Genomic DNA, 57,671 nt, shown 5'->3' on the forward strand with positions numbered 1-57,671 from the left:
GATCCCTCAGAGACGATGAGGTAGATAGGTCCGAGGTGGAAGCGTGGTGACACGTGGAGCTGACGGATACTAATCGATCGAGGACTTAACTAATATAATTCGTGAACGACGTTAGTCGTTGAATGTTGCTTATCTAGTTTTGAGGGTTTATAAAAAAACTCTTGCATTTTTAGCGGAAAGTTAATATAATTAATCTTGTCGCTAATAAAAAAGGTTTGGTGGCGAAAGCGGAGAGGTCACACCTGTTCCCATGCCGAACACAGCAGTTAAGCTCTCCAGCGCCGATGGTAGTCGGGTTTATCCCCGTGAGAGTAGGACGCTGCCAAGCCTGATTTTAATCCATCAATGATCTACACATTCACATTATTCCACCGTAGCGAAGCTAACCTCTTCGAGTAAACTTCGAAGTAAGCTTTGCAAGGAGTTCAACACTGTTTATGTAGCCAGAAAGTTGAACTAAAGGGTTGAACGACGAGCATATAACTTAGGTTGAAGTTCAATGATACACACTTTCACATTATTCCACCGTAGCTCAGTGGTAGAGCAATCGGCTGTTAACCGATCGGTCGTAGGTTCGAATCCTACCGGTGGAGCCATGGAGAGCTGTCCGAGTTGGCCGAAGGAGCACGATTGGAATTCGTGTAGACCGTTACCGCGGTCTCGAGGGTTCGAATCCCTCGCTCTCCGCCATATCATATTGGCCCGTTGGTCAAGTGGTTAAGACACCGCCCTTTCACGGCGGTAACACGGGTTCGAATCCCGTACGGGTCACCACTTACATAGGAGGATTAGCTCAGCTGGGAGAGCACTTGCCTTACAAGCAAGGGGTCGCAGGTTCGAACCCTGCATCCTCCACCATTTCATTCACATTTCTAAGTCAATATCGTAAGATATAATGTCTTACATTATCGCGGGGTGGAGCAGTCTGGTAGCTCGTCGGGCTCATAACCCGAAGGTCGCAAGTTCAAATCTTGCCCCCGCAACCAAATTATTTTTCATTTGCATCGTCGATCAATCATCATTGCCAGTGAAAGATAGTAGTGCTGTAATGTGCAACCAATTTATGGTCCGGTAGTTCAGTTGGTTAGAATGCCTGCCTGTCACGCAGGAGGTCGCGGGTTCGAGTCCCGTCCGGACCGCCATTATTACTTTTACATAGTTTCATAATTCTTTAAATACTTAGGCTTGGTAGCTCAGTCGGTAGAGCAACGGACTGAAAATCCGTGTGTCGGCGGTTCGATTCCGTCCCAAGCCACCATTTCTGATTAGCCGGTCTAGCTCAATTGGTAGAGCAACTGACTTGTAATCAGTAGGTTGGGGGTTCAAGTCCTCTGGCCGGCACCATTAAATAGTTCCCTGACTACATTGAATCATCTTCTAAGATAGGGAACGATAGTAGTACTGAAAGTGCACTATTATTGAAAGTTTTCTTCATAACAATGGAGGGATAGCGAAGTTGGCCAAACGCGGCGGACTGTAAATCCGCTCCCATCGGGTTCGTAGGTTCGAGTCCTACTCCCTCCACCATATATAGGGGTATAGTTTAATGGTAAAACGAAGGTCTCCAAAACCTTTGATGTGGGTTCGATTCCTACTACCCCTGCCATTATGGCGGCCGTGGCGAAGGGGTTAACGCACCGGATTGTGGCTCCGGCATTCGTGGGTTCGATTCCCATCGGTCGCCCCATCATTACTTTGCCTGTTGGCCCATAGCCAAGCGGTAAGGCAGCGGATTTTGATTCCGTCATGCGCTGGTTCGAATCCAGCTGGGCCAGCCATTTTAATTGCGAGAGTAGTTCAGTGGTAGAACACCACCTTGCCAAGGTGGGGGTCGCGGGTTCGAATCCCGTCTCTCGCTCCATATTTAATTTTCAGGGTATCACAAGGCGGCATAGCCAAGTGGTAAGGCAGAGGTCTGCAAAACCTTTATCACCGGTTCAAATCCGGTTGCCGCCTCCATAAACAATATGCCGGTGTGGCGGAATTGGCAGACGCGCACGACTCAAAATCGTGTTCCTTCGGGAGTGCCGGTTCGACCCCGGCCACCGGTACTACTTAACAATTTATTTGTTAGAGAATTGACTTCTTTCTTATTGAAAGGGTCTTTTTTCTTATTATTACACAGTTTTAAGGCCTCGTACTATTTAATACTTTGCGGATGTGGCGGAACTGGCAGACGCGCTAGATTCAGGGTCTAGTGGTGGCAACACCGTGGGGGTTCGAATCCCTTCATCCGCATCGCCTGGATGGAGAAGTACCCAAGTGGCTGTAAGGGGGCGCACTCGAAATGCGCTAGGGCGGGTAACCGTCGCGTGAGTTCGAATCTCACCTTCTCCGCCATTTTTATATGCCGGTGTGGTGAAATTGGCAGACGCGCACGACTCAAAATCGTGTTTATCACGTAGTGTCGGTTCGAACCCGACCACCGGTACTGAATATACATAGATAAACTCAGAGCTTCTCACCTAGTGAGGAGCTTTTTTGCATTCTCATAACGTACGATTTTTTCTCCTACAATTGTATTCCTCATATCGTATTACCTCCACAGTAGAAAGGGGGTACACACATAGGAAGACGTAACAATTATTTTTCCACCTCAGAACTATTCAAGCTACACTAAAATTCCCAGACGTGTGAACTTGATTTCCAAAATTCAATTGAATTATTCACCAGAGATTGCAAATTGAGAAACCTGAGAGCACACAATCAGCTATTACCTTAATGAGTTGAAGGTTTATGAATGGTATATTATTGAGCAAGGAATGGAGACAGCTCTCTCAAGGGTTATTCATCAGGTGCTTGAAAACACTTTATAATGCACATGAAAGATCTAAGCTTGAAAACTGTTAATAGTGCTATTCGTTCATATTTCAACTTTCTTAATGAAAATAAATACATTCGCAATAACCCAGTTGAAGGGTTGAAGATATTAAAGGATAGAAAACAAGTAGTGCAAACTTTTTCAGCTGAACAACTAGATAATAAATGAAATTGTAGGAATTCAGCTTGAAGACATAAAGCTCAAGGAAGGTATAATTATTATCCGAAATTCCAAAACACATAGGGAGATTATTATGCAAATTCAGAAGACAATGAGGGAGCAACTTCAAAAATATGTATCAATCATAGGGATTGAGGAGTGTACGAGCTATTTGTCACTATTGATGGCACACCTCTTACACAGAGACAGGTTCAAAATAGAGTGGCTCATTATGGGGTAAAAAGCTCAACTGCTTGGAAAGCGCTAGAGCAAAAGGACGAAAAGGCGGAAGATCAAAGAAAGATGATAGACAAACTGAGAAAGCTTTAAGAATAAAGAGCAATATACGGTTAAGGAAATTGAGGAGATGACTAACGTATCAAAAGCTACATTATATAAAACTCTGAGAAAAAAAATACTGGAGTAGATAGTAAATAAGCTTCCTTTAGCAGGTAGCTTGTTTTTTATGGGGATGGTTTACAGGTTAGAGGCTAGTGGGTCCCTGTACTGATATTGCCCGCAAGTAGGAGTTAATTCCAAGTGATTAGCTACTTTCTTTAAAAACACAATAATTATCTAATTTCAGGACAATCTTCTTGTCTTTCGCATAGCCAATCAATATAATGTATAGATGCTAATTTTTTAATACATTGATTTGTAGTGTCGTCTTTATAAGAATAAGCCATAAAGCAAAAAGTACTAGGGCTTTCATAACATCCATATAGAAAAATATTCGTTGCACCACAATTAGCAAGTGGGGGTGTACTAATATACAATATCAAAGTATTAATATAATGTAATGTACCATCATTTCGTATTCTTGAAATTCTTGCACGATATACAGTATCTGCACCACCACGCCCAATATTTCTGGAGTTTACTGTTCCACCAGTATTAGGTGCTAAATCCTGTATCCTTGTGCCACCTTGTATATCACCAGTCCATATAATACGTAGTGATTTATCCAGTCTATTATTAACATTAAAATAACAGTAATTCAGACTCGGGTCTGGATATAGTAGCATTTTCATTTATTTTCCTCCTTCGTGTTATTCTTAGAGGTAATCAATAAAATATATTCGATAGCAAATAAACTTATGAGTGATAAATAAGAAAAAACACCTATATTATCGGGGTGTAAACCTACAAGATCAAACTCTTACTAACATAAGCCCAGTTGTTAGAACTGGAGTGAGTTTTTTTGTATGTATCTACATGGAAGAACAAAATTTCACTATCTCCGTTAACATCAAATAACTCAATAATGTTGTTCGCAATCCAAAATTATAATTCAATGAATTTATAGGTATTCAGTAATCGTATGGACAATTAATAATTAGCATTGATGATACATAGGTTAACCCCTGTTACAACATGCCGGTGTGGCGTAATTGGCAGACGCGACGACTCAAAAACGTGTGAGTTTTTCTCTGCCGGTTAGACCCCGGCCCCCGATATTAGAATCTAGAAGTAAGATTAATCCTCAACAATATTGATGAGATTTTTTAAAATCAAGTTTATATACAAAAGGTGCTTGCTAAATTGCAAGCACCTTTTTCATAATTTCCATTCGTTTGATTTCCATAGATTCTTTAATAAATCCTCTGACTCACCGGTATTACCATTGATCAGGAAAGTTTTTGTGAAGAAATCAGTGTCTACCTCTATTAGCCACAAAGGCAAGTAAACTACCTCTGCTTCTTTTACCTCATATCTTGGTTTTTTTAACACATAATTTCGATTGATTTGCTTTTCCTGGAGATTTATCAAGTATTTTTCTAGTAGTTCTTGCTTTGTTATTGTAGCATTTTTAACTTTTGATGAAGCTACTTCCTGCTGAGTGACAGGAGGCACATTCGGAAATAACCCCCGGTAACCTGAAATGGCATCAACAAAAACCATGTTCGGCTTAATTTTAGGCGGGAACGGTTTTCTATCAGCAATGACTAGCATCTTCACTATCCACATTGGCTGATAAACTTTTTCGCTTGTTACGATCCCCTTTTTAATTACATTCTCATCGAGTTTCTTATTCAGTTTCAACGAAGGCTTCAAGCCTTTATACATATACTTGGGAAGCTCGTGTTCCTGGATAGAATTTTCTCCTAAGATGTTCAGTTTCATTTCTTCACCTGCTTATGCTTCCATGTGATAGCTATCTACTTCTTGTTGTATCTTTTCGGATGGTGGGGCTGTCATTAAACTTACTACAATCGTAAGAATTGCTGAAACAGGGGCAGAGACTAAGTGCTCGGAGACAAGGGCAAACGGTAGTAATGCCATGATGATGAAAACTACCGTTCCTCCAATCATTCCAGCTAAAGCTCCTGCTGTATTTGTACGCTTCCACCAAAGGCCTAACACTAGTGGGAAACCAAAAGCGGAAAGCATTGCGCCACTTACCCAACCTACCATGACAGCGATCAATTGAGGAGGATCGATTGCAAAAATAATCCCGACCACACTAGCTAATATCATAACAATTAGCCCAAGACGAGTGACTCTTTTTTCAGATGCTTTTTTATTAATATGCTCTTTGTAAATATCATGGGCGATTCCTGCAGATACGGCCAGAAGCATCGCGTCTGCTGAAGACATGATTGCGGCTAACAATCCTGCGAGCATAACTCCGGCAAGTAAGGCAGGCATGTAATGCTCAATTACTGAAATAAAAATCATATCCTGGTTGTCGAGTGATTCTGCAATCCCCAGGCTGGCACCTGCCGAAGCAATGACAAATCCGAATAGGAATACGGTAACATACAAAAAACAAGCCCCTAGAGCTGAGCGACGTGCTGTTTTTGCATCACGTGCAGCAAAGTTCCTCATAACAGCGGACGGTGATACTACTCCGAACCAAAGAAAAGCAACAAATAGGCCGAAGTAAGACATCCATGGCTGAGTGATAGAACCGAATTGAGGATCGACTGCTAACGCGTCTTGAACAAGCGAACTAACTCCCCCATGATCCATTAGAATAATAATAGCGAGGATGAACATTCCGATGACCATGACAGCACCCTGAATCAAGTCCGTGTATGTAATCGCCCACATTCCACCTAGTGCGGCATAAAGTGTGAATCCTAACCCTAATATGATGACAGCAGTTACATAATCAATACCTAACACATAAGAACCAATTAGCCCTGATGCTGTCAACTGGGGGATCATATAGAAAGTCATACTCAGTACGACTAAAATAGCAGAAACGATCTGTACAGATTTTCCGTACCTGTGTTTGAAAAATTCAGGCAGCGTTTTTACCCCTGTTCTTCTAATTTGTCCAGCGATTAAAAACATCGCAAATGACGGGATAGCTACTGCGCCAAAGCCGTAGGCTAATAGAAAAGGAACCCCTAACGCTACACCAGAACCTACAGCCCCCATCAGTGAGCTGGAACTTGCTACCGCTGCAAAAAATGCGAATGATCCAACAAAACTATTAATCTGCCCGCCAGCTGTCCAGTAATCACCTTCAGATGAGTGAGCCCGCTTTGCGAACCAAATTCCTATAACAGTCATAATGATTAAATAAATAGCTAAAATGATTGTTTCCATTACTTGCATGATTACTCACTCCTTTACTGCATTTCTTTCTTTTCCAGTCTCTCCATCCAAACGACATAGGTGACTGTTAACGCTAACCATATGAAAAAGCAGACAAACATGGCCCATCCTGCTAAGGAAATTCCACCTACAAAAGTGTCTGCCGGCCACCATATCCAAACGATCAAAGATATGATAGATAAAATAATTACCATGACGATTCCTGGGTCTTTCCACTTTTTCCTTGTCAGTTTTCGCATCGTTCTGCCACCTTTCTATTTGTAATACGTTTCATATACTGATTTGACAGTTACTAAATCAAAAATAGAGGCACCTACAGACTTGAAAATAATCGTTTTATCTGGGGCATCAGAAGGGTGATGGTTTTCTCGAATTATTTTTTCAAGGTCCCACGTATTCTCTAAATCTTTACGTAACTCCTTAGCTCGAATCATATCCCCTGACTCCCGTAAAGCACTTAAAGCATCCACATAGATTTCATCGGCATCTCGCAATACCTGATCGGAAAGTTCTTGCATTGCCGGTCGAAAGGAACCTACGCCGACAATTTGCTTTCCTTTCCATTCGGATGGTTCCAGTTCCGGTAATACCGGCTTAGAAGAGGTGGTGGTCGTAACGATGATATCTGACTTCTTCGCCAGTTCCTCTACGGAAGACACATAAAAGGTGATGTGCGGAAATGCTTCTTCTGCCTGTTTTTTATAAGCAAGTGCTTTCTCTTCGGTACGGTTAAAGATATGTACTTCTTTAATATCCCGTGCTACGAGTCCTGATTGCAAATGACTCCATCCCTGTGTCCCTGTCCCAATGATTCCTAAAGTTTTCGCATCTTTTTTCGCCAAATACTTCATGCCTAGGCCTCCAAGAGCACCTGTGCGTAACGAAGTAATGGCGATGGCGTCACACATGAATAATGGTTCCATGGTTTTACGATCATATAAAATCATTAACCCATGAATCGTGTCTTTGTCCAGGTTCGTGTTATTCGGAGCTACTCCCACTAACTTCGTTGCATAATAATTACCGTAAAACGCTGGCATTAGCAGAGCGGTATTGTCTCCATCTTCCATATGCATACGATCAGGCGAAATGTAGTCTCCTTCTTTTTCTTTGTAAAAATTCTCAATAGCTTCCATTGTTTCTTTCATGGAAAATTTTTGTTTGATTTCTTCTGCTGAAATAACTTCCACATGTCATTCTCCTTTCTGTATACTTAAGAATATTACCAAATTATTCTGAAAAATTAAACCAATAATAAACCGTTTTCAGCATCTATTTTCATTACAAAACCCAATGCTTTAATCAATCAGGGCATTGGCTTTTTTCTGGTTGTAATCGTATGATTAAGATAAAGTAAGACAACCTAAACCATATTGGAAGATAAGCGAGTGATGTTATGAAAAAGGAAGAGAAAAACCAGTTAAAATATGCGCAGCAACACCTGGCTAATGAAAGAACCTACCTGGCATGGGTTCGTACGGTCATCGCTATTGTTGGAATTGGATTTTTGAATACCAGCCTTCATTTCACGATAGGGGTCCAGCGTAACAGTACGATCGATATGATCAGCCTTTCTTTAGGTGTATTTGCGGTTGTTCTTGGCTTTATTATCATAGTTTTAGCAACCGTCGCTTATTTCAATAAAAAGAAACAGATCATGAATGACGAAACATTCAATCCTTCTAATACTTCTGTAACGTTAGTATCTTCCTTAATGATTGTTATTCTGATTTTCATCTTATTTTACTTCTTATATTTGGAAAGCTAGTGTGTAAAAACTTCCCTGGCTATATTACAATGAATGTTGTGGTCATTATTTAAAGGGGAGGGGTAATATGGTTGTTTTTATAACGGTTATCGGGGTTACACTTTTGATCGGTATATTAGGGTACTTTGCTAACAGTAATACAGAAGACGAGCCTATCCTAGTCCACCGTTGGGAAACGAACGAATCGCAAATAGATTCGGCCAGTACAGCTACCATTTATTTTGAACCTAATAACCGGGTTGCTGCCTTGTTGAAATTAGTCGGGTATGTGTTTTTAGTGACAGGATTCTTAGTGGGCTTGTTTTTTCTTATTAATGAAGAGTTCCTGGGCTTTTTCTGGATGGTGATCTGCGCAGTCATATCATTCATCCTTGCTTTAGGATTTGCGGAAGTCGTTCAGCAGCTGCATCATATCAATATTCGCTTACGTAAAAAGGAATTTTTATTGGACGAGGAAGAAACAAAAGCCAATGAATGATACATAATTGCGAGGCACTGTAGGCAGTGTCTCTTTTTGATTTTAATATAATAATAGTGAAAACGTGATAAATATCACAGACTTTCAGGATATAGACGTTTATCATTAAGGTATATTCATCATACAGGAGGTAGGCATGATGAGGCCTTTACTCGATAGATTGGACCAGAATGAAAAAGATTTATTGCTCGCTAACTCAAAAGAAACACTGGTCAAACGCGGAGAGGTAGTATTTGAGGAAGGCTCGGAAGCTTCTCATTTATACTTTATCCTAATCGGTACGATTCGCGTCCATAAGCAGATGAAGCAGAATAAAGAAGTAACCATATTTTTACGTAAGAATAATGATTCATTCGGTGAAATAGGAATCTTTTCAGGAGAAATTTATTCTTGTTCTGCGGTTGCTTTGACAGACGCTTCTTTGTTATATATATCCAAAAATGATATGGAAACCTTGATGGCGCAAAATGGCCGATTAGCTTTAGGCATTACGAAATGGCTGGCAGAGTCACTCGAAGCCAGTAAAGCCAAACTGCGAGACTATTTAGTGTTCGGATCGGAAGGTGCAGTCGCATCAATCTTTATCCGGTTAAGTCATATGTATGGTAAAGAAACTCCGAGAGGGGTGGAAATTACAGAACCGATCGTTGTCCAGGATATTGCGAAGTACGTGGGGATTACCAGGGAAACCGCCAGTAGAGTGATCAGTAAGTGGAAAGACCAAGGACTCATTGACAATGAAGCAAAAAAATTCTTCATTAATGATATCGAATATTTCCGCTCCTTATTGATGTGTGATCATTGCGGCGTTCAAAATTGCACATTATAGATAATTGGTAACCAGAGGCTATAAAAGCCTCTTTTTTTATTGGGTGGTTATGCGTATTTTGTAGAAAAAAGCAGGATATGGATTGATGTAAGTAGAAACAGAGAGGTAACGATACTTAAACTGACGAGGTGGATTTATTGATATCACTAGGAGCCTCAATTGATTATTTTCCAGTTCCGGCTTTTATAACAAGAGATGATAATGTAATTATTAAATTAAACAGCCAATTCTCAAAAACAATAAAGACAGTAGGAAATAAGCACATTAACCAGTTTTTTGATCATATTGATATGTATGAAGAAGGAGCTTTCATGTCAGCTGTTTTAGAAGAGCGGCAATTTTTATTTCTTCGTCAAAAAATCAATGATAATTTCTTATATATCGGAAAGGAAACAGCTTTTCTTCAGGAGCTTAATCAAAAAGTAATCGAACTGGAGAGACTTAACCGGGAGCTTGATTCGATCATCAACAGCTCCTATGACGGAATATATATTACAGATAACAAAGGTGTCACTTTAAAAACCAATGATGCTATTGAGCGTATAACGGGGATACCGAAAGAATATTATATTGGCAAGACCGTGGACAAGCTGATGAAAAGGGGCATTCTTAAGAACTCAGTAACACCTAAAGTATTAAAACAAAGGCGGACAGTGTCTGTAGTCCAAAATAATTATCAAAACAAAGAGACACTAATCACTGGCAGCCCGGTCATGAATGAAAAAGGAGATATTGAAAAAGTAATTACTAATATCCGCGATTTATCTGAGTTGAATAGCTTGCTTGATGAATTGAATGAAGTCCAAAAACGAAGTGATGAATATGAAAGAGAATTGAAAAAGTTAAAAGGTTTTTCAGATCAAGGTATCATCGTTGAAAGTCAAACAATGACTGAATTATATGAGATGGCTGAAAGAATCGCCGACTTTGATGCCACAGTACTTATACTGGGAGAAACGGGTGTAGGTAAAGACGTGCTGGCACGTTATATCTACCGGTCTGGCCTAAGGTCAGAAAAAGGCGAATTCATAAAAGTAAACTGCGGGGCAATACCTCCTGAGTTATTAGAATCTGAACTATTCGGATATGAAGGGGGAGCCTTTACCGGGGCAAACAAAAAAGGTAAGCCTGGTATGTTCGAATTAGCTGATAATGGAGTAATCTTTCTCGATGAAGTAGGGGAACTGCCATTAAAGATGCAGGTGAAATTGTTACAGGTCATACAGGATGGAATGTTACAGCGAGTAGGAGCAACAAAATCCAAGAAAGTAGACGTAAGGATTATTGCTGCTACTAATAGAAATCTACGAGAAATGATAAAAGAAGGAACCTTTCGCGAAGATTTGTTTTATCGCTTGAATGTCATTCCCTTCACAATCCCGCCCCTGCGGGAAAGAAGAGATGATATATTAGCGTTGCTTCAGTTTTTTCTAGATAAGACCAATAATAAATATGGTTTGAATAAAGTATTAACCGATGAATTGAAAAGATTTCTATATGATTGGGAGTGGGAGGGCAATGTGAGAGAAATGGCTAATTTGATGGAGCGGCTAGTATTGACCACATCATCTTCAAAAATTTCTATCGAACATTTACCCCCAGAATATCGTAATGATGAACAAGATATGAAGATAACTGACATTATCCCATTAAATCAAGCTGCAGAACTTGCCGAAAAGCAAGTGATATCGCTAGCAGCTCAGCGGTATAAATCTACCTACCAAATTGCAGAGGCTCTTCAAACGAGTCAACCGACAATTGTACGAAAGATGAAAAAATATAGGATAGAAATCAAATAAGTACTAATTTGAGGACTGACTTGGTAGCAGTCCTCTTTTATTTTGGTATGAAAATTGCATCCAATAGTAAAAAGCAAAAGGAGGTAAGGCAATGAAAATAGGAGTTGCAGGAGCCGGTGCAGTAGGGGGTTACTTTGGTGGAATGTTGGACTTAGCAGGCCATGAAGTTATCTATCTTGCCAGAGGAGATCATTTAAATAAAATGAAAAGAAGTGGATTAGACATCGAAACACCACGTGAGCGTTTGACGGTGAAAGGTATATTCACAGATGAAATTCATTTGTTTAAAGATGTGGAATTGGTGTTATTTTGTGTGAAATCCGTTGATACATGGGAAACCGCTCAGCAATTAAAAAGAATATTGTCAGATTCAGCAAGTATTCTCATCATGCAAAATGGCGTAGATAATGAAGAAGTTTTAAAAAAAATATTTGGAAAAGGACGCATTCTGTCTGCCGCCACTTATATTGCAGCTAGTATAAGTGAACCAGGCAGAGTTAGTCAGTCTGGTAAACCAAGATTGGCAATAGGATCTCTTGATGAAAATGATGAATGCAAAGCGGAATTTATTGTAGATATGTTTAACCAAGCCGGTGTACGTGCGTGGTTTTCTAAAGATATCCTACTTACCAAATGGAAGAAACTGTTGTGGAATGTTACTTTCAATCCCCTTTCTGCCATTACGGAAGCAACTGTCGGGGAAATACTTGAGAATCCATTACTAAAAAAGACAGCCCGGAATGTTGCAAAGGAGGCTTGCTTAGTTGCAAGGGCAAAAAGTATTTCATTGGAAGAAAAACTTATAGACGAGATCTTCCAAAAATCTGAGAGAGCTCGTCATCACAAGACTTCTATGTTGCAGGACCGTATAAAAGGTAAAAGGATGGAAGTTGAATCGTTATGCGGGTATTTGGTTAAAGAAGGTGAACGGGAGAATGTAGAAACTCCTGTTTTACGATCTCTTTATGGCATTTTAACTTTTATGGATCAACAAAACATACAGGAGAATTACATAAGCTCAATTGAAAGATAATAGATTCATTTCTGAATCAAGAAGCGAGATAAAAATCAAAAAAACCATCTAGCCTGTACGTTATTAAAATGATACAAAAATGAATCGAATAATACGATTTTGTATCAAAAAATAAGGAATCAACACAATTATTTGTATGAAAAGTCACCTGCTCATAATTATGAATTACTTTGGTGATCGTTTTTTATGCTGATTTTTCTTAATATTATAAATTTTGGCATGGTAATTGCAATGTATATAGTTGAAACAACAAAGGAGGAAAATAAACGATGCCAGAAGCTATGTTGACAGAATTAGATCAAATGAAAACAATGATTCGTAATTTTGTAGAAAATGAAGTAGAACCATATGCTCAACAAATTGAAGAGGAAGATATGATTCCGCTACATCTTATCGAAAAAGCAAAAGAACTAGGGCTGTTCGGGATAAGTATACCCGAAGAATATGGAGGCATCGGATTGAACGCAGTTGGAAAGGCGGTAGTGTTGGAGCAGTTGGGAAGAACCCATAACGGTTATGTCTCATTAATAAGTGCTCATACAGGGATTGGAAGCACTGGACTTGTAAAATTGGGTTCTGAACGTCTGAAGGAAAAGTATTTACCTGATATGGCAGCCGGGGACTTAGTTGCTGCATTCGCCTTATCCGAACCGGGTGCTGGATCGGATGCCACTAATCTTTCAACAAATGCGGTCAAGTCTGGAAATAAGTGGATATTAAATGGGATGAAGCATTTTATTACCAATGGTCCTGTGGCTGATGTGTTTACTGTTATTGCCTCGACAGATAAATCAAAAGGCGCGAAAGGTGGCATAACAGCTTTTTTGGTAGAAAAAGACTTTCCGGGCCTTGTGGTTGGTAAACGCGATAAGAAAATGGGGCTTAAAGGTTCATACACCAGTCAAATTATTTTTGAAGATTGTGTGGTACCAGAGGAAAACGTTATTGGGGAAGTCGGTATGGGGTATGTTTCTGCCCTGAAAATCCTTGGTGAAGGAAGAGTGGGGCTGGCCGCAAGAGCAGTTGGTTCGTGTGAAAAATTAATTGAAATGTCAGCAAGTTATGCTAAAGAAAGGGTCCAATTTGGTAAACCGATCGCTTCAAATCAAGCAATTCAATGGATGCTTGCAGATATGGCTACAGATACGGAAGCAGCCAAAACTTTGACAATTAGTGCAGCTAAAAAAATTGATGAAGGAAAAAAAGTCATTAAAGAAGCTTCCATGGCAAAACTTTTTGCATCAGAAGTGTTTAATCGAGTTGCCGATAAAGCCGTCCAGATTCACGGGGGAATGGGATATGTAGCTGATTATCCGGTAGAACGTTTTTACCGTGATGCAAGAATTACGAAAATTTATGAGGGTACAAGTGAGGTTCAAAGAATGTTGATTTCACGTCATATTTTAGACGAGAACTGACTTGATGTGAGTGGGGATAGAAATAAAATACTTTTCGTAAGTTATCACCCAAAATGAAAGCGTTGTCACAAGGAAAGGGAAGGAGTTGAAAAGTTGAAAAAGAATGAAAGTGCAGCAAACGTGAAGAAAATTGATACAAACATAAAAGAAAGACCTGCTTTGATAGAAGAACTTTGGGTAGCTAAAAAAGAAAAATGGAACCTTTCCAGATTTATTATATTACTCACTTCTCTTCTTGCAATAGGACTTTCTATTTTCCACATATACACCGCTGGCTTTGGTACATTGTCTTCCTGGCAGCAAAGAAGTATTCACGTTGTGTGGGCGTTACTACTCATTTTTCTGATATTCCCTTTCAAAAAAGGGAAAAAGTTCGGCTTGGTTGATGTGTTTTTAGTTTTAGTCACCCTAGTGGAGGTCTGGTTCATTTTATTCCAGGGGGAAGCTATTCAGAGTCGCCAGGGGAACCCGAATATGACAGATTATATTGTAGGAACAATATTCATTGCGCTGGTCCTTGAAGGGACAAGGAGAACCAACGGTATTTTAATGGCGGGTATTGGCTTATTCTTCCTTGCCTATATTTTCCTTGGGCCCTACTTTCCAGGAGCCCTTGCGCATCCGGGTGTCCGATACGGGAAAATGGTTGATCAGATGTTTAACGGAACGCTTGGTATTTTCAGCGCACCGATTTATATCAGTTCAACGGTATTGATCCTCTTTGTAATTTTTGGCTCCTTTTTAATGAGGTCCGGTGGGGGACAGTTTTTCACTAATTTCGCTTTTGGGGCGCTAGGTCATCGTGCAGGCGGACCAGCTCTGTCGGCTGTTGGGACTAGTGCCATGGTGGCGACGATTACTGGAAATGGAGCTGCAAATGCAGCGGTAACTGGGTCATTTACCATCCCTTTAATGAAAAAGCTGGGATATAGTAAACGATTTGCAGCAGCGGTAGAAGCGGTAGCTTCACAAGGCGGGCAGATTATGCCGCCGATTATGGGGGCATCTGTCTTTATTATGGCAGAAACCACCGGAATTCCTTACATTACCCTTGCTTTATATGCATTGATACCCGCAACCATTTATTTTCTGATTGCTGGATTCATTGTTTACTATCATTCCCGAAAGTTACAGCTTGAGGGAATCCCAAAAGAGCAATTGCCGGATACCAAAATGGTGCTATTAAAACAAGGATATTTATTTTTACCAATTCTATTAATCATCTATCTCATGATCGACGGCTATAGTCCGATGAAGGCAGGATTCTACGGAATTATCGCTACAGTCATTTTAAGTTGGATACGGAAGATGACGAGAATGAACCTGCTTGATATTCTTGCATCTCTTGAAAATGGGGCTAAAAGCGCTCTTACTGTAATAGCTGCTTGTGCAACTGCTGGAATAATCGTCGGAGCAGTTTCACTTACCGGTCTAGGTCTTACTTTTTCGAGATTTATGATTGATGTCGCGGGTGGGAACCTCTTCATCCTGCTTATCATGCTGGCTGTTGCTTCTATTATCCTCGGCATGGGGATGCCGACTGTGTCCGCATATGTGATTCTTGCAGTGCTTGGAGTACCAGCATTAGTGGAAATGAATGTGAATTTGGTTGCTGCCCATATGTTTGTATTCTACTTCGGTGTCATGTCCGGTTTAACGCCTCCTGTGGCAATCACGGCTTATACTACAGCAGGTATAGCAGGATCAAATCCTTCTGCAACTGCCCTTTACGCAATCAGGATCGCGCTCGGAGGCTTTTTCATTCCGTTTATCTTTGTTTATAATCCCGAGCTTCTTTTACAAGGGGATGATATAGCTGCGATTGTGCTGACATTAATCAGTGCTATTATCAGCTGTGTGTTGTTTGCTGGAGCAATAGAGGGTTATTGGTTTGGGGAGTTAACAAGGCTTAAGCGTATTTTACTATTTGCTGGTGCAGTCTTGCTTGTCGTTCCCGGAGTAACCGGAGATATAGTTGGAGTCGGCTTGCTGCTGTTTGTCTTCATGTTACAGCGTTCACAGGGAGTAAGTAATACAGAAGACACGAGCGTAAAAGGAGGAATTTTATGAAGAAGTTATTTATCAGCGGGGTACTCTTGATTTTATTGCTAATTGTTACTGCATGTGGCAGTAGTGGTGCATCCGGTGACGGATTAGAAGCTCCAGATAAGTTTTTGAAGATAGGATCTGGCCCGATGGGATCTGGATGGTATCCCATCACAACTGCTTTGTCTGAAGTTTATATGGATGAATTCGCAGGCCTAAATGTTTCTCAAGTTGAAGGTGGGTCGGCATCCAATCTGAAGGCACTGCAAATTGGTGATATTCAATATGGGATCCATTACACTTCTGATTATGCAGATGCCCTAAAAGGAACGGGAAGCTTCGACAAAAAGATGGATCAGGTAGCCGCTCTTGGATCTTTATATCCTGTCTACCAGACGATTGCTACGTTAGCAGAAAATGATGAGATTAATCGTGTAGAAGATATAGTGGACAAGCATATCTTTCTTGGACCTAAAGGCGGCGGTGGACCTGTTGCATTTTGGAGAATGATGGAGGAATACGGAATTGATGCTCAGACGATTGAAGAAGCTGGAGGAGAAGTCTCTTACGGTAATTACAATGATGGGGCTTCTATGCTGAAAGATGGTGTGGTAGATGTTTTTGTCGGAGGCGGGGCACCACAAGTCACTTCTTTACAGGAAATAGAAGTTACAAAACCTATTAAAGTGATTCCGTTGGATGAGGAAAAATTGAAAAGTATAAGCGAAAAGGACCTTGGGATTTCATATGATAACCTTCCTGGAGGAACATATGAAGGATTGGATAAGGAGATTCCTACTTATACGCTTGTAGCCATGTTCAGTGTCAGAAAAGATCTCGAAGAAAGTTATGTTTATAATTTGACAAAAATATTCTGGGAGAACCAAGGTGCTTTTGAATCCCAAATACCACAAAGAGCAAAGAATTTCACACTAGATACAGTACTTGACGGTATAAACCCGGATACCCTGCATCCTGGAGCGAAGAAGTTTTACAAAGAAGAAGGTGTACTAGATAAATAAAAGTCTGCGATTTAAATTTAATAGATTCCGTTAAAAAATCGATAGAAAGGGATGATTTGCTTGGAAAATCTGATTGAACATCCCTGGTACAGTGCTTATCCCGATGGAATAGAGCGTCATTTAGATTTTCCTGAATGTTCTCTATACCAAATGCTTGAAAATAGTGTGGAAATTTTTGGTGAACAAACAGCACTTATATATCAGGGAGAACAGATATCCTATCAAACCATGAAGGACAAAGTGGATCGTTTGGCAAATGTTTGGGACGAGCTGGAGATCGGCAAAGGCGACAGGATAGGTTTAATGGTTTCTAACTGTCCATCCTATGTGTACGCTTTTTATGCCGCTCAAAAGCTTGGAGCCATTGTTGTTCAAATGAATCCAATGTATACACCCAGAGAAATGGAATATATCACTAACACCGTAGATACCAGGTATTTAGTTACGGAAAGCAAGTATTTGGAAAAGGTAGCTCAGGTAGCTGAAACAAACCCTTTTAAGCATGTTTTTGTTATTGATGACGAGAAAAGGCAAAATTTCGATGTGCAATCCATCCCTTCACTAATTCAGTCTCAACAAAGGAAGCAATTGGAACCTACTGTTATCACCCCAAAAGAAGATATAGCCGTGATTCAGTTCACTGGTGGCACCACGGGAAAAATGAAAGGGGCAATGCTCACTCATTATAACCTTGTTGCCAATGTAATCCAAAGTTACCTCATGTACGGCGAGGAAATGAAAAAAGGGAAAGAGGTCACGTTGACATGTACACCCCTTTACCACGTATATGCCATGACCAGTGGTATGAATCTCAGTATCTATTTAGGAGCAAGTAACATTCTTGTGCCAAAATTCCAGGTTGATAGAGTGTTGGAGCTAATTCAAACATACAGACCTACTTTCTTCCCCGGGGTTCCAACAATGTACAATGCGTTCATTAATCATCCAGACGTAGAATCCTATGGTTTAAACTGTTTGAAGTTCTGTTCGAGTGGATCTGCTCCGCTCCCTATAGATGTCATCCATCGGTTTGAAAAGGTAACTGGAGCGACCATAGGGGAAGGATATGGCATGTCGGAAACTTCCCCATCTACACATCGTAATCCTACTCAAGGAGTAAGGAAGATAGGCAGCATCGGTATTCCTTTTCCAGGAACTGATAGCAAGGTAGTCGATGTGGAAGGAAGTGAGTTGCCGCCAGGTAGTGTCGGAGAACTGATTATACATGGCCCTCAGGTGATGAAGGGATATTGGAAAAATCCTGAAGAAACAGCAAAGTCTCTTAAAAATGGGTGGATTCATACTGGTGATTTAGCCACGATGGATGAGGATGGTTATTTTTATATAGTGGGACGAAAAAAAGAGCTAATCATCTCTGGCGGGTTCAATGTATATCCTCAGGAAATTGAAGGTGTTCTTTATGAACATCCGGAGGTAAAGGAAGCTGCTGCCATCGGTATTCCTGATGATTATAGCGGGGAACGTGTCAAAGCGTATGTTGTGCTCAATGAAGGAGCAAAAACAACAAGTGGAGAATTGACGAATTTTTGTCAGGAAAGACTGACCCGCTACAAAGTGCCCAAGGAAATTGAAATACGTGATTCACTTCCTCGTAATTCCGTAGGTAAACTGCTGAAGCGTCACCTTGTTAAAGAAGAACAGTACAGAAACACGGAAGCGAGGTGAACAATTGTTATGGAAGCGAAATTAGAAGGATGGCATGAGCAGATCCGTTTTGATTTTGAAACCAGTCCATTTTTTCAGTTGTTGGGATTCAATTTGATAGAGGTAAGTGAGGATGACGTACTTTTGGAACTGCCTATAGAAAAGAAACTGTATAACACGTATGGAAATCTTCACGGTGGCGCGTATGCAACAATCATCGACAATATTATCGGTATGAAAATGAGAGCGGTTTTCGGTCAGCCGGTAATAACTATTGATCTTCATACTCAATACATTGCACCTGTAAGTGACGGTACGATCTCCGCCAGAGCAAATGTCTATGGGAATGGAAGAAAAATAAAAATGGGAGATGCAGAAGTGTTTGATTATGAAGGAAATCTTCTGGCCAAAGGTTATGGAACTTTTAAAGTGATTAAAGAAGGATGACTTGTTAGAGGGGGAGCGGATTTTAATGATTATTTATGTGATTTTAAAGCGCACGTTTGATACAGAAGAGAAAATTGTCATACAAAATGGAAAAATCAGTGATGATGGTGCTGAATTTATCATCAATCCTTATGATGAGTTTGCTGTCGAGGAAGCGATTCTGCTCCGGGATAAGCATGGCGGGGAAGTCACCGTAGTCAGTGTCGGAGATGAGGATAATGAAAAAGAACTCCGTACTGCTCTTGCTATGGGTGCTGACAATGCGATCCTTATTAATAATGAGGAAGTGGAAGAAAAAGATCAACATACCACTGCTTCAATCCTTGCTGCATTTTTTGAGGACAAAGCGTACGATTTGATTCTCGGAGGAAATGTCTCAAACGATAACAGCACCGGCCAGGTGGGACCTAGATTGGCTGAGCAATTAAATATTCCTTGTGTAACGACAATAACCGATATTGAAATAGAAGGAGATATGGTGACAGTGGTGCGTGATGCAGAAGGGGATACAGAAATTCTGAAGACCAGCATTCCTCTGCTGGCTACAGCACAACAAGGTTTGAATGAGCCGCGCTACCCGTCGCTTCCTGGAATCATGAAGGCGAAGAGAAAGCCTCTTGAAGAAATCGACTATGACGAACTGGGTATCGACGAAGATGATATCGAGTCCTTAACGGAAACCGTAACAGTTTTTTTACCACCGGAAAAGCAGGCTGGAAAGATCCTGCAGGGGGAAGCAGCTGATCAAGTCAAAGAGCTGGTCACCTGTCTGCATAAGGAAACAAAAGTAATATAGGAGGGACAATGGATGAGTAAAAATGTACTTGTATTTGCTGAAGCACGAGACGATGAATTGAGAAATGTATCTTTTGAAGCACTTGGTGCAGCAAGAGAAATTGCAAATGGCGGAGAAGTAATTGGCGCAATCGTCGGAGCGGACAACCACCATCTGGCTGAAGAACTTTTTCATTATGGGGCGGATAGGGTCATCTCTGCTGAACATGAAGTACTATCCGATTACACCAATGACGGTTATTTTCAAGCTTATTTACAGGTAGTTGATTCCGTAAGTCCGGATGTGATTTTGTTAGGACACACTTCACTTGGCAAAGATTTGTCTCCCCGATTGGCAGCCAGGCTGAACCTGGGACTTATTTCTGATGTCACAGATTTTGAGGTGGAAGAGGGTGAGGTGATTTTCACAAGGCCTATTTATTCAGGAAAAGCTTTTGAAAAAAAACGGGTGAAATCAGGAACTATTTTTGCAACAATCCGCCCGAATAACATCGCTTCACTTGATAAGGACAACGCAAGAACAGGTCAGGTTGAATTTGAACAAGTTACTATAACTGATTTGCGAACCATTTTAAAAGATATTGTGAAAAAGACAGCTTCTGGTGTGGATCTATCTGAAGCTAAAGTGATTGTGGCTGGAGGCAGAGGTGTGAGAAGCTCAGAAGGTTTTAAGCCGCTGGAAGAGCTTGCAGAAGAATTAGGTGGAACTGTTGGTGCCTCCCGAGGCGCCTGTGATGCAGAGTATTGTGACTATTCCCTGCAGATTGGTCAAACCGGGAAGGTCGTCACACCAGAATTATATATAGCTTGTGGAATTTCAGGGGCAATCCAGCACTTAGCCGGAATGTCCAACTCCAAAGTGATTGTTGCTATCAACAAAGATCCGGAAGCAAATATTTTTAATGTGGCTGATTATGGCATCGTAGGCGATCTGTTTGAAGTTGTACCGTTGTTGACAGAGGAAATCAGACACATGAAGGTTGGAGTCTGATTTAGCTGTAATACTTATATAAATCGATCACATTATTACTGACAGGAGGATTCACTTTGGATTTTCAACTCGATGAAGATATTCAATTTTTAAAAAACAATATACGCAACTTTGTAGAAAACGAAGTGGAAAAAGTAGCCATGCAAATTGAAAAAGAAGATAAAATACCGGAGCGCACGATTGAAATGGCTAAAGAGATGGGATTATTCGGATTGAGTATTCCAGAAGAATATGGCGGCCTAGGGATCGGCATGGTCGGAAAATGTGCGTTATATGAAGAACTTGGTAAAACCCATAATGGATTTACAACATTAATTGGTGCTCATACTGGAATCGGTACAGTAGGAATCGTAGAGCTTGGAAACGAAGAACAAAAACAAAAATACCTGCCTGACATGGCGAGCGGTAAAAAAATCGGGGCATTTGCATTGACTGAACCGGAGGCAGGTTCCAATGCAGCTAATCTCAAAACGACTGCTGTAAAAAACGGTGATAAGTACACTCTGAATGGAACAAAGCATTATATTACTAATGCAACGGAAGCGGATGTATTCACTGTTATGGCGGTTACGGATTCCTCAAAGGGAGCGAAAGGCATCACGTCGTTTATTGTGGAAAAGGATTTTCCAGGTTTTCAAGTTGGGGCAATCGAGGAGAAAATGGGGCTGAAAGGCTCCCATTCCGCTGAGCTGATTTTAGAAGATTGTGAAGTACCTGAAGAGAATGTCCTGGGTGAAGTTGGTAAGGGATACGTTAATGCCTTGAAAATATTAACGAATGGACGTGCAGGGCTGGCTGCCAGGAATTTAGGATCGTGTCAAAAACTGCTTGATATGAGTATGGAATATGCACAGGAAAGAAAACAGTTTGGTGTACCGATCATTGAACACCAGGCAGTTGCCCATATGATTGCAGAAATAGGAGTAGAGACAGAGGCACTAAGATCCTTCACCTATCGTGTCGCCTGGATGGTTGATCAGGGTGAGAAATTAATTAAAGAAGCAGCGATGTTAAAACTATATGGCTCTGAAGTATACAACCGTGTTGCTGATAAAGCACTGCAAATTCATGGTGGTGTCGGATATATTTCCGATTATCCGATTGAGAGATATTTCCGGGATGCCCGAATTACCCGGATTTATGAAGGTACATCAGAAATTCAAAAAAATATCATTGCCGGACAGCTCCGTAAAGAATACAGCTGAAGGAGGAATGAAAATGAAAGAAAGCATTGTAATTGTGGAAGCTGTGCGAACGCCAGTAGGACGGTATGGAGGAATATTAAAAGATATTAACTCTGGTGAACTGGCTTCCATAGTAATTGAGGCTGCACTGTCAAGGACAGGGCTCTCGCCTGAACTAATTGATGAAGTGATTCTAGGAGAGGTAAGGCAGACAACAGAGTCATCCAATGTCGCAAGGGTAGCCGCTTTAAGAGCTGGTGTACCGGAATCATCTCCCGCATTCACAATCAACCGGCTTTGTGCATCAGGAATGCAGGCAGTAGCTTCCGGTGTCCAGCAGATCATTTCCGACCAGGCAGAAGTAGTTATTGCAGGCGGAACAGAAAGCCTGAGCAATGCACCTATATATTTGCGTAACAGCCGGTTTGGCGGTGACCGTACCAAGCTTGTTGATTCAAATCTTGAAGCAGGTCAGCAGCCAGTTGAAATGTATGGTAAAAATCTTGGTATGGGAATGACTGCTGAAAATGTCGCAGAGAGGTATTCTATTTCAAGAGAAGACCAGGATGCCTTTGCATTAGATAGTCAGCGTAAAGCCGCTGAAGCCATCGAAAAAAATGCATTCCAGGAAGAGATCGCTCCGGTTGAAGTTAGACAGAAAAAACAAACGAAAACTTTTGATAAAGACGAACATCCGAGACCGCAGACAACACTTGAAAAGCTTAATCAACTCAAACCCGTCTTTAAGGAGGGAGGCTCTGTAACTGCAGGAAATGCCTGCGGTCGTAACGATGGAGCGGCAGCTTTAGTGATAATGAAGGAAGAAAAAGCGAAAGAATTGAACCTAAAGCCGCTTGCCAGAATAACCGATTGGACGGCTACGGGTGTTTCACCTGAAGTGATGGGTGTTGGTCCTGTTCCTGCAGTCCACAAATTACTGGAACGCACGGACCGAAAACTGGATGATATTGGACGGATTGAATTAAATGAGGCTTTTGCTTCCCAGTCGCTTGCTGTTATACGTGAACTTGGACTTGATCCGAAAAAAGTCAACGTCAATGGAGGTGCAATTGCTCTTGGTCATCCTCTGGGCGCGACTGGAGCCAGGTTGTTAACCACACTGGTTCATGAAATGAAGCGGAGTGGGGAAAAGACCGGTTTAGCCACACTTTGTGTAGGTGGAGGCCAGGGAATGGCAATGTTGTTAGACCGGATGTAAGTCACCTTTCTAGCAAAAGTTTTCCATAAAGGGTTGTTTTTTCTGAAATTTCAAAATAAGATAGAAATATAACCTACTAACCAGTTGGTATGTTTAGGGCGTAGGATATCTTTTAAATTACTTAGAGGATTGGGGATAGTGATATGCATTTACGTCTTACTGATGAGCAGCAAATGGTACAGAAAACGATTCGGAAGTTTGTAGAAAAAGAGCTCATGCCACTAGAAAACGATGTGTTGCGTAATGAACGGGAGGGCAAACCGAGTCTTTCTGCTGAAAAAATGCACGAACTTCAGATGAAAGCTAAAGAAGCTGGCTTTTGGGGAATCAATACACCGGAGGAATATGGAGGGGCAGACTTAGGACAAATGATGCTGGCAATCGTCCAGATAGAAGTGGCTAAGACATTTGTTCCGTTTCAATTCGGAGGTTCTGCTGATAACATCCTATATTACGGAAATGAAAAACAGAAGGAAAAATATCTAATGCCGACAATCAATGGCGATAAAAAATCCTGCTTTGCCATGACCGAGCCGGGCGCCGGTTCTGATACCAGGAATATTCGCATGACTGCTGTGAAAGATGGCGATGAATGGGTATTGAACGGGGAAAAGACGTTCATTACAGGTGGCAACGAAGCGGATTTTGTCATGGTTATTGCCATCACCGATAAAGAACTCCATCAATCCTCCGGCGGCCGTAAAGGTGTCACTTGTTTCATCGCGGACCGTTCGATGGGATGGAAATCCGAATATATCGATACAATGGGAGAATGGGGCCCGGCCAGTTTGATTTTTGAAAATGTCCGTGTACCGGATGAAAACGTGTTAGGTGAAGTGGATGGAGGCTATGACTTGGGACTGGAATGGATCGGGTTTGCCAGATGGGTTGTCGGAGCACGTGCAGTCGGTTCAGCTGAGCGGTTATTAAAAATGGCAATTGATTACGCCAATGAACGGGAAACGTTCGGAAAGCCGATTGGTACTCGACAAGCGATCCAATGGCAGATTGCAGATTCAGCCGTGGAAATTGAGGCAGCTAAATGGCTTGTCCTTAATGCCGCTTTCACGTTGGATCAGGGAGAGGACAACCGTCATGCTGCCTCGATGGCAAAGTTGTATGGCTCGAATATGGGAAATCGTGTAGTCGACCGTGTCCTTCAAATCCACGGCGGTATGGGGTATACCAGAGAACTTCCTATTGAACGGTGGTACCGCGAGGCAAGGCTATGGAGAATCTATGATGGAACCGATGAAATACAGCGTTTGATTATTTCCAGGAACCTATTAAAAGGTCATGTGAAGGTAGGATAACTCTTAATCTAGTAATCTTCGCATGGTAGAAAATCTGAATTGATTAAAGAAGGTGGAGTGAAATGAAAGCGCTTGTATTGGAAGAGCTCAAGAAACCGATGGTAATACGTGAAATGCCGGATCCTGAATGCAGTGAGGAAGGGGTTGTCATTCGCGTTGAGGCTAACGGGGTATGCCGAAGTGACTGGCATGCCTGGATGGGTGATTGGGATTGGTGGGAAACTTCTTTCCCCCATGTGCTCGGACATGAGTTTTCTGGAGTGATAGAGGAGACCGGCAAGCACGTCAAACGCTTTAAAAGAGGGGACCGCGTGATTGTTCCTTTCACAAATGGTGATGGTACCTGTACCCATTGTCTAAGCGGCCATCATAATGTATGTGAGAATGTTCAAATGCCTGGTTTTACTTCCTGGGGCGGCTATGGCCAATATGCTCATGTTCCCAACGCCGATATTAATCTCACTAAGCTTCCTGAATCCATTGATTTTAGAGTCGGCGCAGGCATGGGCTGCCGTTTTATGACAGCCTTCCATGGGATAACGGATCAGGCAGCTGTCCGTCCGGGAGAGTGGGTAGCTATCCATGGCTGCGGCGGGCTTGGGTTATCAGCTGTCCAAATTGCTACAGCCCTAGGTGCGAATGTGATAGCGGTTGATATTGATGATAAAAAATTGACTTTTGCCCAAAAGTTAGGGGCTGTTGCTACCATCAACGCCAGAAAAGATAACCCGGCTAAAGTTCTCAAAGAAATAACAAAAGGCGGTGCCCATGTGTCTATAGATGCTTTAGGGATTACCCAGACCTGCCAGGCTTCGCTGCTTAGCTTAAGAAAACGCGGCAGGCACCTTCAGCTGGGATTCACTACGAAAGAAGAAGCAGGAATGATACCTGTACCGATTGACTTGATTGTCCAATCAGAAATACAAATAGCAGGGTCGATAGCAATGCCGCCTTCCCAATACCCTTATATGCTGAACATGGTGGAGAATGGAAAGTTGGATCCAGGGGCATTGATCACGGATACGGTATCCGTGGAAGAGGTGCCAGAAGTATTTGAACAAATGAGTGATTTTCAAAATATTGGTGTCACGGTCGTAAATAACTGGTAGTGAGCAGGGACGTCGAGATTCAAGATTTTAATATTGGAGGAATCGATTATGTCAGGTAGATTTGATGGAAAAGTAGCATTCGTCACAGGTGGAAGCCGCGGAATTGGAAAAGGAATTGTTCAAAGATTCGCGGAAGAGGGAGCGAAAGTAGCTATCATTGATATCAACGAAGAGGCGCTTACAGAAGCAGCAAATGAGTTCAACGAAAGAGGTTATGAAGTATTTACGAAGGTTGCCAATGTGATGGAAGCTGAACAGGTAGAGAATGCCATGAAAGAAGTGTATGAGAAATATGGTTCAGTGGACATCCTTGTCAACAATGCCGGTGTAATCAAGGATAATATGCTTTTCAAAATGAGTGATTCCGATTGGGATACTGTGATGGGAGTTCATCTGAAAGGGTCTTTCAACGCCGCGCGGGCAGCGCAAAAATATATGGTCGAGAATAAATACGGCCGTATCATCAACATATCATCGACTTCCGCCTTGGGTAATCGTGGCCAGGCAAACTATGCAACAGCTAAAGCCGGACTGCAGGGTTTTACAAAGACATTGGCGATCGAGCTTGGCCGCTTCGGTATAACAGCAAATGCGGTCGCTCCCGGGTTCATTGAGACTGATATGACTAAGCAGACAGCGGCAAGAATCGGTATTTCCTTCGAAGAATTAGTGGAAGCTAGTGTCTCCAATATTCCTGTAGGAAGAAGCGGCAAACCAGAGGATATTGCAAATGCTGTTGCTTTTTATGCAGATGAACAATCATCCTTCGTCAATGGGCAGGTACTATACGTAGCTGGCGGACCAAAAGACTAATCAAGGAGGGCTCATTCATGCTGTCACATGTTATTGGAAAGAAATCGAACCCCGTTAAGAATGCCGTGGAAAGAGGAGCAGTCAAAAAGTTTGCAGAAGCTATCGGTGACTTGCACCCGATTTTCGTATGTGAGGAGACCGGAAAACAGTCCAGGTATAACAACAACATCGCTCCCCCGACTTTTCCGAGAGTCTTTGAGTACGGCACAATTGAGGAATTGGAGTTACCTGCAAAAGGGTTGATTCACGGCGAAGAGACGTTTCATTATGAAAGGCCTTTGATAGTGGGAGAAGAAATCAACTGCTATGCGGAAGTAAAAGATTACTATGAAAGAAAAGGAAAAAGTGGGGAAATGGGCTTTTTGCTATTAAAAAGATATGGGGAAGATCTGGATGGCCAGCTGATTTTCACAGAGGAGCAAGTAGTCATCATCACAGAAGCGGTTCGGAAGGAGATGATGGTATGAATAGATTAAATGTGTTAGAAGCGGGGGAATCACTGGAGAACGTCACACTATCCCCGGTTTCGCGGATGGACCTGATCAAATATGCAGGAGCATCAGGTGATTACAATCCGATCCACACGATTGATGAAGAAGCCGAAAGAGCCGGACTCCCTGGGATTATCGCACATGGCATGTGGACGATGGGCAATCTCGCTAAATTGTTCACTCCTTATTATGAAGAAGGATTTATCCAGGATTATAAAATAAGATTCCAAGGTATGGTCCGACTCGATGATGTCATCACCTTACAGGCGACCTTAGCTGATAAAACAGATCAGCACTTGCATTTCGATGTTGCTGCCGCTAATCAAGAGGGCAAGCATGTTATCAAAGGAACAGTGGTTTTTAGTCAGTATGAATAAAGGAGATGGCTTATGAACTTTGAATATACGGAAAAAGTTCAGGAGTTGCAGCATAGATTGGAAGCTTTCATGGAGGAATATATTTATCCGAATGAATCCATGTATGAGGAGCAGTTGAATAAGGAAGATCGGTTTTCAACTGTCCCGCCTATCATGGAAGAGTTGAAGCAGAAAGCAAAGGAAAAAGGGTTATGGAATTTGTTTTTGCCTGAGAGCGAGTATGGTGCGGGATTGACAAACATGGAGTATGCGCCGTTATGTGAAATTATGGGGCGGTCCCATATAGCACCAGAAATTTTCAATTGTGCAGCTCCTGATACGGGGAACATGGAGGTATTGGAGCGTTATGGGACAGATGAACAAAAAGAAAAATGGCTGAAACCGTTATTAGATGGAGAAATCCGCTCCTGTTTTTCTATGACAGAGCCGGATGTAGCTTCTTCTGATGCTACTAACATCAGGACCAGTATTGTAAGGGATGGCGATGAGTATGTCATCAATGGAACGAAATGGTGGTCTTCAGGTGCGGGAGATCCACGCTGTAAAATAGCAATCGTGATGGGGAAGAACGATCCGGAAGCACCTAAACACGAACAGCAGTCGATGATCCTTGTTCCTCTAGACACTCCTGGGGTGCATATCAAGCGGGTACTGCCTGTCTATGGTTATGACCATGCGCCGCACGGTCATGCAGAAATAGAATACGATAATGTCCGTGTCCCTGCATCGAACCTAATCTGGGGAGAAGGAAAAGGGTTTGCGATTGCACAAGGCAGGCTGGGGCCAGGAAGAATCCACCATTGCATGCGGACGATCGGTGCAGCCGAAAGAGCGCTTGAGGATATGTGTACGCGTGTCAAAGAACGGGAGGCTTTCGGAAAGAGGCTTTCTGATCAAGGTGTTATCCAAGAGTGGATTGCCGATTCTCGAATAGAGATTGAGCAGGCTCGCCTATTAACATTGAAAGCTGCCTATATGATGGATACGGTAGGAAACAAAGAGGCCAAAGCTGAAATTGCGATGATTAAAGTAGTAGCACCTAATATGGCACTGAAAGTTATTGACCGGGCAGTACAGGCATTTGGAGCAGCCGGTGTCAGTGATGATTACTCTCTAGCCGCGAAGTGGGCAAATATACGGACGCTGCGCCTGGCTGATGGACCTGATGAAGTCCACCGGAGAGCCATTGCCAAATATGAATTAAGAAAAAATCACTGAATCTGGGAGGGACATCCATGCATGTCAAAGAGCTGTTTGATTTAACAGGAAAGACCGCCATCGTAACTGGCGGCGGCAGAGGATTAGGGAAACAGATTGCGGAAGGGTTTGCAGAGTCTGGAGCAAATGTAGTCGTTTGCTCAAGAAAAGTAGAAGCCTGTGAAGAAGTAAGTGAAAGCTTGAAAAAGATGGGTGTTGAGTCTTTTGCTTTGAAATGTGATATTACCAATCCGGACGACATTCAAAACGTAGTCGAGCAGACCATGGAGCGGTTCGGGACAATAGACATTCTGGTAAATAACAGTGGCGCGACTTGGGGAGCTCCAGTCGAAGAGATGCCGCTTGAAGCATGGCAGAAAGTAATTAATGTCAATGTCACCGGAACGTTTATGATGTCACAGGCCGTAGGTAAAGTGATGCTGGAACAAACAACAGGGAAAATCATTAATATCGCTTCTGTTGCGGGGCTGAAAGGGTCAGACCCGAAATATATGGATACAATCGGCTATAATTCCAGCAAAGGGGCTGTGATTACGTTCACGAAAGATCTTGCTGTCAAATGGGGACCGAAAGGTATTCATGTCAATGCCATCGCTCCTGGATTTTTCCCGACGAAAATGTCCAAAGTCCTGATTGAACAAGGAGAAGATGCTTTCCTTAATGGAACGCCGTTAAGAAAGTTTGGTACGGAAGATGATCTGAAAGGAGCGGCAGTATTCCTGGCATCTGCTGCATCAAACTATGTAACAGGAGAAACGTTAGTTGTAGATGGTGGATCTCATGCTATGTGAAGGGAGTGAAGGTGATGGCGAATAGAGAAGCTGTTATCGTTTCAGCTGTCCGAACAGCGATCGGGCGGCAAGGAGGAACGTTAGCTACGGTTCCAGCTCATGTGTTAGGAGCGGAGGTCATCAAATCAGCTGTTCAGCGTGCCGGTGTCCAGCCCGAACAGATTGAGGATGTTATTTTTGGCAACGTATTAAGTGGAGGAGGAAATATTGCCAGGTTAACAGCACTCGAAACAGGTTTATCTATCAGCCTGCCAGGATTGACAGTAGATCGCCAATGCGGCTCAGGATTAAACGCGGTGAATCTGGCAGCACAAGCAATTCGAGCCGGGGATGGAGATGTTTATATCGCTGGTGGGACTGAAAGTATGAGTCGTGCTCCTTATCTGATGGATCGCCCGGAAAGGCCTTATAGTCCGGTTCCTCCTAAATTCAGGAAATCTCAGTTATCCCCAAAAGAAATAGGAGATCCTCCGATGGGGATCACTGCTGAAAACCTCGCGGAAAAATATGAAATCAGCCGGGAGGAACAGGATGAGTTCGCCTTAAGCAGTCAACGCAAGATGGCGAGAGCAATGGAAGAGGGAAGGTTTGATGAGCAAATAGTTCCTTTCGAAGTTCCGGTACGGAAAAAGGATTCGATAGATTTTAAGATTGATGAACATCCCCGTCCGCAAACCACAATCGATGCGCTCTCGAAGTTACGCCCGGCTTTCCTTGAAAATGGGACCGTAACAGCCGGGAATAGTTCAGGTTTGAATGATGCGGCTTCAGCTCTTGTCGTAATGTCTGGCGAAAAAGCGGACGAACTTGATGTGAATCCTCTGGCAGTAGTGCGTGCCCAATCCGTAGCAGGCGTTGATCCAAATATCATGGGAATCGGCCCGGTGCCTGCAACGAAAAAGGTATTACAAAAAGCTGGACTTAATCTTAAAGATATGGACGTCATTGAAATCAATGAAGCTTTTGCCGCACAGGTCCTTGCTTGTAACCGAGAACTGGAGATGGACTTGGAAAAAGTAAATGTAAATGGCGGGGCGATAGCTCATGGGCATCCGCTTGGAGCGACTGGAGCGATATTGACTACAAAAGCTATATATGAGTTGCAGCGGTCAAATGGGAAATATGCACTCATTACGGCCTGCATAGGCGGGGGACAGGGTATAGCAACAATCCTCGAGCGCGTATGACAACTGGCTGTTTTCAATAAGGGAAAGCTTCGAGAAAGGTTAGGTATGATATAATTTTCCTATCATATCTAAGCGAGAGGAAATGGAATATGAAACAAAAAATTATTGATTACAGCATCCAATTATTTGATGAAAAAGGGTTCACCGAAACATCTGTCCAGGATATCGTCGAGGGACTCAACGTTACGAAGGGTACTTTCTATTATTACTATAAAAGTAAGCAGGAATTATTAAGAGATATTCATCTTTATTACATTGAATATTTAGTGAAGCAGCAAGAGGAAATCATCAATGATGCTGACAAAGACAGCAGAACGAAAATCAGAGAGATTATTTATATGATTATCCAAAGTATTCAGGAACGAAGAAGAAGTGCCAGAATCTTTTTCCGCGAGATGCGCAATCTACAGCAGGAATACCTGGCGCAGAACATGCAACAAAGGGATCTTTTTCGTGAAAATGTCCAAAAAGTCATCGAAGAAGGAATCCGTGAAGGCGACTTCGAAGAAAATTTGAATGCAGACATGATAACTCGTGGTATTCTTGGAATCACGAACTGGAGTTATTACTGGTTCAATCCTGAAGGAGACGTCTCTGTCGATGAACTTACAGACATGTATACCAATATGATTTTCAATGGAATCAATAAAAAAGAGTAACGGATAGCAAGGGGCATGCCCTTCTATGACACTCACATACTGACTAGTTGGTAGATAGATTGTTATCCAGGTGCAGGAGGTCTAATAATGAGCCATGAAACAGAGGTGTGGGTAAGGTTTTGTGAGACAGATGCAGCAGGGCACGTCAACAACACCAGTTACTTTATTTATCTGGAGGAAGCGCGTGGGAAATTTTTTGAAGCGATTCAGCCAAATCGATCAGAAGTTTTTGAGGGGTTTATCATCGCTTCCACGAAATGTGATTTTGTGAGCCAAGCTTATTTCAAACAACGGTTGATTATTTCAACATCCATCTCAAGAATCGGATCGAAGAGTTTCAGCTTCCATCATGCGATCAAGGCAGCTGAAACTAGTGAATTGGTCGCTACTGCGGAAGCCACTATCGTTTGTTTCAATTATGAGAAACAAAAAACGGAAGAAATTCCATCTACACTGAGAGAAGTGCTTGAAGGATATCTTGTCATGAATTAGCAACTATCTTAAGTAAGGAGTGAATCCAATGAGTTCACAGACGATACCAGTTCGGAAAGGGGAAGAGTTGGACCTTCCTGCCATTGAAGCCTACTTAAGAAGCCAATTCAAGAATTTGCCGGATCAAGCGTTGACCATCAAACAATTCAGTGCCGGACGATCCAACCTGACCTATCAATTGAATATGGGTGACGGATGGGAAGCAGTATTAAGACGGCCGCCGTTAGGGCCTGTCGCTCCCAAGGCTCATGATATGGAAAGGGAGTTTAAAATCCTGCAGGAAATTCACCCTTATTTTCCACAGGCACCTGAGCCTTATTTATTTGCTGATGAAAGAGTGATTGGCAGTCCGTTCATTATCATGGAAAGAAAGCACGGAGTCGTATTAGATACAAAGTTTCCGGAAGGTGTAGAGGTGACCGATCAGTTATGTAAGGACATCTCAGAAATCATGGTTGATTCACTCGTTTCTCTACATAGCATTGATTTTACTAAGACCAAGTTGAAAGAAATGACAAAGCCTGACGGGTTTATGGAAAGACAGGTCCATGGTTGGATCAAACGCTATGAGCGGTCACAGACTGATGATATTTCAGGCATTTCTTCCCTGAAAAACTGGCTGGTCAATCATCTTCCAAAATCTCAGAAACCGACAATCATCCATTATGATTACAAATTGAACAATGCCATGTTCCATGATGATTTAAGTGGGATGAATGGGTTGTTCGACTGGGAAATGACAACAGTTGGCGACCCGTTAGCAGACTTGGGAGTAGCAATGAGCTATTGGATCGAAGCTGACGATTCCGACTTGTTAAAACGAGGGTTAGGGGAAGAGCCGATCACCACATTACCCGGTTTTATGACAAGGGATGAATTCCTGGAAGCCTATGCCAGAAAAAGTGGCAGAGATCTTTCGGAAATAAACTTCTATATGACATTCGCTTATTTTAAATTAGCTGTCATTTGCCAACAAATCTACTACCGCTGGAAAAAAGGACAAACACAGGATGACCGGTTCGCTGAACTGAATCATTTTGTTGACAACCTGATTCAATACGCAGTTTATAATGCGGAAAAATAAATCTGATTCCTGACTTGAGGTGTAAAACAATGAAAATTCACCTTCTGTTAAAGAAGGAAGAAATCGATCCAGAGAAGATGCAGGAAAAGGTTACAGTGGTATTTGATATACTGCTTGCTACATCTACCATAACTGCAGCGTTAGCGTTTGGAGCTAAAGAAGTCGTTCCGGTACTGAATGGTCCTGATGCTCAAAAGGAAGCAAGCGGGAGAGCTGACGGGAGTTATGTCCTTGTTGGTGAATATGAAGGGGCAACAATTGAAGGTTTTTTAGCTCCTAACCCTTTGGACTTGAAAGAAAAAGTTCAGGGGAAGAGCGTTATTTTGTCAACCACTAATGGAACTGTCGCACTGAAAAATTCTTTCCCGGCAAAAATAATCTATGCTGCGTCATTATTGAACAGCAAGACAGTCGCAGAAGATATAAGGAAACGATTTTCAAATGAAACGATTGTGCTCGTTTGTGCAGGGTCGTCTGGAGAGTTCAATATAGAAGACTTTTATGGTGCAGGTTATTTTATTGACTGTTTAATGGCAAATGTGAAAGAAGAAATCGATTTAACGGATGCGGCAAATGCGGCTTTCCATTTTTACAAAGGCAACATGCAAAAAGGACCTGAACTCCTTAAGGACTCTCGTATTGGCCAGATGCTGATCACCCACGGATTTGAAAGAGAAGTAGATTTCGTTGCGAGTAGCAACTTGTTTCAAGTGATACCCAAGTTGGCCGATAACGGGAGAATCATTAATCACCAGCATGTAGAAATAAAAAAATAACAGTGATGACAAAGGATGTGTTGGCTACATGAGTAGATTCAAGGGGAAAGTAGCGGTAGTGACAGGAGCAGGCAGCGGCATTGGGGAAGAAACGGCTGCACGATTAGCTGGTGAAGGGGCCAAGGTGATTCTGGTTGGACGTACTTCCTCTAAGCTTGAAAATACTGCTGAAAGAATCAAGAGCTCTTTGAAAGGAGCAGATACAGCGGTATTTTCCGCCGATGTAACCAAGGAAGACGAAATGGAAGAATTAAAGAAATTCATTCAGCAAAAATATGGAACCATTCATGTATTGGTAAATAATGCTGGAGTTTCTGGAAAATCTACTATTCTCAATTTAGAAGCTGAAGAATGGGACCGGATACAAGCCACGAATTTAAAGAGCGTTTTTCTCGTATCTAAAATACTTGGCAAACTGATGATAGACAGCAGCCAAGATGTGGACGAGGAAACATTCAGTGATCGTTCGATTGTCAATGTCGCTTCATTATCGGGCCATAAAGCAGGGGCTCAAATTCCTCATTACAGCTCTTCTAAAGCGGCAGTAATCAATTTCACCAAGGCGCTGGCTGCGGAGTTTGCACCCTACGGGATCCGTGTCAATTCCGTATCACCTGGATTTACAGAAACCCCATTGACAGAAAGTGGTTTGCAAAATAAGCGATTTGAAGATGCGGTCAAGAGAAACACTGCCTTAGGCAGAGTGGGGAATCCCGATGAAATTGCTAATGTTATAGCTTTCGCAGCTTCTGAAGAGGCATCTTATATGACAGGTTCAGATTTATTGGTAGACGGCGGATGGCTGGTGAAGTAAAAAAGAGTACCCAAAGGAGGAATCACTTTGCAAAAAGCAGATACGAAAGATTTGCTTGTCCAAGTAGAAGGGTCTGTCATGAACTTGACGTTGAATCGTCCGGAATCATTAAACTCATTCAGTCCAGCGATGATTGCTGATTTAAAGAAATCAATCAACCAGGCGAAACAGGATGAGAATATACGGGTAGTAATACTCACTGGTGCCGGACGCTCATTCAGTGCTGGGGGTGATGTCAAGACAATGGGAACGAGCGAACCGATTGACGCTTATGAACATATCGGCAAGCTCAACGAACTGATTTTAGCGATAAAGGATCTTGAAAAGCCGGTGATTGCTGCGGTTCATGGTTTTGCAGCTGGGGCAGGTTTTAATTTGGCACTAGCCTGTGACATCATATTGGCGGCAGAAAATAGTGATTTTGTCTTAAGCTTTTCCAAAGTAGGCCTGATTTCAGATGGAGGCGGGTCATATTTCCTGCCTAGATTGATTGGAGTACATCGAGCGAAAGAGTTAATGTTCCATGCCTCTCCTATCAATGCCACGGAAGCAAAATCCCTTGGTATCGTCAATCAGATTTATCCGACTGATACCTTTAAAATCGATGTCGAGCGCTATGCGGAAAAGCTGGCTTCCGGACCATCAAGAGCCTATGGGTTCATTAAAAAATTAACTGACCGTTCTCTTTCCTCCAGTTTAGACGAAATCCTCGAAGCAGAAAGAATTACACAGGCCACAGTGATTACCACCGAAGATCATCGTGAAGGAGTAAAAGCTTTTAAAGAAAAGCGTCATCCTGACTTCCAAGGAAAATAAGCATCTATCTGCCAGCGTAATTAACTGAAAATTTATTATATTTAATAAACACTATCCACAAAATGACAACGCTTACAAAGGTGTTTTTGAAAGGAGAGAATAATGTGACCCGGACTGATCACTTTGCTTATTGGCCGAAGTTGACCAAATCGCTTACTGTTCCTGAAACGACGCTTGTTGATAATTTGATTGTTTCTGCTATGCGGTTTCCTGCCCATGAGGCTATCTATTATTATGGTAACTCGATGACCTATCGTCAGCTTATGGACGAAGTGGAAGCCTTAGCAGGTTATTTGCAACACAAACTGGGGGTTTCCAAAGGGAACAAAGTATTATTGTTTATGCAAAATTCTCCTCAGTTTGTGATCGCTTATTATGCGATATTACGAGCGGATGCTGTGGTAGTACCTATTAATCCGATGTTGAAGGCTAGTGAATTAGAGTTTTATATAAAAGACTGTGATATTCAAAATGGAATCATTGGTCAGGAATTAATGGAAGAAGTACAGCCCACACTGACATCCACTCCGCTTCAGAACCTAGTCATTGCGGCTTATTCTGACTATAAAGGAGACAATTTTGGCGGTGTGGTTCCAGAAGAAGTGAGTACTCCGCGGAAAGCCTTTACGGAAACTGGTTATTATCTATGGGAGGATGCGATCCAGTCAGGATATCCTCCTGAGGAAAGGGGGAGTACGGTCGATGATTTGGCAGTTATCCCTTATACGTCAGGGACAACTGGCCTGCCGAAGGGCTGTATGCATACCAATCGTACAGTTCAGGCGAATACAATAGGCGCTAATTATTGGTCACGTACTACGACAAACTCCAGAAATTTGATGACCCTTCCTTTGTTTCATGTTACCGGGATGATCCACAGCATGCATATGCCGATATTTGCAGGCAGTACTATGGTGATCATGACCAGATGGAATCGGGAAACTGCACAGAAGCTGATTAAAGAACAGCAATGCACCCATTGGGTAACGATTAGTACCATGCTGATCGATTTTCTTGCAAACCCCGATTTAAAACCAGAAGAACTTACTTCCCTGATTTCCATTTCCGGGGGAGGAGCAGCGGTTCCGAAAGCTGTCGGAGAAAAGCTTTACCAGTTGACAGGATTAGAATTTGTAGAAGGGTATGGACTATCGGAGACGATTGCTCAAACGCATTTTAATCCACCGGACCGTCCGAAAAGGCAATGTTTAGGAATCCCCGCTTTTGACGTTGATGCTAGAATTATCGATCCGGTTACTAATGAGGAGGTGGAGTCTGGAGAAATAGGAGAAATTGTGGTAAATGGGCCCCAGGTGATGGCCGGCTATTTCAATAGAGAAGATGAAAACAGGAATGCTTTTATTGATATCGACGGCAAGTCTTTTTTCCGGACAGGAGATATTGCCCGACGTGATGATGAGGGCTATTTCTTCATCGTGGATCGGGTAAAACGGATGATCAATGCTTCTGGCTATAACGTCTGGCCAACCGAAGTTGAGTCTCACCTATATAATCATGAAGCAATCCAACAAGCGTGTGTAGTCGGTGTGCCTCATCCACGCAAAGGGGAAGATATTAAGGCCTTTGTAATTTTAAATGAGGATTATCAAGGAAAAGTAACCGAAGAAGAGATTGTAGAATGGGCCAGGAAGCATATGGCTGCTTATAAATATCCTCGGCAAGTGGAGTTCAAGCAGGAATTCCCGACAACGAACAGCGGAAAAATTTTATGGAGGAAGCTTCAGGAAGAAGAAAAGGAAAAGGTGGAGAGGGTTAATAGATAGGAGAAAAGGAGAGTGTCAGCATTTGGGGATTTAAAAATTATCCACTAAAGGGGTAGTTATATGGATATATTATCGCAGCAGTTATTTAATGGGCTTACGATAGGAAGTGTATATAGTCTGGTTGCTCTAGGTCTGACGTTGGTTTACGGGATATTGCATATACCAAACTTTGCCCATGGTGCTATGTATATGCTGGGTGCTTATGTAACTTTGACGATGATGCTTCTGTGGGGTATCCACTATTGGCTGGCTATGGCTGTATCCGTGTTGGTTGTCGGCTTGCTGAGTGTTCTGATGGAAAGGCTGGTTTTTCATCCTTTAAGGAATGCACCGCCGATTCATGACAAAATAGCAGCAATCGGTATTTTACTATTTCTTGAAGCTCTGGCGCAATTGATCTGGGGAGCAGACTATCGTTCTATGGGTACACCTTATGGGGAAGTAATCAATCTCTTCGGCTTGACAGTAACGATGCAACGTGTCCTCATCAATGTGGGTGCGGTAGTGGTTATGCTGCTGCTATACCTATTCTTAAAGAAAACAATGGTCGGCTCTACGATTATAGCAATGGCGCAAAATCGCGAGGGAGCACATTTAGTGGGAATCAATACGAATAAAGTAGCTATGCTGACCTTCCTGATTTCAGGTGGCCTGGCCGCTATTGCTGCATCACTTGCTGCGCCGATCAACCTTGTCTTTCCAGGAATGGGCCACTTAGTGATACTGAAAGCTTTCGTCATTATTATTCTGGGTGGAATGGGCAGCATACCGGGGGCTATCCTTGGAGGATATATTCTTGGATTCAGTGAAAGTCTTGGAGCTACTTATCTTTCTAACGATTACAAAGATATCATTGCGTTTTTGCTTTTAGTAATCATACTATCATTCAGACCTAAAGGGTTGTTTGCCAGGGAGGGATTTTAATGGCTGCTTTAGTAAACAGAAGGACCGTCATCTCAGGCTTCATTCTTTTGGCACTCGTTTTTCCTTTCCTGACTAAAAACAGTTATGTGCTCCATATATTGACGCTGGCATTTATATGGATGATTGCTGTCTATGGACTGAATTTGCTGGCTGGTTATACCGGATATCTTTCACTCGCCCATGCTGGTTTTTTTGCTATAGGAGCCTACTCTTTAGGAATACTGACAGTAAAAGTTGGCATGAATTATTGGCTGGCTTTTCTATCCTCTCTGATAATCACTTGTATTTTAGGCTTATTAATCGGCTTAATAGCCTTAAGGACAAAAGAACATTTCTTTGCGATCTATACCTTGTGTGTAGGCTATATCATTTATCTGGTCATCGATAAATGGGACGGTTTGACAGGGGGAGTGCGTGGTCTCATTGGCATTCCGGTCCCGGCTGGTGTCGGTCCGCTTTCATTTGAGGAGCCGCAATCTCAGTACTATCTGATTTTATTTTTTCTCCTGCTTACCGTACTTATGGTATATCGAATTGTTCATTCTTTGTCAGGGCGGACATTCATTGCTATCCGTAATAGCGAGGAGCTGGCAAAGACCTTAGGGATCGCCACCATGAAAAATAAGCTGATGGTTTTTGTGCTCTCTACATTGTTTGCCGGATTAGCTGGTGTATTGTATGCATCGTTCATACGATTCATTGGTCCTGATATAGGATACATTACGATAACTTTTGATCTGCTGATGTATCTGTTAGTAGGCGGCATCGGGACATTAGCTGGTCCGATTGTGGGCACCATACTGATTGTATGGGTATCTCAATCCCTGCAATTTTTACAAGACTTTCGAATGCTGATCTTTGGTCCGCTTCTCACTTTACTAATTATTTTTTACCCCAGAGGTATTATAGGGGCCTTTTATGAATGGAAGATAAAGCGGCAAGAAAAAAAGCGAATGAGAGCTTTAATAAAGAAACATAAGGATGCGGAATTTTCAGATGCCAATTCCGTTCCCGACAAAAAGGTCAAGGAGGGGTGACCATTGTTCCTGGAAACGAAAGCATTGACGAAGCAATTCGGTGGTCTCATTGCCGTAAATGATGTGAGCTTTTCACTGGAAAAAGGTAAAATTAATGCCATCATAGGTCCAAATGGAGCTGGGAAATCAACTTTTTTTAACCTTGTGAGCGGATCACACTCACCAACTTCGGGTCAAGTAATATTCAAAGACCAGAATATAACGAAACTCCCGCCTAATAAAATTGCAGAGTTGGGAATAGCAAGAACCTTTCAAACTACCAATCTTTTTGAACAATCGACCGTGCTGGATAACGTAATCGTGGGACATCGTCTTCGTACAAATTCAACGTTGCTGGATGCTGTGCTTAGGACAAAAAGGTTTAAGAGAGAGGAAAGCAAATGCAAAGAAAAAGCGATAGAAGTATTGGATTTTGTCGGTTTGACAGCTGTGAGTGATCAGCTGGCTTCCAATATCACACAAGAAGAAAAAAAGCGTGTTGCCTTTGCACTCGCTCTCGCTACGGACCCTGAAGTTGTTTTTCTGGATGAACCGGCAGCAGGCATCAATCCAGATGAAACGGAAGGCTTGGCAGAACTGATGAAGAAGATGGTGGATAGAGGGATTACCGTTTGTCTGATTGAGCATAAAATGCAGATGATCATGAAGCTGGCTGATAAGATAATGGTGCTCAACTATGGAGAAAAAATTGCTGAAGGTACTCCTGAAGAGATTATGAACAATCAAATGGTCATAGAAGCATATTTAGGAGGGAGCGCCAGTGCTTGAGTTAAAAGGTCTTTCTGTTGCCTATGGAAGCTTTACAGCGATAGAGAGTATAGATGTCCTTGTTCAAAAGGGAGAAATTGTCGTACTACTGGGCTCCAATGGAGCAGGGAAGAGTACTACATTTAAAGCAATAAGCGGGTTGGAAAAACCTCGGCAGGGTGAAATCCTCTTCGAAGGGAAGTCAATCGGTGGCAGGTCTCCTGGACGGATTGTAGAGTCAGGAATTGTTCAATGTGCAGAAGGCCGAAAGCTTTTTCCAAAAATGAGTGTCAGTGAAAATCTGATCATGGGGGCTTATGTTCACCGTAAAAATAAAAAAGCTATTAAACATTCAATCAAGCATGTCTATGAATTATTTCCGATCCTATATGAGAAAAAAGAAAATGCGGCAGGGTCTTTAAGTGGTGGACAGCAGCAAATGCTTGCTATTGGACGGGCCTTGATGGCAAAACCGAAATTGATGCTTCTGGATGAACCATCCATAGGGCTGGCCCCATTAATTGTGGAACAAATGTTTGAAGTCATACAGCAAATTAATGAAGAAGGGACTACCATTCTACTGGCAGAGCAAAATGCCAATGCTGCACTAGGTATCGCAAGTAAAGGCTACGTTTTTGAAAGCGGTTCCATAGTGGTTCAGGGAACTTCAGAAGAATTGTTGTCCGACGATTCTGTACGTAAGGCTTACATCGGAGCATGAGGGTGGATACCATTTCAATTTTGGTCTGGCAGAAATTTATGAAGGAGGCAATTTAATGAATAAATTCCGGGTAATCGTTTTCCTGTCTGTGTTGTCCATTGTATTTGTATTAGCAGGATGTATAGAAAATCCGTCCGATGAAGCTTCTGGCGAAGGAACTGAAAAGGAAACGGAAACTCCATCTACTGAAGGAGGAGAAAAACTCGTCAATATCGGTTTCAGTGGTCCTCTCAGTGGGCCGGCTGCTTATTATGGGGAAAGGTCATTCAGCGGATTGGAGATGGCAGCCGAAGAAATTAATAAAAATGGTGGTTTCGAAGTAGATGGACAGACCTATAAAATTAATTTGGTTTCTCTTGATGATAAATACTTGCCAAATGAAGCTGCAGCAAACGCCAAAAGGCTGGTACAGGAACACCAGACTCCGATCGTCTACACGCCTCACAGCGGGGGAGTCAAGGCCATGCAGGTATTCAATGAACAGGAAAAATTCTTGATTGGTGCTTATACCAGTGAACCGGACGTAACGGAAGCAGGAAATTCCCTGACTGTCCGGATCCCTCCTCGATATGATAATTATATTGAGCCTTTTACAAACTATACAATGGAGCGTTTTGGCAAAAAACTCGCTGCCTTGCCGACATCCACTCAGTACGGAAAAGATTGGTCTGAAACTTTGCTCCCTTACTGGAAAGAGCAAGGGGGAGAGGTAATCTATGATTCTTCTATTGATTTTTCTAAGGAAACGGACTTTTTCACCCTGGTAACTAATGCTTTGAAAGAAGACCCTGATGTATTATTTATCGGTGGCCCCTCTGAACCTACGGCAAAACTCGTTAAACAAGCGAGGGAATTAGGATTCGAAGGTGGATTCATCATCATGGATCAGGCAAAGCTCGATGAGATGAAGAAGGTAACTAAAGCTGATTCCTATGAACTCTTTGAAGGATCGATCGGTGTTATGCCATTAGTTAATGCGGATTATCCCGGGACACCACAATTCGTAGAAAATTATCAAGAAAAATATGAGAACGACCCTGGTTCGGAAGCGGGCTTCCACTATATATCACTATATGTATTTGTAGAAGCTATGAAAGCAGCTGGTACAGTAGATGATTCAGAAGCGATCCGTGCCCATATCCAGGATGGATTGGATCAGCTCCCTAAGGAAAAACAAGTCTATGTTATCGATGAAGTTGGTAAAGATGGAGGTTTTAAGGCTGACAGAAGTGTCGCAGCTATAGAAGAAGGAGAAATTGTACCCATCAAAGTAGGAGAATAATTGTAACTTGAAATAGAGGTTGGCTTCTATTATTAGGGTCAACCTCTTAAATATTGTATGATTATAACAATAGACATAAGGTGGTGGAAGAAAAATGGATATTAGAGCAGAAGACTGTAAATCCAAGGAAGCTTATAAACTATTAACCGGGATAGTAGTGCCAAGACCGATAGCTTTTGTTTCATCCAAGGATAAAAATGGCATACATAATTTAGCACCTTTTAGCTTTTATACCGCTATAACCAGTTCACCTCCGATCATTATGTTTGCGATCGGAGAGAGGGGCGGTACCAAGAAAGATACCCTGAATAATATCGAAAGCCAGAAAGAGTTTGTGATCAATGTGGTAACAGAAAAGATAGCAGTGCCAATGAACGATTCTTCGGCAAGTTTCAAGTCAGAGGTAGATGAGTTCAAGGAAGTAGGGCTGACAGCTGTACCTGCTCGAAGGGTAGATTGCATGGGAGTTGAAGAGTCTCCTATCCAATTAGAGTGTGAATTAGAGAATGTCATCCCTGTCGGTGATCATTCCCATATGGTACTTGGAAGGGTAGTGCATTTTCATATTAAAGATGAGTATTATTCTGGTAATTTCAAAATCAATGTAGAAAAGCTGAAACCACTGGCAAGGATCAGTGGACCAAACTATGCCAGGCTTGACGACTATTTCAGTTTGGAGAAAACATTCGATCCCAAAAAAATAATCGATTAATTTTTGTTGTTTTCGACAAAAAATTTAAAAATTCCATTGCACCACTAAACTACCCTTGTTATAATTATATATGTCATTTCAAAAAGGCATTTTCACTATGCGGGTGTAGTTTAGTGGTAAAACCTCAGCCACGAGCAAAGCATCCACCGAATAAACTACGAGTTGTCTCGACGGATATAACATCCTTGAATCATCTGGCAGAGGAAGAGACATGATTGTTCGTGAATCTGAATTAAAGAAGTTATCTATTTAACATGCGGGTGTAGTTTAGTGGTAAAACCTCAGCCACGAGCGAAGCATCCACCGAATAAACTACGAGTTGTCTCGACGGATATAACATCCTTGAATCATCTGGCAGAGGAAGAGACATGATTGTTCGTGAATCTGAATTAAAGAAGTTATCTATTTAACATGCGGGTGTAGTTTAGTGGTAAAACCTCAGCCACGAGCGAAGCATCCACCGAATAAACTACGAGTTGTCTCGACGGATATAACATCCTTGAATCATCTGGCAGAGGAAGAGACATGATTGTTCGTGAATCTGAATTAAAGAAGTTATCTATTTAACATGCGGGTGTAGTTTAGTGGTAAAACCTCAGCCTTCCAAGCTGATGATGTGGGTTCGATTCCCATCACCCGCTCTTATTGCCGGCTTTATCCGGCAAGAGTAATTATTTTCCCCAATCAAGTTAACCAACGCAGTGTTTCGTTCTAGGTGACAACGAAGCATTGCGTTTTTTATGTTGTAAAGATGGCAACATTGGTAATAACCAAAATAGATAATTGGATTGGAGATGATTCGTTATGAAGAAGCTTCAACAGCAATTTCAGCAAATGGATGGGAAAAGTTATAAAGGTTACAAACAATTACAGGGTAGCTATCAGTTTGAACGCTACCGGCTATGGATTGATTACGTACAAGGGGATCCGTTTGCGGCTCCTTCTAAAATAAGGATTCAAGTGCCGTACGACAAACGCCCGATCAGAGCCGAATGGCGGGAAGACAGGAATCGTCGAATTTATGCGGAAGATACGATTACGAGAGATATTGCCCACACACTGATGAAGCTTAATCCTAACGTGAAGGGATCAGGGAAAAGCGGAATGGTGGCTATCGATCGCCCAGGCCAGGAAATATTAGAACGCACAGCTGTTGATTTGAATAGTGACCATATGATTATCTGCTTAAGTATAGGCTTACCGGCCAATGGTAGACGCATTAATGGAAAGCAAGCAGAGAAACTGTTCTTACAGGTACTCCCTGAGCTGATTGATAAATCTGTCTTTCGTATCAACAATGGGGAAATTGAGGAAGCAGTGCAACTGGCTGACCAGCATGTAGCGATCCGCAGGGAAATGGAGGCGAATGACTGGGTTGCATTCGTAGCGGATGGTGCAGTTTTACCTCGGAAAAGTGGCGTCAGTGAACGGCCGATGGAAGGCGCGGTGCCGTTTGAAAGTCCTGAGCAGAACCGGGTCACTATAGAACTGCCCCACCGCAATGAGCCATTGACAGGTATGGTATTGAAAAAAGGGATAACGTTGATTGTCGGAGGCGGGTACCATGGTAAAAGTACCCTATTGAATGCAATGGAACGAGGGGTGTATCCTCATATTAAAGGTGATGGCCGTGAGTATGTGCTGACTGATCCGGCAGCAGTGAAAGTCCGGGCAGAGGACGGAAGAAAAGTCACAACCGTAAATATTTCGCCGTTTATTAAAAATCTGCCACATAGTACAGATACAACAACGTTTACGACGGAAAATGCAAGTGGCAGTACGTCGCAGGCTGCCAATGTAGTGGAGTCTCTTGAGGCAGGCGCTGGCACGCTGCTGATTGATGAAGATACCAGCGCAACGAACTTTATGATACGGGATGAACGGATGCAGGAGCTGGTGGTGAAGGAGAAAGAACCGATTACTCCTTTCATCGATAAAATCAAACAGCTTCGTGATGAATTAGATGTCTCTACAATCCTAGTCATGGGGGGATCCGGGGACTATTTTGACGCTGCCGATAGCGTCATCATGATGGATCAGTACCTCCCTTATAACGTTACGAATAAAGCGAAAGAGATTGCAGATAGATACCCGCACCAGCGTAAAATTGATAAGGAACACAGCTTTGGGGAGATTACCAAGCGTAGATTTCTCCCAAACAGCCTGCAGACCCAAAAAGGAAAAAAAGCTAAAGTACAAGCAAAAAGTAAAACCTTGATTTTAAAAGGGAACACGGAAATATCCTTGCATTATGTCGAGCAGCTTGTAGATCCATCCCAAACCCGGATGATTGCAGATATGCTGCTTCATTTAGATAAAAAAGGCTGGCTGGAAAAAAACAGGTCTATGGAAGAATTACTTGATGCCGTGGAAGATCAACTGGATGAGCAAGGGTTGGCTTCCTTCGCGCCATTCCAAAACCAGCATCCTGGCGAACTGGCCCGTCCTAGACGGTTTGAAATCGCAGCGACATTAAACAGGATCCGAACAGCCAAAGTAAATCCTTTATAATTAAACGATAAACTTTAAAATTAGGTAAGGGCGCAAAATCCGCCTTACCATTAATATGGCCTTATTAGTTAAAATGGAAAGGAGGGGTAAGAATGGATTACAAGCAATTGAAAGAAGAAGTCATTGCCTATAGTAAGGAAATTGGAATCGACAAAATCGGATTTGCTTCCGTAGATGTGTTCGGGGAACTGAAAGCCCGGCTTAAACGACAGGAAGAGCTGTCGTACCAATCGGGTTTTGAAAAAGGAACGGTTGAGGAACGGACAGAACCAAGCCGCCTCTTGCCTGAAGCACAGTCGATTATTTCGATTGCTTTAGCTTATCCCTCTAAAATGAAAGATGCACCAAAAAGTAAAAAAGGTGACAGACGCGGTATCTTCTGCCGTGCTTCCTGGGGACAGGATTACCACGATGTGCTCCGGGATCGACTACAGAAGCTGGGGGAATTCTTAACAGAGAAGTTTCCTGAGGTTAGCATCAAGTCAATGGTCGATACAGGAGAGCTGGCTGACCGGGCAGTAGCTGAACGCGCGGGTATCGGTTTCAGTGGGAAAAATTGCGCCATCATCACGCCTGAATTTGGTTCCTATGTATATCTGGGAGAAATGGTTACGAATATTCCCTTCGAAGCCGATGAACCTGTCGAGGACAGTTGCGGCGATTGCAATATTTGTGTCGATGCCTGCCCGACTGGAGCCCTTGTCCAGGGCGGCCAGCTGGATGCTAATAAGTGCATCGCATTTTTGACGCAGACGAAGGACTTTCTTGCTGATGAATATCGTGTAAAGATCGGCAACAGACTTTATGGTTGTGACACTTGTCAGACCGTATGTCCGAAGAATAAGAAAAAGGATTTCCATCTGCATGAAGAATTTGAGCCAGATCCAGAAGTGACCAAGCCGAGATTGAAGCCGCTCCTTTCGATTTCGAACAGGGAGTTTAAAGAGCAATTTGGTCCGATTGCCGGATCCTGGCGTGGCAAAAAGCCGATTCAACGTAATGCTATCCTGGCATTGGGCCACTACAAAGATGAGACTGCAGTGGACGACTTAATTCGTTTGATGAAGGAAGACCCCCGACCAGTCATCCGGGGAACCGCTGCCTGGTCGCTGGGTAAAATTGGTTCTCCTGGGGCATACGAAGCAATTGAAGCCGCAATGGAGAAGGAGTCGGATGAGCAAGTGTTGTTTGAAATGGAAAAAGGGCTTGGGTTTCAGCTGAATTAACAGAAAACTTCTTCCCATCTTTGCATTTCTCTAGTATAATAAAACAAACTTTTTAAAAAAAGAAGGGGTTGTTTATGGCTAAACGTTCCTTTCTTTATTATGATGAATTGGAAACTCCACTCGGTCCGATAACATTCGTCGCAGATAAGGACGGTGTCTGCCGGATCGACTATGGTAGCTATCAAGAGCTGGCAACGCATCATAATAATTGGGCGAGACAGTATTTCCTTTGTCCGAAGTTTGTGCAGGATGATGAGTTGTTAGAATCAGCCATGCAGGAGTTCCATGAGTACTTTCAAGGAGCAAGGCATGCATTCACCTTTGACTATCAACTGTATGGAACCCCTTTTCAGCAAAAGGTGTGGAAGGCGTTGTGCGAAGAAATTCCTTATGGAGAAACAAGGTCGTACAAAGATATCGCAAAAGCGATCCAGGCGCCTAAAGCGATACGTGCTGTAGGCGGTGCAGTAAACCGCAATCCTTTATCGATTATCGTTCCATGTCACCGAGTGATCGGCACGAACGGAAAATTAGTGGGTTACAATGGTGGATTAGAAAAGAAAAGAAAGTTATTAGAATTAGAAATGCCACAGATGCTTTTCAACTTTTAAAATGAAAGCCGTGATATACTCACGGCTTTTTTTGTTGTTAAACCCTGTTCCTTTCATAAAATGATAGGGGAGGGAGGAGCACAGATGGTGAATGGTAATATACTTACAGATTTCTGGAATGAGGTATTGACGAGCCAGCGGGATATGGACACCGTTCCATGGCTGAAGAGGAAATGGGAGCTCCATAGAGAACGGGGATACCGGATAGCCCGTGTTTTTGGAGCTGTCACTCCTTATCAGCGGATAGAGGATTCTGATAGCAGGACAGATCTGCGTTATATGTTGAAAACTAATTTTGTCCTCAAAAAGAAGAACGATTTCTACGTGGAAGAATTAGAAATGGACTGCCGGGTACAGATGAAACACAAAGAAATTTTACGCCATGAATTCACAGAAGAAAAGAATGGACCTGTGGAAGATGATAAAAAATATGAACCGATTCCGATGGGAGAAGTACGGGACCTTCGTTTCAATTATGATCGCCGAAGCGCTGTGCGTTACGCGGAACGCTGGTGGAACAGTTATAACCCTGCCTATCGTACATTCACAGATGATTGTACGAATTTCATTTCACAATGCATGCGGGCGGGAGGAGCTCCGATGTGGGGGGCTCCGAACCGTGGAAAAGGCTGGTGGTATTCGGGAAAATCATGGAGCTACAGCTGGGCAGTAGCTCATTCCTTCCGCTGGTATTTGAGCGGTTCCCGGCAAGGACTTACTGGTAAGGAAATCGATTCACCGAAGGAACTGATTCCAGGGGATGTCATCTGCTATGATTTTGAAGGGGATGGAAGATGGAATCATAATACGATTGTCGTTAGTAAAGACGCCGACGGTATGCCACTTGTAAATGCCCATACTTCTAACAGCAGAATGCGGTACTGGTCCTATGAAGACTCCACCGCTTATACGCCGAACATCGAATATAAGTTTTTCCGAATCGGAGAGTGAGTATGTTATAATAAGCGGGTCATTAAGCAACCAGAGGTGAAGAAGATGCCTATTCATGTCGTTTTGTACCAACCAGAAATACCTGCTAATACGGGAAATATTGCAAGGACCTGCATCGCTACCAGTTCTACACTACATTTAATCCGTCCGCTCGGTTTTTCAACTGATGATAAAATGCTGCGCCGTGCCGGTCTTGATTATTGGCATGATGTCGATATCCACTATCATGACAGTCTGAGCGAATTATATAAAGTTTATCCACAAGGAGAATTTTATTACATCGAGAATTTCGGGACGAAACATTATACGGACTACAATTTCAATGAGCCTGAAAAAGATTTATTTTTTGTATTCGGAAGAGAAACAGATGGAATCCCGCTGGATTTGCTGGAAGGGAAAGAAGACCGATGTCTGCGTATTCATATGACAGACAAAGTCCGTTCTCTTAACTTATCCAATACAGCAGCAATCTTGATTTATGAAGCGCTGCGCCAGCAAGATTTCCCCGGCCTTACGTGAAAAAAAGAGGACTGGAATTCATATAAAAACCCGCATCTGATTGGATGCGGGTTTTGTTCGACCTTAGTTTATTTTTGCGGGGTACCTGGCTTTTCGTCATATCCAGCAGCGAAAATAGATGTCAGGAATGTCACACATACTCCGATGATCAACGCTAGTTTCATACAATGGCGCCTCCTTTATTCTCTACAATATCAACTAACCCTTATTATAACTAAATTGTCCTAAGATGTGAATTACTAATCGTACAAAAGTCTATAAACTCCTGCCCATACATCTGGGTATGTCCCCACATACAGTGAAGCATAGGTTACGCTGTACAGAAAGGGGAGGAAGAAAATGGACTATGATTACTTGCCTGAAGCTATGATGGAGATTGAGGATGAAAGACAGCGCCCACGTCCTGGAAGACGACCGAGAAGGCCGTATTATGGGGGCTACGGGGGCTATGGGGGATTTTATGGATCTCCATTTTTTGGCGGGGTGCTGGGCGGATTGTTAGGGAGCGCTTTATATCCTTATCCATATTATTCACCGTATTACTACTACCCACCTTATTATCCACCATACTATTATCCGTATTATTAATCCATTAAAAAAAGCCATCCTAAAGTCAGGATGGCTTTTTTTAATTGAATCTGTTAAACGTTGTTGTTGATTTTCATAAAAGGCTTATCCAACAAAAGAGCAGTAAGTCGAAAGCTTGATTCCAAGATATTGTTTCCCAGACCATCCCGTTCCTCTCATGGTAACGGACCTCACTATCTCGAAGCTGGGTCTTCATGTAAGGGGAGCTTAACTGTAAAATCAAAACTGAGATTAAACAGAGCCTTTAATTAAAAATTCACGTTATCTAATTTTTCTCCTTGGGATTCATAGCCCTGCATATATTTAATACGACGCTGAGCTGATGTGGAATTGACTTGTTCGTCAGCGTGATAGGAAGAACGAACCATTGGCCCCGCTTCACAGTGTCTAAAGCCTTTTTCCAGAGCAATCTGCTTCAATTCCTCGAATTCATCAGGATGATAGTAACGTTCTACATTCAAGTGTTTCTTGGTCGGCTGCAAATACTGTCCGATTGTCATGATGTCGACGTTATGAGCCAGCAAGTCATCCATCGCTTCAATGATTTCTTCTTTCGTTTCACCAAGGCCAACCATGATGCTTGATTTTGTAGGTGTGTCGGGAGCGATTTCTTTTACCCGTTTCAAAAGGGTTAGGGATTGATCGTACATGGCACGGGCACGGACACGCTTGGTCAATCGGCGGACCGTTTCGATATTATGGTTGAAAATGTCCGGCTTTCCTTCCATTAATGTGTGGAGGCTTTCATAGTCACCTTTCATATCAGAAGGTAAGATTTCTACTGTACAGCCAGGTACACGGCGGCGAATAGCTTTGACTGTTTCGGCAAAAACTGCTGCACCGCCATCTTTCAGATCGTCACGAGCAACCGCAGTGACAACCACGTGCTTCAGTCCCATGATTTCTACGGATTCTGCGACACGCTCCGGCTCTCCCCAGTCCAGTTCATTCGGCAGGCCGGTTTTGACCGCGCAGAAGCGGCAGCCTCGCGTACATGTATCACCAAGAATCATGAAAGTTGCCGTTTTTCGTTCACTCCAGCATTCGTGGATGTTCGGGCAGCGGGCTTCTTCGCAGACGGTATTGAGTTTCTTGTCGCGCATCAGTTTTTTTAATCGGTTGTAAGATTTATTCGTGTTAATTTTGATTTTCAGCCATTCCGGTTTCCGTATGTACTCTTCTTTTTTAGCCATGTGTGATGACACTCCTTTAGTAAAGATTATCGAGCATAATTCCATTTATCATTGCGGTATCGTTGTTCTGCTAATTGATGGACAGCCTGTAATTGTTCCTCATTCAGCTGAAAAGGCTCTAGACTGATATTCAGGCCTGTTTCAAATCCTTGCTTGAATGCTTCTTTCGTTTTATCGAAAGTGATTGGTTCTGGCACGATTTGATTGATTGCTACTGCTTTATCGCCGAATGCTTTACGGGCCCTTTCTTTTACTCGTTCATTGGGATAAATGAACAGATCGAATAACTTTCCGTCATCCACTTCAATGGGAATCGATCCGTGTTGAAGGATGATTCCTTTTTTTCTTGTCTGGGCGCTGCCTGCAGCTTTTTTACCTTCTACGATAAGTTCATACCATGAAGGTTCTTCAAAACAGACCGCAGAACCGGTCGTTTCCAGCTTTCCTTCTGGAATAGCGAAATCAGCCTGGACACCAAGGTTCCGGAACCCATGCAGCAGTCCCTTAGAGATGACTAAATAGGCTTCTTTCACGGATTTAGGCATATCCGGGTGCTCTTCTGATACAATAACACTATACGTCAATTCCTGGTCATGGAGTACCGCACGGCCGCCTGTTTGCCGACGTACTAGTTCAAAGCCGTGACGTTTGACGCCTTCCAGGTCGATTTTTCCTTGGACCTTTTGGAAGTAGCCTACCGATAGTCCGGCGGGTTCCCAGCCGTAAAAACGGAGTACAGGAGGGATTTTTCCTTCACTATGCCAATTAAGCAACAACTCGTCCATTGCCATGTTGAAGGCCGGAGTTGCATGGCCAGTGTCGACATAATACCAAGTCTCACTCATTATGATCCTCTTCTCTGTAAGAATATTTCATACTTTAATTAAGTAAAATGCACAAACTAAGTTTAACAAGGTAGTCATTTATGTGTCAAAAGAGATTAAATAGGAAAAGTTGCGTCAGCTTAGGTTCTATAACCCTCCTTTTGTATTGTCAATATGTGAAATTGACGATAGGATATGGGATAAGCAGGAAAATGGACAAAAGGCCAGCCAATACCACGTAAGGGAGGAGTCCCTGGTGAGCCAAACTCTTTATTCGAGTGTACTGTTTTTAGTAAGTTCAGTGATTTGGGCCATTTTAGCATTTATTTACCCTGATTTTAGAATATTGAACATCATTTTATTTATTGTATTCCTGGTTTTAGGGCTCAGGAGACGAAAGCAGTATCAATTTGAAAAACAGTATATGGATGATGATGACTGACCCTGTATCGGGGCAGTCTTTTTTTTATAGTCTAGGAAATTATAAAAAATGATGGTTGTGGATAATATTTTGCAATGGGCCACATCCAGCTCCAGCGAATACCCCCTCGAGGTCTTAAGTCAATCCTTTCTGTGATTAGAAAAACTAGGCTTATCGCCGCATCCTAATGGCGAAAGCCTTAGTTTTTCTTATACTTTGATCCTTTAATAAAGTTAGTCTGTATTATAGTACAAAAAACGTTACGATGAGGCTTGACTTAAGCTTGTCGGGGGTGAGCAAGGCACCTGCGCCTTTGTCCTCCAGATCGATTTCTGGAAAGGAGTCGCGGGGCAAATTGGATTGGAAATGAACTCCCTAGGGGATCAAGCACGGAAAAATAACTTGTCCACGAAAACGCTGACTCGCAAAATTTTAAGCAAGCCTGTACCGCCAAATATGTCCAGAACACTATTGCTTTTGAACAAGGGACAAGTTTTTCTTACTTCTTCTCATTATCTATTCATCACCTATACATTTGCTACATAGACTTTATTAATCAGCTTTTGCCCATTATCTACAGGGGAGGTAGTACATTGGATATTTTAAAAAAGATTCAAAGTTACCGGGAAGAAGAGGAGAAGCTGAAATGGGAAGGAACCTTTTCTGATTATTTAGAGTTGCTGAAAGAAAGGCCTTATTTAGCTCAATCTGCACATTCGCGTGTTTATAATATGATTAAAGACGCAGGGATTGAAGAAGAACAGGGGCATCATAAGTACAAATTCTTTGAACATGAGATTTATGGACTGGAAGATGCGATGGAGAAGCTGGTCGAGGAATATTTCCACCCGGCAGCCAAGCGGCTGGATGTCCGGAAGCGGATTTTGTTATTGATGGGACCAGTCAGTGGAGGTAAATCTACTCTGGTCAATATCTTGAAACGGGGGTTAGAGAAGTATTCCCATACAGATAAGGGAGCGGTTTTTGCTATCAAAGGCTGTCCAATGCATGAAGATCCACTGCATTTGATTCCGCATCACTTACGACCTGATTTTGAAGAACAATACGGCATCCGGATTGAAGGCAACCTTTCGCCTCTCAATATGATGCGCGTCGAAGAAGAATATGGCGGAAGAATTGAGGATGTGCAGGTGGAACGCATCTTCTTCTCAGAGGATAAACGCTGCGGTATCGGTACCTTTAGTCCATCTGATCCGAAGTCACAGGATATTGCTGATCTTACTGGTTCGATCGACTTCTCGACGATTGCAGAATATGGCTCTGAGTCTGATCCGCGTGCCTACCGCTTTGATGGTGAACTGAATAAAGCGAACCGTGGGATGATGGAATTCCAGGAGATGTTGAAGTGTGACGAGAAATTCCTATGGCATTTATTGTCCCTGACCCAGGAAGGGAATTTCAAAGCAGGAAGGTTTGCGTTAATTTCGGCAGATGAGCTGATTGTTGCTCATACCAACGAAGCAGAATATCGTTCCTTTATTGCTAATAAAAAGAATGAAGCGCTTCACTCACGGATGATTGTGATGCCTGTACCTTACAATTTGAAAGTCAGTCAGGAAGAGCGGATTTATGAAAAAATGATTCGTCAGAGTGATATCAAGGACGTCCATATCGCCCCGCATACGCTGAAAATTGCTGCCATGTTCACGATTCTGACGCGGCTTAAAGATTCTACCCGTGGCCAGGTGGATTTATTGAAGAAAATGAGGCTTTATAATGGAGAGAATGTAGAAGGCTTCAGTGATGTGGATGTCGAAGAATTGCAAAAAGAGCATCCGGATGAAGGAATGAGCGGCATTGACCCACGGTATGTCATCAACCGAATCTCTTCTACAATTATTAAGAAAGAGATGACTTCAATTAATGCACTTGATGTACTGCGGTCATTGAAGGATGGGCTGGATAGTCACGCGTCTATATCTAAAGAAGATAAAGAACGTTATTTGAATTTCATCTCCGTCGCGCGTAAAGAATACGATGAATTGGCGAAGAAAGAAGTCCAGAAGGCATTCGTATATTCCTATGAAGAATCGGCAGTCACACTGCTGGACAATTACCTGGATAATGTAGAGGCTTATTGCAACAAGGCTAAAATAAGAGATCCGCTGACAGGTGATGAAATGAATCCAGATGAAAAGTTGATGCGTTCGATTGAAGAACAGATTGGAATTTCAGAAAATGCCAAAAAAGCATTCCGTGAAGAAATTCTTATCCGCATCAGTGCTTATGCCCGTAAAGGGAAAAAGTTCGATTATCACTCCCATGAGCGACTGCGGGAAGCGATCCAGAAAAAATTGTTTGCTGATCTCAAAGATATCGTTAAGATTACCACATCTACGAAAACGCCTGATGAGCAGCAACTGAAGAAAATGAATGAAGTGATTGCTACATTGGTAGATGAGTATGGTTATAATTCCAGCTCGGCAAATGAACTGCTCCGTTATGTAGGAAGTCTATTAAACAGATAAGCACTAAAAAGCATGTGGAAGGAGAATCTTTCACATGCTTTTTTTTGCTGTTTAATACGCTTTATTTCAATAGGTGTACTCTGGTAACTGATCTTCATAACTTTCAGGTTTTTCCAGAAGAATGATAGGGTATAGTGAATTTAAAAGGTGGTGTGCGTATGGGTGATAAAAGAATGGAGAAGAATAAGCCTAATAACAGTTCGATGGCAAAAGATATGAAAGAAATGAAGTATCAAGGAAGAGTAATGGAGCGTATGAATACGAATGAAGAAGTGAAAGATAAAGGCCAGGATCCTGATCCCAAACAGCACGAAAAATAAACCATACAACTTAAATTCCAAGTATTTTTCACATTGACATCATTCTTCCAGGCTTTACATGTTTAACATTGTTGAAAAGTTGTAAAAGACGTACCCACTGGTGCGTCTTTCTTGTTATAATGAATTTGTTGTTTTCAGTCGAATAATTAGGTTATAATTCTTGAAGAACAAATCACTCGAGCCTATAATGTTATTTGGGTTTGCAAACGTTTACGTCAATCACAACGATAGACAAATCTACATGGGGGTAATCAACTTGTCAAACAATGGGTCACAGGAAAGCTTTTGGGAAAACTTTCACGGCCCCAACACGGGGTACATCGAAGAACAATATGAACTTTATACAGAAGACCCTGATGCCGTCGATCCTTCTTTAAAGGAAATGTTCGATGAGCATGGGGCGCCTGTCTGGATGGAAGCTGGAGCCGAACGCACTACAAGCAATGGCGTAGCTGCACCATCAGAACAGGATATTGCAAAGGTGACCTCAGCATATAAACTTGTTGAGGCTATTCGTCGTCATGGACACTTAGAAGCGGACATTTATGCCGTTGGGGGGAAAGAACGGTATTCAGAGCTTCTTGATCCGGCTACCTACAATTTGACTGAACAAGATTTAGAAGCCATTCCGGCAAACTGGGTGTGGCCAGATTCCCCAGTTAACTTGAAAAATGCTCTTCAAGTGGTCAAAACGTTGAAAGAACGTTATGCAGGTACAATTTCTTTCGAATACGACCATGTAAATAATGAAGAAGAGCGGCAATGGCTGCAAGATAAGGTCGACACTGGTTCCTTCATCGTTTCTTTGAGCAACGAAGAAAAAAAACAGCTGTTGAACCGATTATTGGATGTTGAAGGTTTCGAGAATTTCCTCGCTAAAACTTTTGTCGGGCAAAAACGTTTCTCGATTGAAGGTTTGGACATCATGGTTCCGATGCTTGAACATATCATCCAGTCTTCTTATTCCGACGAAACGGAACATATCATGATGGGCATGGCCCACCGTGGACGTTTGAATGTACTTGCTCATATTCTCGGCAAGCCATATGATAAGATCTTTTCTGAATTCCATCATTCTCCGGATAAGGAACTGGTTCCATCTGAGGGGTCGATGGGAATCAACTATGGATGGACCGGGGATGTTAAATATCACTTTGGTGCACGCCGTGAAATCAAAAAAGGTGAACAGCATTCTACACGTGTGACGCTTGCACATAACCCGTCCCACTTGGAGTTTGTCAATCCGGTAGTTCAAGGGTTCACGCGGGCTGCTCAGGATGACCGCTCTCAAGCCGGTTTGCCTCAGCATCATCCAGATCGGGCTTTCGGTATCACGATCCACGGTGATGCAGCTTTCATCGGTGAAGGTGTAGTCGCAGAAACTTTGAACATGAGTGATCTGCCCGGCTATCGCGCTGGCGGTACAATTCATGTGATTGCCAATAACCTTGTCGGGTTTACCACAGACCGTGAACATGGCCGGTCTACGCGCTATGCGAGTGATCTGGCAAAAGGTTTTGAAATCCCTGTCGTGCACGTTAATGCTGATGACCCGATCGCTTGTTTATCCGCGGCAGCACTTGCCTATGAATATCGTATCAAATTCCATAAAGATTTCTTGATCGACCTGGTGGGGTACCGCCGCTACGGTCACAATGAAATGGATGAACCGCGTGCGACACAGCCGCACCTATATAAGGAAATTGATGAACATTCTACCGCTGCAACTATTTATCAGGAAAGACTGCAGCAGGAAGGTGTCATCAAAGAAGAAGACTTCAAAGAGATGAAAGTAAAAGGTGAAAACAAACTTCGTGAGCTTTATCAGAACATGAAGGAAAATGAAACAGCTGAACCAGAGGCTCAGAAGCTTCCAAAAGCGGTTGAAAACACGTTGGAAGAGATTGAAACAGCTGTTGATTTTAAGCGTCTGAAGGCTCTTAATGAAGGCATGCTGAAGCGTCCGGAAGGCTTCAATGGTTTTAAGAAGCTGGAGAAAATCCTGCAGCGTAGAAGCAAGATGCTGGATGATGGAGGTAAAGTAGACTGGGCCACAGCGGAAGCATTAGCATTTGCTTCTATTTTAGAAGATGGCCTGCCAATCCGACTTACCGGCCAGGATAGTGAACGTGGTACATTCGCTCACCGTCATATGGTCCTTCACGATGTCGAAACAGGGGAAACATACAATCCGTTGCACGGCTTGGAGCAGGCGAATGCATCGTTCGCTATTCACAATAGCCCACTTTCCGAAGCAGGTGTGTTAGGGTTTGAATATGGATATAGTGTCCAGGCACCCGATTCACTTGTATTGTGGGAAGCTCAGTTTGGTGACTTTGCCAATGCCGGGCAAGTTATTTTTGACCAATTCGTAGCAGCTGGTCGAGCGAAATGGGGAGAGAAGACAAGCATGGTCTTCTTACTGCCTCATGGTTATGAAGGTCAGGGACCGGAACATTCCAGCGCCCGTTTGGAACGTTTTTTACAGCTCGCAGCAGAAAACAACTGGACGGTAGCGAATGTTACGTCAGCTGCTCAATATTTCCACTTATTGCGCAGACAAGCTGCCATCAGCGGTAAAGAAGAAGCTCGTCCATTGGTGTTAATGACTCCTAAGAGTCTATTACGGAACCAGCGTATAGCTGATCCAGGTGAACGTTTCAGTGAAGGGAAATTCAACACCATCACACGTCAGCCTGGTTTAAGTGAAAATAAAGAAAAAGTAAAAACTTTACTGATCGGAAGCGGTAAAATCATGGTCGAGATAGAAGACGCTACCGAAAAGGCAGAAGGCCAAAACTTTGACTCGATTGCTGGTGTCAGGGTGGAACAAATTTATCCATTCCCTGATCAGCGCTTGAAAGAAATCATGGATGAATATCCCAATTTAGAAGAGTTGGTATGGGTACAGGAAGAACCGCAGAATATGGGGAGCTGGTACTTCGTCGAGGGTATCCTCCATCGATTACTAAATAAAGGCCAAATCCACCGTTATGTCGGACGTCCTCATCGTGCTTCTCCGTCAGTCGGTGAACCGAATATCCACAAGACAGAACAAAAACGTATCATCAATGAAGCACTTATGATGTCTAAAGGAGGAGATTCAAGTGAAAGAAATTAAGGTCCCTGAGTTAGCTGAGTCTATTACAGAAGGAACGATTGCCGAGTGGCTTGTCAAAAAAGGAGACAAGGTATCAAAAGGCGATCCGATTCTGGAACTTGAAACAGATAAGGTTAACGTCGAAGTAAATGCTGATGCCAGCGGAGTTTTGACGGAAATCGTAAAAGATGCCGGAGATGACGTCGAAGTTGGCGATGTTATTGCCAAAGTAGATGAAAATGGTGAAGCTGGCGGATCTTCTGATGACTCCTCCGATCAAAAAGAAGAGCCAAAAGAAGAGAAGAAAGAAGAGCCTAAAGGAGAAGCTAATCAAGAAAAGAAAGAAAAACCAAAAGAAAAAGAAGAAAAAGCTGCCGAGAAAGAAAGCGGAAAAGGCGATGTCGTAGCAACTCCTGCTGCGAGAAAACGTGCCCGTGAACTGGGTATCGAGCTTAGTGAGATTAGTGCCCGCGATCCATTAGGCCGTATCCGCCCTGAAGATGTAGATGCTGCTGCCAGTGGGTCTCAGG

54 protein-coding genes, 19 tRNA genes and 2 rRNA genes (1 of these 75 running past the window's edge) are annotated in these 57,671 nt (G+C 42.6%); 68 read left to right on the plus strand and 7 right to left on the minus strand.

All coding sequences use genetic code 11. The features are described 5' to 3' along the window. From BLV00_RS18105 to BLV00_RS22175, 21 genes are all read left to right on the plus strand, one after another. Positions 1-93, plus strand: a 23S ribosomal RNA gene (locus tag BLV00_RS18105); the annotation flags it as partial. Positions 94-214: 121 nt separating this feature from the next. Beyond that, a 5S ribosomal RNA gene (rrf, locus tag BLV00_RS18110) occupies positions 215-328 on the plus strand. A gap of 193 nt (positions 329-521) precedes the next feature. Next, a tRNA-Asn gene (locus BLV00_RS18115) sits at positions 522-596 on the plus strand. Between the two features lies 1 nt (position 597). Continuing rightward, positions 598-690 (plus strand) — tRNA-Ser (locus BLV00_RS18120). Positions 691-699: 9 nt separating this feature from the next. Continuing rightward, positions 700-774: transfer RNA gene (locus BLV00_RS18125), tRNA-Glu, on the plus strand. An 8-nt stretch (positions 775-782) separates the two neighbouring features. Further along, positions 783-858 (plus strand) — tRNA-Val (locus BLV00_RS18130). Positions 859-909: 51 nt separating this feature from the next. Then, positions 910-986 (plus strand) — tRNA-Met (locus BLV00_RS18135). Between the two features lie 79 nt (positions 987-1,065). Beyond that, a tRNA-Asp gene (locus BLV00_RS18140) sits at positions 1,066-1,142 on the plus strand. A 40-nt stretch (positions 1,143-1,182) separates the two neighbouring features. Beyond that, a tRNA-Phe gene (locus tag BLV00_RS18145) sits at positions 1,183-1,258 on the plus strand. A 10-nt stretch (positions 1,259-1,268) separates the two neighbouring features. Next, a tRNA-Thr gene (locus BLV00_RS18150) sits at positions 1,269-1,344 on the plus strand. Positions 1,345-1,441: 97 nt separating this feature from the next. Beyond that, positions 1,442-1,527: transfer RNA gene (locus BLV00_RS18155), tRNA-Tyr, on the plus strand. 5 nt (positions 1,528-1,532) lie between these two features. Beyond that, positions 1,533-1,606, plus strand: a tRNA-Trp gene (locus BLV00_RS18160). Positions 1,607-1,611: 5 nt separating this feature from the next. Next, positions 1,612-1,687, plus strand: a tRNA-His gene (locus tag BLV00_RS18165). A gap of 16 nt (positions 1,688-1,703) precedes the next feature. Beyond that, a tRNA-Gln gene (locus BLV00_RS18170) sits at positions 1,704-1,778 on the plus strand. 8 nt (positions 1,779-1,786) lie between these two features. Then, positions 1,787-1,861 (plus strand) — tRNA-Gly (locus tag BLV00_RS18175). Between the two features lie 24 nt (positions 1,862-1,885). Then, positions 1,886-1,959 (plus strand) — tRNA-Cys (locus BLV00_RS18180). A 10-nt stretch (positions 1,960-1,969) separates the two neighbouring features. Continuing rightward, a tRNA-Leu gene (locus BLV00_RS18185) sits at positions 1,970-2,051 on the plus strand. 103 nt (positions 2,052-2,154) lie between these two features. Continuing rightward, a tRNA-Leu gene (locus BLV00_RS18190) sits at positions 2,155-2,238 on the plus strand. 10 nt (positions 2,239-2,248) lie between these two features. Continuing rightward, positions 2,249-2,340: transfer RNA gene (locus tag BLV00_RS18195), tRNA-Ser, on the plus strand. Positions 2,341-2,349: 9 nt separating this feature from the next. Continuing rightward, positions 2,350-2,431, plus strand: a tRNA-Leu gene (locus BLV00_RS18200). 390 nt (positions 2,432-2,821) lie between these two features. Continuing rightward, the gene (locus BLV00_RS22175) at positions 2,822-2,989 is read left to right on the plus strand and encodes a hypothetical protein (protein WP_218131911.1); all 168 of its coding nucleotides are present in this window, start codon (positions 2,822-2,824) and stop codon (positions 2,987-2,989) included. A gap of 563 nt (positions 2,990-3,552) precedes the next feature. Here BLV00_RS22175 and BLV00_RS18205 read toward each other — a convergent pair. The 5 genes from BLV00_RS18205 to BLV00_RS18225 all read right to left on the minus strand — a co-directional run bounded on the left by BLV00_RS18205 (position 3,553) and on the right by BLV00_RS18225 (position 7,737). Further along, the gene (locus tag BLV00_RS18205; RefSeq protein WP_093046369.1) at positions 3,553-4,011 is read right to left on the minus strand and encodes a hypothetical protein; all 459 of its coding nucleotides are present in this window, start codon (positions 4,009-4,011) and stop codon (positions 3,553-3,555) included. Positions 4,012-4,537: 526 nt separating this feature from the next. Then, the gene (locus BLV00_RS18210; RefSeq protein ID WP_093046370.1) at positions 4,538-5,104 is read right to left on the minus strand and encodes a hypothetical protein; all 567 of its coding nucleotides are present in this window, start codon (positions 5,102-5,104) and stop codon (positions 4,538-4,540) included. Between the two features lie 12 nt (positions 5,105-5,116). After that, the gene (locus BLV00_RS18215) at positions 5,117-6,547 is read right to left on the minus strand and encodes a sodium:solute symporter family protein (RefSeq protein ID WP_093046371.1); all 1,431 of its coding nucleotides are present in this window, start codon (positions 6,545-6,547) and stop codon (positions 5,117-5,119) included. Positions 6,548-6,561: 14 nt separating this feature from the next. After that, complete coding sequence (locus BLV00_RS18220; RefSeq protein WP_093046372.1) at positions 6,562-6,786, minus strand: hypothetical protein; 225 nt, start codon at positions 6,784-6,786, stop codon at positions 6,562-6,564. A gap of 15 nt (positions 6,787-6,801) precedes the next feature. Further along, positions 6,802-7,737 (minus strand): ornithine cyclodeaminase family protein, encoded by a 936-nt coding sequence (locus tag BLV00_RS18225; RefSeq protein WP_093046373.1) that lies wholly within the window; start codon positions 7,735-7,737, stop codon positions 6,802-6,804. A gap of 206 nt (positions 7,738-7,943) precedes the next feature. On the opposite strand from BLV00_RS18225, the gene BLV00_RS18230 reads away from it, so the two are divergent. The 42 genes from BLV00_RS18230 (at position 7,944) to BLV00_RS18435 (ending at position 48,794) form a co-directional block, all read left to right on the plus strand. After that, positions 7,944-8,315 (plus strand): YidH family protein, encoded by a 372-nt coding sequence (locus BLV00_RS18230; protein ID WP_093046374.1) that lies wholly within the window; start codon positions 7,944-7,946, stop codon positions 8,313-8,315. A gap of 67 nt (positions 8,316-8,382) precedes the next feature. Then, positions 8,383-8,793, plus strand: coding sequence for a hypothetical protein (locus BLV00_RS18235; RefSeq protein WP_093046375.1), 411 nt, complete (start codon positions 8,383-8,385; stop codon positions 8,791-8,793). A gap of 139 nt (positions 8,794-8,932) precedes the next feature. After that, positions 8,933-9,622 carry a Crp/Fnr family transcriptional regulator gene (locus BLV00_RS18240; protein WP_093046376.1) on the plus strand — a complete coding sequence of 230 codons (690 nt, stop codon included), beginning with the start codon at positions 8,933-8,935 and terminating at the stop codon, positions 9,620-9,622. A gap of 311 nt (positions 9,623-9,933) precedes the next feature. Next, positions 9,934-11,421 (plus strand): sigma-54 interaction domain-containing protein, encoded by a 1,488-nt coding sequence (locus tag BLV00_RS18245; protein ID WP_245729016.1) that lies wholly within the window; start codon positions 9,934-9,936, stop codon positions 11,419-11,421. A 91-nt stretch (positions 11,422-11,512) separates the two neighbouring features. Beyond that, positions 11,513-12,454, plus strand: coding sequence for a ketopantoate reductase family protein (locus BLV00_RS18250; RefSeq protein ID WP_093046377.1), 942 nt, complete (start codon positions 11,513-11,515; stop codon positions 12,452-12,454). Between the two features lie 269 nt (positions 12,455-12,723). Further along, a complete protein-coding gene (locus BLV00_RS18255; protein WP_093046378.1) occupies positions 12,724-13,872 on the plus strand; it encodes an acyl-CoA dehydrogenase family protein in 1,149 nt (382 codons plus the stop codon). Positions 13,873-13,965: 93 nt separating this feature from the next. Then, positions 13,966-15,942 carry a TRAP transporter permease gene (locus BLV00_RS18260; RefSeq protein WP_093046379.1) on the plus strand — a complete coding sequence of 659 codons (1,977 nt, stop codon included), beginning with the start codon at positions 13,966-13,968 and terminating at the stop codon, positions 15,940-15,942. Then, entirely contained in the window at positions 15,939-16,940 is a 1,002-nt protein-coding gene (locus BLV00_RS18265) for a TAXI family TRAP transporter solute-binding subunit (RefSeq protein WP_093046380.1), read from the plus strand. Before BLV00_RS18260 ends, BLV00_RS18265 begins: the two co-directional genes overlap by 4 nt. A 60-nt stretch (positions 16,941-17,000) precedes the next feature. Next, entirely contained in the window at positions 17,001-18,626 is a 1,626-nt protein-coding gene (locus BLV00_RS18270) for a long-chain-fatty-acid--CoA ligase (protein WP_093046381.1), read from the plus strand. Between the two features lie 9 nt (positions 18,627-18,635). After that, a complete protein-coding gene (locus tag BLV00_RS18275; protein ID WP_093046382.1) occupies positions 18,636-19,052 on the plus strand; it encodes a PaaI family thioesterase in 417 nt (138 codons plus the stop codon). Positions 19,053-19,077: 25 nt separating this feature from the next. Beyond that, a complete protein-coding gene (locus BLV00_RS18280) occupies positions 19,078-19,848 on the plus strand; it encodes an electron transfer flavoprotein subunit beta/FixA family protein (RefSeq protein ID WP_093046383.1) in 771 nt (256 codons plus the stop codon). Positions 19,849-19,860: 12 nt separating this feature from the next. Beyond that, entirely contained in the window at positions 19,861-20,838 is a 978-nt protein-coding gene (locus tag BLV00_RS18285; protein WP_093046384.1) for an electron transfer flavoprotein subunit alpha/FixB family protein, read from the plus strand. 56 nt (positions 20,839-20,894) lie between these two features. After that, a complete protein-coding gene (locus tag BLV00_RS18290) occupies positions 20,895-22,043 on the plus strand; it encodes an acyl-CoA dehydrogenase family protein (protein ID WP_093046385.1) in 1,149 nt (382 codons plus the stop codon). Between the two features lie 13 nt (positions 22,044-22,056). Next, positions 22,057-23,241, plus strand: coding sequence for a thiolase family protein (locus BLV00_RS18295; protein ID WP_093046386.1), 1,185 nt, complete (start codon positions 22,057-22,059; stop codon positions 23,239-23,241). A gap of 143 nt (positions 23,242-23,384) precedes the next feature. Continuing rightward, on the plus strand, positions 23,385-24,554 hold the full coding sequence (locus BLV00_RS18300) for an acyl-CoA dehydrogenase family protein (RefSeq protein ID WP_093046387.1): 1,170 nt from the start codon (positions 23,385-23,387) through the stop codon (positions 24,552-24,554). Positions 24,555-24,616: 62 nt separating this feature from the next. Next, positions 24,617-25,663: a zinc-dependent alcohol dehydrogenase family protein gene (locus tag BLV00_RS18305; RefSeq protein ID WP_093046388.1), complete on the plus strand. Its 1,047-nt coding sequence runs from the start codon at positions 24,617-24,619 to the stop codon at positions 25,661-25,663. Between the two features lie 48 nt (positions 25,664-25,711). Next, positions 25,712-26,476: a 3-oxoacyl-ACP reductase FabG gene (gene fabG / locus BLV00_RS18310; RefSeq protein WP_093046389.1), complete on the plus strand. Its 765-nt coding sequence runs from the start codon at positions 25,712-25,714 to the stop codon at positions 26,474-26,476. A gap of 17 nt (positions 26,477-26,493) precedes the next feature. After that, a complete protein-coding gene (locus tag BLV00_RS18315) occupies positions 26,494-26,943 on the plus strand; it encodes a MaoC family dehydratase N-terminal domain-containing protein (protein WP_093046390.1) in 450 nt (149 codons plus the stop codon). Then, on the plus strand, positions 26,940-27,344 hold the full coding sequence (locus BLV00_RS18320; protein WP_093046391.1) for a MaoC/PaaZ C-terminal domain-containing protein: 405 nt from the start codon (positions 26,940-26,942) through the stop codon (positions 27,342-27,344). Before BLV00_RS18315 ends, BLV00_RS18320 begins: the two co-directional genes overlap by 4 nt. Positions 27,345-27,356: 12 nt before the next feature. Continuing rightward, positions 27,357-28,562: an acyl-CoA dehydrogenase gene (locus BLV00_RS18325; RefSeq protein ID WP_093046392.1), complete on the plus strand. Its 1,206-nt coding sequence runs from the start codon at positions 27,357-27,359 to the stop codon at positions 28,560-28,562. A 17-nt stretch (positions 28,563-28,579) separates the two neighbouring features. Continuing rightward, positions 28,580-29,353, plus strand: a complete 774-nt coding sequence (locus BLV00_RS18330) for an SDR family oxidoreductase (protein WP_093046393.1) — start codon at positions 28,580-28,582, stop codon at positions 29,351-29,353. 14 nt (positions 29,354-29,367) lie between these two features. Then, positions 29,368-30,540, plus strand: a complete 1,173-nt coding sequence (locus BLV00_RS18335; protein ID WP_093046394.1) for a thiolase family protein — start codon at positions 29,368-29,370, stop codon at positions 30,538-30,540. Positions 30,541-30,629: 89 nt separating this feature from the next. Continuing rightward, positions 30,630-31,199, plus strand: coding sequence for a TetR/AcrR family transcriptional regulator (locus tag BLV00_RS18340; protein ID WP_093046395.1), 570 nt, complete (start codon positions 30,630-30,632; stop codon positions 31,197-31,199). Between the two features lie 87 nt (positions 31,200-31,286). Then, entirely contained in the window at positions 31,287-31,691 is a 405-nt protein-coding gene (locus BLV00_RS18345; RefSeq protein WP_093046396.1) for an acyl-CoA thioesterase, read from the plus strand. Positions 31,692-31,719: 28 nt separating this feature from the next. Further along, positions 31,720-32,775, plus strand: coding sequence for a phosphotransferase family protein (locus BLV00_RS18350; RefSeq protein WP_093046397.1), 1,056 nt, complete (start codon positions 31,720-31,722; stop codon positions 32,773-32,775). A gap of 29 nt (positions 32,776-32,804) precedes the next feature. Next, complete coding sequence (locus BLV00_RS18355) at positions 32,805-33,551, plus strand: 2-phosphosulfolactate phosphatase (protein ID WP_093046398.1); 747 nt, start codon at positions 32,805-32,807, stop codon at positions 33,549-33,551. A gap of 28 nt (positions 33,552-33,579) precedes the next feature. Further along, positions 33,580-34,365 carry an SDR family NAD(P)-dependent oxidoreductase gene (locus BLV00_RS18360; protein ID WP_093046399.1) on the plus strand — a complete coding sequence of 262 codons (786 nt, stop codon included), beginning with the start codon at positions 33,580-33,582 and terminating at the stop codon, positions 34,363-34,365. 78 nt (positions 34,366-34,443) lie between these two features. Then, the gene (locus BLV00_RS18365; protein ID WP_093046429.1) at positions 34,444-35,181 is read left to right on the plus strand and encodes an enoyl-CoA hydratase/isomerase family protein; all 738 of its coding nucleotides are present in this window, start codon (positions 34,444-34,446) and stop codon (positions 35,179-35,181) included. 104 nt (positions 35,182-35,285) lie between these two features. Continuing rightward, a complete protein-coding gene (locus BLV00_RS18370) occupies positions 35,286-36,965 on the plus strand; it encodes a long-chain-fatty-acid--CoA ligase (RefSeq protein ID WP_425441706.1) in 1,680 nt (559 codons plus the stop codon). Between the two features lie 60 nt (positions 36,966-37,025). Next, positions 37,026-37,889, plus strand: a complete 864-nt coding sequence (locus BLV00_RS18375) for a branched-chain amino acid ABC transporter permease (protein ID WP_093046401.1) — start codon at positions 37,026-37,028, stop codon at positions 37,887-37,889. Beyond that, positions 37,889-38,926: a branched-chain amino acid ABC transporter permease gene (locus BLV00_RS18380; protein WP_093046402.1), complete on the plus strand. Its 1,038-nt coding sequence runs from the start codon at positions 37,889-37,891 to the stop codon at positions 38,924-38,926. Before BLV00_RS18375 ends, BLV00_RS18380 begins: the two co-directional genes overlap by 1 nt. A 3-nt stretch (positions 38,927-38,929) precedes the next feature. Next, a complete protein-coding gene (locus tag BLV00_RS18385; protein WP_093046403.1) occupies positions 38,930-39,694 on the plus strand; it encodes an ABC transporter ATP-binding protein in 765 nt (254 codons plus the stop codon). Beyond that, positions 39,687-40,394: an ABC transporter ATP-binding protein gene (locus BLV00_RS18390; RefSeq protein ID WP_093046404.1), complete on the plus strand. Its 708-nt coding sequence runs from the start codon at positions 39,687-39,689 to the stop codon at positions 40,392-40,394. The genes BLV00_RS18385 and BLV00_RS18390 overlap by 8 nt, the downstream gene beginning before the upstream one ends. Positions 40,395-40,449: 55 nt before the next feature. Further along, a complete protein-coding gene (locus BLV00_RS18395) occupies positions 40,450-41,676 on the plus strand; it encodes an ABC transporter substrate-binding protein (RefSeq protein WP_093046405.1) in 1,227 nt (408 codons plus the stop codon). Between the two features lie 94 nt (positions 41,677-41,770). Beyond that, on the plus strand, positions 41,771-42,388 hold the full coding sequence (locus tag BLV00_RS18400) for a flavin reductase family protein (protein ID WP_093046406.1): 618 nt from the start codon (positions 41,771-41,773) through the stop codon (positions 42,386-42,388). A gap of 570 nt (positions 42,389-42,958) precedes the next feature. Next, positions 42,959-43,029: transfer RNA gene (locus tag BLV00_RS18405), tRNA-Gly, on the plus strand. A gap of 163 nt (positions 43,030-43,192) precedes the next feature. After that, complete coding sequence (locus BLV00_RS18410; protein WP_093046407.1) at positions 43,193-44,899, plus strand: ABC-ATPase domain-containing protein; 1,707 nt, start codon at positions 43,193-43,195, stop codon at positions 44,897-44,899. Positions 44,900-44,991: 92 nt separating this feature from the next. Beyond that, a complete protein-coding gene (queG, locus tag BLV00_RS18415) occupies positions 44,992-46,125 on the plus strand; it encodes a tRNA epoxyqueuosine(34) reductase QueG (protein ID WP_093046408.1) in 1,134 nt (377 codons plus the stop codon). Positions 46,126-46,199: 74 nt separating this feature from the next. Continuing rightward, complete coding sequence (locus BLV00_RS18420) at positions 46,200-46,736, plus strand: methylated-DNA--[protein]-cysteine S-methyltransferase (RefSeq protein ID WP_093046409.1); 537 nt, start codon at positions 46,200-46,202, stop codon at positions 46,734-46,736. 84 nt (positions 46,737-46,820) lie between these two features. Then, positions 46,821-47,687, plus strand: a complete 867-nt coding sequence (locus BLV00_RS18425; RefSeq protein ID WP_245729017.1) for an amidase domain-containing protein — start codon at positions 46,821-46,823, stop codon at positions 47,685-47,687. A 45-nt stretch (positions 47,688-47,732) separates the two neighbouring features. Next, positions 47,733-48,206: a tRNA (uridine(34)/cytosine(34)/5-carboxymethylaminomethyluridine(34)-2'-O)-methyltransferase TrmL gene (trmL, locus tag BLV00_RS18430; protein ID WP_093046410.1), complete on the plus strand. Its 474-nt coding sequence runs from the start codon at positions 47,733-47,735 to the stop codon at positions 48,204-48,206. Between the two features lie 339 nt (positions 48,207-48,545). Then, entirely contained in the window at positions 48,546-48,794 is a 249-nt protein-coding gene (locus tag BLV00_RS18435) for a hypothetical protein (RefSeq protein WP_093046411.1), read from the plus strand. Between the two features lie 248 nt (positions 48,795-49,042). Here BLV00_RS18435 and lipA read toward each other — a convergent pair whose 3' ends face one another. Both lipA and BLV00_RS18445 read right to left on the minus strand, forming a co-directional pair. After that, positions 49,043-49,987 (minus strand): lipoyl synthase, encoded by a 945-nt coding sequence (gene lipA / locus BLV00_RS18440; RefSeq protein ID WP_093046412.1) that lies wholly within the window; start codon positions 49,985-49,987, stop codon positions 49,043-49,045. Positions 49,988-50,013: 26 nt separating this feature from the next. Beyond that, positions 50,014-50,835 carry a lipoate--protein ligase family protein gene (locus tag BLV00_RS18445; RefSeq protein WP_176791716.1) on the minus strand — a complete coding sequence of 274 codons (822 nt, stop codon included), beginning with the start codon at positions 50,833-50,835 and terminating at the stop codon, positions 50,014-50,016. Positions 50,836-51,067: 232 nt separating this feature from the next. Here BLV00_RS18445 and BLV00_RS18450 point away from each other — a divergent pair, with 232 nt between their 5' ends. The 5 genes from BLV00_RS18450 to odhB all read left to right on the plus strand — a co-directional run. Next, a complete protein-coding gene (locus BLV00_RS18450) occupies positions 51,068-51,253 on the plus strand; it encodes a hypothetical protein (RefSeq protein ID WP_093046414.1) in 186 nt (61 codons plus the stop codon). A gap of 572 nt (positions 51,254-51,825) precedes the next feature. Beyond that, positions 51,826-53,721 carry a PrkA family serine protein kinase gene (locus BLV00_RS18455; RefSeq protein WP_093046415.1) on the plus strand — a complete coding sequence of 632 codons (1,896 nt, stop codon included), beginning with the start codon at positions 51,826-51,828 and terminating at the stop codon, positions 53,719-53,721. 158 nt (positions 53,722-53,879) lie between these two features. Continuing rightward, entirely contained in the window at positions 53,880-54,041 is a 162-nt protein-coding gene (locus BLV00_RS22100) for a hypothetical protein (RefSeq protein WP_176791714.1), read from the plus strand. 241 nt (positions 54,042-54,282) lie between these two features. Next, the gene (locus BLV00_RS18460; RefSeq protein WP_093046416.1) at positions 54,283-57,162 is read left to right on the plus strand and encodes a 2-oxoglutarate dehydrogenase E1 component; all 2,880 of its coding nucleotides are present in this window, start codon (positions 54,283-54,285) and stop codon (positions 57,160-57,162) included. Then, on the plus strand, positions 57,149-57,671 hold the beginning of the coding sequence (odhB, locus tag BLV00_RS18465) for a 2-oxoglutarate dehydrogenase complex dihydrolipoyllysine-residue succinyltransferase (protein WP_093046417.1). The gene runs 776 nt beyond the window's last position; only the first 523 of its 1,299 coding nucleotides appear in the window; the start codon lies at positions 57,149-57,151; the stop codon falls past the right edge of the window. Before BLV00_RS18460 ends, odhB begins: the two co-directional genes overlap by 14 nt.

It is taken from the genome of Thalassobacillus cyri (assembly GCF_900107755.1).
Classification (GTDB): Bacteria; Bacillota; Bacilli; order Bacillales; family Halobacillaceae; genus Thalassobacillus; species Thalassobacillus cyri.

Bases quoted from the DNA above. Each gene is read 5' to 3' on its own strand.
- BLV00_RS22175 (WP_218131911.1), top strand. From the start codon at position 2,822: ATGAAAGATCTAAGCTTGAAAACTGTTAATAGTGCTATTCGTTCATAT.
- BLV00_RS18205 (WP_093046369.1), bottom strand. From the start codon at position 4,011: ATGAAAATGCTACTATATCCAGACCCGAGTCTGAATTACTGTTATTTT.
- BLV00_RS18210 (WP_093046370.1), bottom strand. From the start codon at position 5,104: ATGAAACTGAACATCTTAGGAGAAAATTCTATCCAGGAACACGAGCTT.
- BLV00_RS18215 (WP_093046371.1), bottom strand. From the start codon at position 6,547: ATGCAAGTAATGGAAACAATCATTTTAGCTATTTATTTAATCATTATG.
- BLV00_RS18220 (WP_093046372.1), bottom strand. From the start codon at position 6,786: ATGCGAAAACTGACAAGGAAAAAGTGGAAAGACCCAGGAATCGTCATG.
- BLV00_RS18230 (WP_093046374.1), top strand. From the start codon at position 7,944: ATGAAAAAGGAAGAGAAAAACCAGTTAAAATATGCGCAGCAACACCTG.
- BLV00_RS18235 (WP_093046375.1), top strand. From the start codon at position 8,383: ATGGTTGTTTTTATAACGGTTATCGGGGTTACACTTTTGATCGGTATA.
- BLV00_RS18240 (WP_093046376.1), top strand. From the start codon at position 8,933: ATGAGGCCTTTACTCGATAGATTGGACCAGAATGAAAAAGATTTATTG.
- BLV00_RS18245 (WP_245729016.1), top strand. From the start codon at position 9,934: ATGTCAGCTGTTTTAGAAGAGCGGCAATTTTTATTTCTTCGTCAAAAA.
- BLV00_RS18250 (WP_093046377.1), top strand. From the start codon at position 11,513: ATGAAAATAGGAGTTGCAGGAGCCGGTGCAGTAGGGGGTTACTTTGGT.
- BLV00_RS18255 (WP_093046378.1), top strand. From the start codon at position 12,724: ATGCCAGAAGCTATGTTGACAGAATTAGATCAAATGAAAACAATGATT.
- BLV00_RS18265 (WP_093046380.1), top strand. From the start codon at position 15,939: ATGAAGAAGTTATTTATCAGCGGGGTACTCTTGATTTTATTGCTAATT.
- BLV00_RS18275 (WP_093046382.1), top strand. From the start codon at position 18,636: ATGGAAGCGAAATTAGAAGGATGGCATGAGCAGATCCGTTTTGATTTT.
- BLV00_RS18280 (WP_093046383.1), top strand. From the start codon at position 19,078: ATGATTATTTATGTGATTTTAAAGCGCACGTTTGATACAGAAGAGAAA.
- BLV00_RS18285 (WP_093046384.1), top strand. From the start codon at position 19,861: ATGAGTAAAAATGTACTTGTATTTGCTGAAGCACGAGACGATGAATTG.
- BLV00_RS18295 (WP_093046386.1), top strand. From the start codon at position 22,057: ATGAAAGAAAGCATTGTAATTGTGGAAGCTGTGCGAACGCCAGTAGGA.
- BLV00_RS18300 (WP_093046387.1), top strand. From the start codon at position 23,385: ATGCATTTACGTCTTACTGATGAGCAGCAAATGGTACAGAAAACGATT.
- BLV00_RS18305 (WP_093046388.1), top strand. From the start codon at position 24,617: ATGAAAGCGCTTGTATTGGAAGAGCTCAAGAAACCGATGGTAATACGT.
- fabG (WP_093046389.1), top strand. From the start codon at position 25,712: ATGTCAGGTAGATTTGATGGAAAAGTAGCATTCGTCACAGGTGGAAGC.
- BLV00_RS18315 (WP_093046390.1), top strand. From the start codon at position 26,494: ATGCTGTCACATGTTATTGGAAAGAAATCGAACCCCGTTAAGAATGCC.
- BLV00_RS18320 (WP_093046391.1), top strand. From the start codon at position 26,940: ATGAATAGATTAAATGTGTTAGAAGCGGGGGAATCACTGGAGAACGTC.
- BLV00_RS18325 (WP_093046392.1), top strand. From the start codon at position 27,357: ATGAACTTTGAATATACGGAAAAAGTTCAGGAGTTGCAGCATAGATTG.
- BLV00_RS18330 (WP_093046393.1), top strand. From the start codon at position 28,580: ATGCATGTCAAAGAGCTGTTTGATTTAACAGGAAAGACCGCCATCGTA.
- BLV00_RS18335 (WP_093046394.1), top strand. From the start codon at position 29,368: ATGGCGAATAGAGAAGCTGTTATCGTTTCAGCTGTCCGAACAGCGATC.
- BLV00_RS18340 (WP_093046395.1), top strand. From the start codon at position 30,630: ATGAAACAAAAAATTATTGATTACAGCATCCAATTATTTGATGAAAAA.
- BLV00_RS18345 (WP_093046396.1), top strand. From the start codon at position 31,287: ATGAGCCATGAAACAGAGGTGTGGGTAAGGTTTTGTGAGACAGATGCA.
- BLV00_RS18350 (WP_093046397.1), top strand. From the start codon at position 31,720: ATGAGTTCACAGACGATACCAGTTCGGAAAGGGGAAGAGTTGGACCTT.
- BLV00_RS18355 (WP_093046398.1), top strand. From the start codon at position 32,805: ATGAAAATTCACCTTCTGTTAAAGAAGGAAGAAATCGATCCAGAGAAG.
- BLV00_RS18360 (WP_093046399.1), top strand. From the start codon at position 33,580: ATGAGTAGATTCAAGGGGAAAGTAGCGGTAGTGACAGGAGCAGGCAGC.
- BLV00_RS18365 (WP_093046429.1), top strand. From the start codon at position 34,444: ATGAACTTGACGTTGAATCGTCCGGAATCATTAAACTCATTCAGTCCA.
- BLV00_RS18375 (WP_093046401.1), top strand. From the start codon at position 37,026: ATGGATATATTATCGCAGCAGTTATTTAATGGGCTTACGATAGGAAGT.
- BLV00_RS18380 (WP_093046402.1), top strand. From the start codon at position 37,889: ATGGCTGCTTTAGTAAACAGAAGGACCGTCATCTCAGGCTTCATTCTT.
- BLV00_RS18395 (WP_093046405.1), top strand. From the start codon at position 40,450: ATGAATAAATTCCGGGTAATCGTTTTCCTGTCTGTGTTGTCCATTGTA.
- BLV00_RS18400 (WP_093046406.1), top strand. From the start codon at position 41,771: ATGGATATTAGAGCAGAAGACTGTAAATCCAAGGAAGCTTATAAACTA.
- BLV00_RS18410 (WP_093046407.1), top strand. From the start codon at position 43,193: ATGAAGAAGCTTCAACAGCAATTTCAGCAAATGGATGGGAAAAGTTAT.
- queG (WP_093046408.1), top strand. From the start codon at position 44,992: ATGGATTACAAGCAATTGAAAGAAGAAGTCATTGCCTATAGTAAGGAA.
- BLV00_RS18420 (WP_093046409.1), top strand. From the start codon at position 46,200: ATGGCTAAACGTTCCTTTCTTTATTATGATGAATTGGAAACTCCACTC.
- BLV00_RS18425 (WP_245729017.1), top strand. From the start codon at position 46,821: ATGGTGAATGGTAATATACTTACAGATTTCTGGAATGAGGTATTGACG.
- trmL (WP_093046410.1), top strand. From the start codon at position 47,733: ATGCCTATTCATGTCGTTTTGTACCAACCAGAAATACCTGCTAATACG.
- BLV00_RS18435 (WP_093046411.1), top strand. From the start codon at position 48,546: ATGGACTATGATTACTTGCCTGAAGCTATGATGGAGATTGAGGATGAA.
- lipA (WP_093046412.1), bottom strand. From the start codon at position 49,987: ATGGCTAAAAAAGAAGAGTACATACGGAAACCGGAATGGCTGAAAATC.
- BLV00_RS22100 (WP_176791714.1), top strand. From the start codon at position 53,880: ATGGGTGATAAAAGAATGGAGAAGAATAAGCCTAATAACAGTTCGATG.
- BLV00_RS18460 (WP_093046416.1), top strand. From the start codon at position 54,283: ATGGGGGTAATCAACTTGTCAAACAATGGGTCACAGGAAAGCTTTTGG.